Consider the following 57,671-nt stretch of genomic DNA (forward strand, 5'->3'; position numbering starts at 1 on the left):
GTGAATCTCAGCTAGAAGATATCCAAAGCCTCCGGCTTCTCCTCCATCTGTTGCACCTCCGGCCCCAAATGGCGAATCGAACCAGCCCACTGAGCATCCGTAAAACGCATAATACGAATCGCACCACCCGGCGGAACCTCAACCTGCAACCGGAACAAATCAGAACCCGTCGCATTCCCATTCAGATAGTACTTCGCATACACACTCAACTGCATACGGTCAAAACCCAAATCCAGCAGAACATGACGATAACGATTCGCCAACTTCCGCTCACTCTTCGTCTTCACCGGCAAATCAAACATCACCATCAACCACACAGGATCAGCCATCCTCACACAACTCCTCAACAGCCGTCAGCTCCCACACCGGAACCGACAACCTATCACGCTTACCCTCAACATAGAGAGCAAACTCAGAACAAAAATCCTCCATCACCGTACGGAGCTTAAACGGCGAATCACCATTCGCCGCATCAGACAACACCTGAACCAGAGCCGCCTTCTCCTGCCGGCCCAGCTCAACAGAACCAGCAGAAATCAGCTGATACACCGCATAATCCACTGCGGGACGGAAAGGCTCCACCAAATCATCAACCAGCGCAAAAGCATTCGACCGATGCCGGTGGAACAGCGACAGCGTAGGGCACAAACCCGCAGCAATCACACGAGTTAAAACCCTGCCGCGAAGAATCGTATACCCATAATTGAGCATGCCATTCACTACGTCATCCGAGAGCTGCTGACGACGGAATCCCTGTTCCGGAAGGAATGCGCCCCAATACAGGCGCGCCCCCTGAGCCTCCGCATTCGACGGATCGCCAGAACGCACCGAACGAGCCAAAGCGCGAATATCCGCAGCCCCCTGCCGTCCCATCGCATCAAGACAATTCGCCTGACCCCGAAGTTTAGCCTTCACAATCTGCATCCACGCATTCTTCGCACGCGGCACGCTCAACTCAGCCTGAGCCTCATGACGAGTAAACACCTTCGTATTCTCAGACCAGTGATACAACGTAGAAATCGGCTGATTACGCCAATCACAAATCGCGGCAGCAACATCAAAACGTTCCAGACCAGCCACCAGGCCGTAACCCCAGGAGCACCCCATACCAAGGAGGATAAAATCGACCTCAGCAAGTGGCGTGCTCCGCTCCCCCGCCACGATTCGCCCCCTCTCATACGACAGGAAGCCCTCATAGGCAGTGAAATCAAGAACACGCCACTTACTATCCATCATGGTCTCCTAGCCTTCCGCACCCAGAGCGCGCAATGCCGAAGAACGGACCTCGAACGAGGTCGGCAGATTACCGTTACCGCGCCAACGGGGGAAACCCAAGTTATTGCGGCGAATAACCTTCAGACTCTCCAAAGGCAGGAAGCCGCTAATAGCAACAAACAAGCCCCTCTCGACAGCTCTCAAAAGAATGACCTCAACATCGCTCAGAGTCTTACTAGCAACCTTCTTCTGAAGATTAGAAGGAAGCTGCTCAGCCGACAACAAAGCCGGACGGATACGCAAAGTACCCGCATTATAGAAGCCATCCACACGCCAACGGCTCTCCGGCATCACCTGAAGAAGTCGATTCAACTCATCATTACCACCATGAGCAATGTAGTCATCCGGATCAAACTCCAACTCGTCGTCCTGAGTAATCCACCCAAACTCAACCGCTTCGCCACTCTCAACCGCCTTGCGCACACCTTCCTGCATACCACGGAAAGACTGAGAACCCGGATGAATGGGCATACGCAGAATGTCACGGCTACCGCTCTCACGCATCAGCCAAGGGAACTCCGCGCCATACACACGGAGCATACCGAACTTCAGCTCCCCCTTCTTCGTCAGCCAACTATACAGGCGAGCATGATGAATAGACTCACCAATCTCAGCCGCGCCACGAGGAGTCAAAATCGATGCTGCCTTCTTCGGGAAGAACAGCACCTCATCATCAGCCTCAATGTAGCGACCATCCGACAGCTCAAGCGAGCGAGTAGAATCCTCAGGAAGCTCCTTCAACTTACCCAGCACCTCCTTCATAGCCAGGTAAATCTCCGGATCGACAATACGTTTCACAGCATCAGCAGGCCATGCAGAACCCAAAGTCAGCTTCTTCACCGCATTAATCGTGTCATCGTGCACGGAGCCATTCTTCGGACGCAAACGAAGCGGGCTCACCACCGCAATAGAGTCGTCCTCGATAGCCTCAGCCAACAGGTCGCCCAAAACCGTAGCGGCCTTCTTCCACTCCAAGAATTTCTCCTGAGAAGCCGGGTACAGACCGGTAAAGTCACGCCAGCCGTTCTCACGCTTCGTCTCATTAAACTCGCGCCTCAACTGATGGCGTTGCTCCAGAGTAAGAGCAACCGAACGGTTCAAGAGGGTCATGACCGCTGCATCAATTGCGTGGTGGCGCACATCAAAACGATTCTTATCACGTTCACCGCGCAGAAGAATACGCTCATCAATGCCACCCGCACGACGGGATTCGCGCGTCACTGCGCCAGCATAAACATCCAGCACCACGCGGCTCTTATCGTCAGGGGCAAGACCCTCATTAAAGTGCTGCTCCAAACGCTCACGCACCGCCACAGCCGCGTACGAGGTCGAAGCCAGCGAGCGCTCATCAATCGGATCATCAGCCTCAGTCTGCTTGAGGCGGCGAATCTGATTCTTCAGCATCTTAGCCTTCTTGGGGTCCTTAAAGGCCTTCAGTTGACGAACACGGTCAATGGTCTCCTTGAGCTTCTCCGGGGAAGCCCAGCGGTAGAACGGGGTGTTACTCTTCATCGCGTTACAGTAGCGGCACACAGCAGCCAGATTCTCGCGACGAGAGGAACCGCCGCCAGCACGCGGTACGATGTGGTCCAGCTCAGAAGTAGTCGTCGTAATCATCGTGCCGCAGTACAGGCACTGGCATTCCTGCTCCTGAATCACCAGGTGGCGGCGAACATCCTCGCGCTTCGGGTTTTCCACACCGGACTCACGCAGTTCGTTACGAATACGCTCGTTCTCTTCGCGGTTCTTCTTCTGCTCACGCAAAATGTCCTGACGCTGAGCGGGGCCCATAAGTCCGGTGCGGGCATGCTCAACCGTGATTGCCTGCGGGCGACCCCACTGACGTTCACAATCCAGGACGAAGCGGCGCAGAATAGTCAGAACGCGGTCCACCGTAGGCTGGCCCGTCTGCTCCTCCAGCTTAGCCAGGGGCGGGCGCCAGGTATCGTCCACACCGAAGACAGCCTTGCGAGCCTCGTGAAGACCCACACGGTGTTCGTGCATGTACTCACTCAGCTTAGAGAGGGTCGTCGCGCTGTATCCTGCGCGGCCAGCTTCGAAGGCGATATTAGAAAGAGCTTCACGCTCCTCTTCAGGCCAGCTCTCGAACAGCTCATACAGGCCCGCTTCAATAGCCGCCTGGGCAGTGTCATCCGTTGCGTCGGCAAGGAACATAATGAACAGACTGCGCAGCTGGTCGTCATCAGTAGATTCCCACCACTTGCGTGCTTCAGTCTTCGCCTTCATTGCCTTCTCGAAGGCTGCAGACGAACGGTCGAACGGCGCGGTCTTCTGCTGAACGTCCTCAAGAACCGGTGCAATAAGACGGTTACCCGGGACGCCAATCTCTTCAGCCACATCAGCCCAGCTCGGCTGGTCCTTACCCGTGTAGGACATCAGGAAATCAACCGCAGCATCGTATTCGCTTTCGGAGAGCTCACGCTTGGTACGGGAATCGGTACGCACACGCAGGTTAGCAACAGCGTCGAGGATACGGAACTCCTGGAACTCCAACGAGGCACGGCTTGCACGGATTTCAGAGGGATTCAGCGGGTCCTTACCCACGCGGTCCTTCGGCACGTAGGGGCGCACGTGCGTAAAGACAGCTTCGCGAAGAGCCTCATACTGATCCTCGATACCCTGAACCTCGCAGATACGACGAAGCTCAGCCAGCTGGTCCTCCTGGCGCACCTTCGCGGCCATCAGCGGCTGAGTGCCGTAATCAGCCAGGTACTTCTCAGCCTTCTTAGGGTTATTAGCTTCCTTAGCGTTGTAGCTGCGGCGAGGACGCAGAAGAACCTCATTATTAGCGGCAAGAGCACCCAACATGCCCAAAGTCGGATTAGCCGGAACCTTCTCACCAAACAGCTCACGCGCACGAGCCAGAATAATCTCAAAAGTCTCCGACGGCTCCTGCGATGCTTTCTCCAGCTGGTCAAGAGACCACCACGGATTAGCCCAACCACGGTGACGAGCCATATGGCGCACAGCGCGCACCAGATGCTCATTCAGCTCATCAGCACTAGCCAGCTTGATAGAAGCCAGCAGTGCACGGGACGTCCATGCCTCATAGGTCTCAGGCTCAGGACCTTCCGGCACGGTGTAACCCAGATTCTCAAGCACCTTATCGAGGTCACGCAGACGCTGCTTACGGCGACGGTTCATACGCATCGTACGACGAGCTACGCCGCGGGTTTCCTTGCGGCTCTTCGGGCTCTTGTTCTCGGTCGGATCGAGTCCTCCGTCGTGGCGGAAAGTTACCAAAGCCAACTTCTGGATAGGGAAACCAGCATCATCAAATTCGATAGCGGCAAGACCAACAGAACGGTCGCCGACATCAACACCGATACGGTAGTTCTTCATGTCCGTAGACATGGCATACTCCTTTGTGAGTGATTGCAATCAAGTGCAGACATTGCACTCCTGACAAGCATCATTGCGCTCATCTGAGACTAACAATAACCTGACTGCGCCATATACGCATTCGAAACCGTCATTCACACTCCCAAAAAGCGCAAAAAAATTTTTATGTGAAGCACTTGCAGAAGTAGCAAGTCTCTATGCTAGAATCAGTAACGAAAGATTCTTAATAAGGCGTCCTTCCGATGCTGACTTCTCACCGTCCGGCTCCTCTCAGGAACGGGCGGTATGTTTTTAACTTCCCTATTTGCGGTGTGCATTTAGCAAGCCCGCGAATCATAACAAGCCAAGACAAACAAAGACCCCCTCCGGATCCTCTCGTAGAGCATCCGGCGGGGGTCTTCACTATATAAACTTTTCGGCACGGTTCACGCTGCGCGGTTCACCCGGCGCAACTCACGCTACGCAGTTCACGTTGCAGGATTCACCCTGCAAGATTTCACAGCGTCAGGCGGCGGCTACTCAGACTCGCCGAGCATGCCCTCACGAGCCAACGCAGTCAAACGAGACACCGCACGGAAATACTTCTTCTGATAACCACCAGCCAGCATCTCCTCAGTAAACACCTTGTCAAAAGGCACACCCGAAGAAACAATCGGCAAGTCCTTGTCATACAGGCGGTCAGCCAACACCACAAAACGCAACGCCACCGACTGCTCAGTAATCGGGTGAACATCACGCCACGCAATACCATCCAGGCCATCAATCAGCTGACGGTAACGCGACGGGTGCACCTTAGCCAGATGCTCCACCAGGTCAGCGAAGTTATCCACGCCAACAGTCTGGCCGCCGAACACTTCCTCAACCTTCGCATCAAACGCATCATCAGCGACAGGCTCCGGTGCGGCAGGCAGGCCACGGTGACGGAAATCCTCACCATCCACACGGTGCACCTCAAACTGCGAAGCAAGCACCTGAATCTCACGCTTAAAATCCTCAGCCGCAAAACGGCCCTCACCCAGCGCACCCGGCAGAGTGTTCGACGTCGCCACAAGCTTCACGCCAGCATCCGCCAGCTCACGCATCAGACGAGACATGAGCACAGTATCACCCGGATCATCCAGCTCAAACTCGTCAATACACACCAGCTTGTAGCTGCTCAACGCCTCAACCGTCTTACGGAACGTCAACGCACCCACCAGGTTCGTGTACTCCACAAAAGTACCGAACGCTTTCGGGCCATCCACATAATGCCACAGCGACGCCAACAAGTGAGTCTTACCCACACCAAAACCACCGTCAAGGTACAGGCCAGCCTTCGTCGAATCCTTCTTCTTGCCACCAAACAGGCGACCAAAGAAACCGGCACCAGCGCCGCCACCATTAATCTTGTCGCCAAAATCCTTCAGCTTCTGCACAGCCTCAGCCTGCGACGGCTGATTCGGATCAGGAATGTAGCTATCAAAAGACACTTCACCAAAACGCTCAGAGGGGCGGAAACCCGCCAGCAACTCATCAGCAGAAACGCGAGGGATGCGGTCGGTCAAGTGTACGGTCGTGGTGGGCACAAAAACTCTTTTCTTCAGTGACGGCGATGTGACATTCGCTTTAAGTGTAGTACTGTCTAACACCCCACGTGAGCCATATGAGTTGCCCGCCACATTACGGGCATGAGGAGGGGTGGGGATGTGGGGTTGGGGGGGTGCGGGGATGCGGGCAAGTGGGTGACATGTGGCACCGGGCGGGGGATGCGAGGGCATGGGTGTTCGGGTGCGGAGACTGAGGTGGTGTGTGTGTATCCCGTGGTAGGTCCATCTTGGGCAGGCGCTCTTAGGTGGGCGCAGCGTTCGATAGGTTAGTGTCTTCGCCGTGGGTTTTAAACTCGTTGTGAAGGCACTAACCTATCGATTATTCTCCTAACCTATCGGCTATTCCTCTGCCCCACTGTCTACGCCCCTAGCTTGCTGTTCATTCTTTTGGTCTGCGGCCCTCTCCCCTGGTCTGCTGCAGGGATTCTTTTGCCGGGGAACACTAGCCACTATGTGTAAATTCTTTGCGTGCAGGTATTTATTTGATACATAAAACATTGAGGTGTTCGTATGGTGATGTTTCGTCGCTGTAGCACCCAAAAGAATGCAAATGGCGGCAAACATGCGGTAGGGTGGTGTCTGTAGTGTTCCATAACGCATTGATGCGTTCAGCGGGTGCGCTACGGGGCTGTTTTCCTTCCGGTGGTCAGTTCGACCTGTGAAAAGTAGCCCGACTTGCACATATACATCACACCATCACCGACGATAGGAGCGCATCTTCTATGGATTCGACCATTTTCACCCGCCGTACCCTGCTGGGCAGCGGCGCACTTGTGGGCCTTGGCGCCCTGCTTGCGGCATGTGGCCAGCAGGCAAATAACGAGGCGGCAGCTTCTTCTACTGCCGCGCCGAGTGAAACGGCATCGGCTTCTGCTGCGGCATCTGATGCAGCTTCTGCATCGGCTACTCCGAGCCCGGTCATCACCCGCGGGTATTCAGGGCAGTCCAAGGCACCCGACGGCGAGTACCGTAAGGCAGACGGCTACGGCCCTGCCCAGAATGTACCGAAACCCCGCAATGAGCCTGCTCAGTACCCCGAGACCGAGGAGGGTCTCATGAAGATGATGCAGGACTGGCTGGTTGCACACAACTATGGCACCCAGACTGGCGACTGCTCATATGCGTTCAAATATGTCACGAAAGATACCGATGAATATAATTCATATAACTATACGGAATCGCTTTACCAACGTGGAGGGTGGATCATTGGAGGGCTGGAATCTTACCAATCCGAAGGCCCCCTAATCTACGATGATCAGAATAAGAGTTATCGGATGAAATTCCGAATCATCTGGTCAACTGTCACATATGTAAATCCTGACGGTCGCCTAAAAATGGATGCTAATACAGACACGAATGATGATTCTTTCTATTTCTTGTATGCATATTCTGATGGATACTGGAAAATCTCTGGGTCTGATTTTAATGTCTAACGCCAAGAAGCTATCAATGCATAATAATAGAAAAATTTTCTCCACTTTATGTGCTTCTATTCTTGCGGTAATTTCTATGTCATATTTCCCTAATTCTATCGCCGTTGAATGCACAAACCAAAATTCTAACGGTCATTGTGTAAAAATTCCGGGAAATAAGAGCACCCCTCAGAATGATGATTCTGCAAAAAGATCACACACTGTCAATCAATCGAAAACGACACAAATTTCGGGAGATGACCCGTCTTCTGCCGCCTCGGTAGAAGCAGCGCGCAAGAGTTGGGAGGATAACCACATCCCAATGCGTGATGGAACTAACCAAACAATCTACGGAACTGTACCCGAAGCCAGAAAAGCCGGAGATGCAGAATGTTACACGGAAGGAGACCAACATCCTGGCCACTACGTCATAGGCGCTCTACCTCAGGGAGATAACGCCAATAGAATACCCAACCATGTTGGCGGCCGCTACTGCATACCCAACGACACCAAAAACCTCACCTCTAATGACCCCGCCCAACCCAAGGGCCCCACTGCTGAGGAAATGGTCCAAGAGATTGAGGACCAATTCGCTAACACCAATATTCAGGCCCCTGTTTTGAAGCAGTCCTATAACCTTGGCTCTGGTCAGGGCGAAGACAACCCCAACGTCTATAAGAATCAGGCCGTCAACTTCTACGTCGACGCACCGACTGCACGTTGGGAAGGTGACCTCATGATCGGCCACGTAGAGATGGAATCCTACCCCACCCAGATGACCATCCAATACGGCAACGGTGACGAGGGCAGCTTCTACACCATGGGCAAGCCGGTCAGCAGGGCACGTGGTGAAGAGTCACGCAAGACCGCGACCAGTTATGTGTATAAGCGTTCAGGCAACTTCCACGCTTACGCAACGGTGTCTTACTCTGGCCGTTTCCGTGTGAACGGCGGTGACTGGCAGGCTCTGGATGTCGTGTTGACGAAGGAAACTGTCGACCCGCTGCTAGTCCGTGTCTGGTGGGTTGACGTGGGACGCGTCGGAGGTACCTGCGCCGAAGATGACACTCGCTGGGGTTGCAAGAATGACCCCACAATGGGCAAAAAGGATAACCCAAACCCTCGTCTGCGTAAGGCCGATATTCGCACCGGCCAGCGTTGGCACCTGAACGATAACGGTGACGGGGACACGGAGTATTCGTTACACCGCGACTGGCCTGACATGTAGGGCTGCTCCCCCGCCGTGGGTCTTACGCTGAGAAGCCACATGTTCGCCGAGAAGCCACTTCTTTTGTGGCTTTTCGAAACACATGTGGCTTCTCGGCTATCGGGTTCTTCCTTGTGGCTGGTTAAGTCTTCCGGTTTCTAACCAGCCACCTATTCACACTTCACACCGATATGAGGAATGTATTTCCATGACTTCCGTTTTTCTTACCCGCCGCGCACTGTTGAGCGGCAGCGCCCTCCTTGGGATTAGTACTCTGCTCGCAGCATGCGGCCAGCAAGCAAATAGCGAGGCGGCAGCCACCGCATCCGCAGCACCGGGCGAAACCGCAACCGCTGTTACTTCTGAAGTTGCCTCTGAATCAACTACCCCTAGCCCGGTCATTACCCGCGGCTACTCCGGGCAGTCCAAGGCACCCGACGGCGAGTACCGCAAAGCCGACGGCTACGGCCCTGCACAAAACGTCCCCAAGCCTCGCAATGAGCCTACACAGTATCCCGAAACTGAAGAAGGTCTCAATCACATGATGGAGGATTGGGTCAATGCCCATAACTACGCAATTCAGACTGGTGACTGTTCCTATGCATTCAAGTATGTAACAGAAGATACTGAAGAATATAGGTTCTACAAATATATTGAAATACTTTACAAAAATGGTGGATGGGTTGTAGATTCCCTAGATTCATACCAGAGTGAAAGCGCCCTATTTTATGATGAATCTAAGAAAATCTATCGTATGAAAGTCCGCAGAATTTGGTCAACTGAAATATACATTGAATCGAATGGAGATATAACAAGAAGGGCAAATACCGATACAAGTGACGATACTTTCTATTTTCTCTACACATACTCTGATGGCTACTGGAAAATTATCAATAGCAAATACGAGCACGAGCTATAAGTACCACCAGGTTTAATTCACCAATATAAGGAATGTATTTCCATGACTTCCACTCTTTTTACTCGCCGCGCGATGCTGAGCGGCGGCGCCCTTCTGGGTCTTGGCGCCATGCTCGCAGCATGCGGCCAGCAAGCAAATAGCGAGGCGGCAGCCACCACAACCGCAGCGCCGAGCGAGACCGCCTCGGCATCCGGTACTGAGTCGCCCTCAGCCTCGGCAACCCCTTCTACCGTCCGAGGCTACTCCGGCGGGTCCAAGGCACCCGATGGCGAGTACCGCAAGGCAGACAAATATGGTCCTGCTCAGAATGTTCCGAAACCTAGCCTCCCCGGAGAAGGCTACAGCGAAAAATCTGTAGAAGGCCTACGCAAAACATTTGACGCATGGGTCCAATCGGGAAACTACGGTATCCAAACTGGCGATTATGCAAAGGCACGAGAATTCATCTCGCCTAGTTTCAGCTCCGAATTAGAAGCCTACGAAAGCATCGAAAAACTATATAAGCGCGGCGGATGGGTTATCGACGGTATCGAAAATTTTACAGCTGATGGGTCGCCTTGGTCTGAAGACGGCGAAACATATTTCTGGAAAATGTATCGCAACTGGAACCAGGAGATTCACGTTGAACCAGACGGTAAATGGACTGCATGGGATAACGAGGATAAAACTAACAATACTTTCAAAGTCAAAATGAAACATAACGGCCAAAAGTGGTTAATTCTTGACTTCGAAGATTTGAATGTCTAATCAGTATTCATTTTTTACACACCACACCGATATAAGGAATACACTTCCATGACTTCCACTCTTTTGACCCGCCGCGCAATGCTGAGCGGCGGTACCCTCCTGGGTCTTGGTACCCTGCTCGCTGCCTGCGGCCAGCAAGCTGCCAACGATGCGAGCGCATCCGCATCTACCGCATCGAGCGAAATCGCCTCGGCATCTACTACAGCGGCTGAATCGCCTACAGCGAGCGCCACTCCATCTACCGTTCGCGGATACTCTGGCAGGTCCAAAGCCCCCGACGGTGAGTATCGCCCTGCTGATAAATACGGTCCCGCACAGAATGTACCGAAGCCTAACGCCCCAGAGGACGGCTACAACGAAAAGTCTCTGGAGGGCCTCCGCAAGACGATGGATGCCTGGATTTTATGGGGTAATTACGGTACTCAAACTGGCGATTACTCGATGGCATTCAAGTTTATGTCCCCCTCTTTCGAAAGTGAGATCAAAGCCTATTCAGCCGTCGAGGACCTTTACAAAAACGGCGGATGGGTCATCGGCGGTATAAACCACTATCTAGCTGACGGTAACCCCTGGTCGGAAGATGGTGAAACCTATTTTTGGAAAGCTTACCGCGAATGGGACTATGAGACCTACGTTGAATCCGACGGTAGCTGGCGCAAATGGAGTAATGACGATAAAACTGATGACACTTTTAAGTTTGAGCTGAAGCACAACGGGCAGAAATGGGAAATTATGAATTATGAACCTGTCGATGACTAGCCCTTCCACACGACCCTAAAATTCCGCACCCCGCAGACATTCCGCATCCTTCAGACACGCAGAAGCCACATGTGTTTCGAGAAGCCACCATTGTTGTTGCTTTTCGAAACACATGTGGCTTCTCGGCGCATAGGTATCAGCGCATAGGTATCGGCGCATGGCGTCTTCCGTAAAATGGTTGTATGGCTAAGAAAACTAAAGGTAAGAAGAGCGGCGCAGCAACCGCCGCCGTAGCGCTGCTGACCGAGACGAACACCCCCTTCCAGATGCGCGAATACGAGCACGTTGAGGGCGTCACCTCCTTCGGTGAAGAAGCCGCGAAGAACCTCGGCGCTTCCGAGGAGCAGGTGTTCAAGACCCTGCTGATCGTGCACGAGAAGGATTTCGCCGTCGCGATCGTGCCCGTGTCTGGCAAGCTGAACATTAAGGCCGCCGCCGCCGCCCTGGGCTGGAAGAGCGCCTCCATGTGCGACCCGAAGGTCGCTGAGCGCCGCACCGGCTACGTGGTGGGCGGTATTTCTCCGCTGGGCCAGAAGACCCCCTCCCCCACCCTGCTCGATGAGTCCGCGCAGCTTTTTGACACGATTATGGTCTCTGGCGGTAAGCGCGGCCTGGATGTTGAGCTCGCCCCGGACGACCTGCTGAAGCTCACCAACGGCAAGTACGCTGACATCCGCGCTTAGTCCGCGCTCAGCGGGAATAACCCGCCCGGCCGCGGCGTTACATAAGTCGTAGGAGCCTGGGCAAGAGAGCAAACTGAAGGAGTCATGATGGGCAATTCGCTACCCGGCGTGGGTGCTATCGCCAAGAACTGGCGTGAAGTGCTCAAGCCTGAAGAGTACGCTGTTCTGCGTGAGGGCGGCACCGAGCGCGCGTTCACCGGCGAGTACTGGAACACCCACACGGAGGGTGTGTATTCGTGTCGTGCCTGCGGTACGGAGCTGTTCCGTTCCGATCAGAAGTTCGATTCGCATTGTGGTTGGCCGTCGTTTTTCGCGCCGCTGGCTGAGGACCGTGTGCGCTACCTGGAGGACACGACCTTCGGTATGCGCCGTGTGGAGGTGCGTTGCGCTGCCTGCGATTCGCACCTGGGTCACGTGTTTGAGGGTGAGGGTTACCCGACTCCCACGGATTTGCGGTATTGCATTAATTCGGTGTGCCTGACGCTGACCCCGGCTACTGAGGCACCGGCTACTGAGGCACCGGCTACTGAGGCAGCCGCTGGTGATACCCCGGCTGACGAGGCGTAAGCCGCCGAATAAACCCCTGCAAGACCCCCATCGGGCACGCCGGTGAACCCCTTATTGTGAGTCTCTCTAAATTCGAGGCTTTAAGCTCGGGCGGGTAGAATGGCGTAGTGCCTTCGCGGGCACGCCACCCCGCCCGGGCTCATGTTTGCTCGGGCGTACGCCTACCCGGGCATCTGGCGCATCGTATGGGCGCGTCGAATCAGACAGAGGAAAAGGATTGAGTGCATGAGTACCGCAGCTGAACAGAATGCCGCAGGCACCCCTCAGCTGACCCTTAACGGTATCGAAGTTCCGGATGTTGTTCCTCTGGAGACCCCTTCCGCACCGATTCCGACCCTTATCAATACGGAGAGCGGCCTGCGTCGTGCCGCTGAGCAGTTGGCGGCGGCGTCCGGCCCGGTGGCTGTTGATACGGAGCGCGCTCAGGGCATCCGCTACGGTTCGCGTGCTTTTTTGGTGCAGCTTAAGCGTGAGGATCAGCTGTACCTGATTGACCCTGAGGCGTTTAAGGATCTGCGCATTATTAACGATGCTCTGGCGGATGCAGAGTGGGTTATTCACGCCGCGATTCAGGACTTCCCGAGCTTGGATATGCTCGGTATGCGCCCGAATCGTCTGTTTGATACGGAGCTTGGTGCGCGTCTTGCCGGTCTGGAGCGCGTGAATCTGGGTGCGACCGTTGAGGAGTTGCTCGGCTATAAGCTGGCGAAGAAGCACTCGAAGGAAGACTGGTCGCGCCGCCCTCTCCCGGAGTCGTGGCTGAACTATGCGCTGCTGGACGTTGACGTGCTCATTGATTTGCGTGACGCGCTGGAGGAGCTGCTCCGCAAGCAGGGTAAGCTGCAGTACGCCCTGGAGGAGTTCGAGTACCTGTGTAAGTCCCCGGTGAAGGATCCTACGGATCAGCCGGAGCGTTGGCGTAAGACGAAGGGCCGCACGATGCTGCGTTCCGTCAAGCAGCTGACGGCGTTGCGTAACCTGTGGCTTGAGCGTGATTCGCTGGCGCGTAAGAAGGACGTTGATGCGAAGCGTCTGCTGCCCGATTCTGCGATTGTGGAGGCGGCACGCACCATGCCGCGTAACGTGCCCGCTATCATGGCGATTCCCGGTTTTCAGACGCGCGGCCTGCGTCGTGAGGGTCCGCGCTGGGTGCGTGCGATTGCCGCGGCGGCACGCGGTGAGAACGCCGTACCGTTCACTTTGCCGTCGACTGCTCCGCCGCCGTTGAAGGCGTGGGAGTCTAAGCGACCCGAGAATTTGGCGTTGTTTACCGAGGTTCGTCAGGCGATTGATGAGCTCTCGGAGGAGCTGACCATTCCGGCGCAGAACCTGATCACGACCGATTATGTTCGCCGCCTCTGCTGGGAGCCACCGGCTCGTTTCGACGAGCAGACCCTGCGGGATGCGCTCGCCGAGTACGGTGCGCGCCCCTGGCAGACGGGTCTGGTTGCCCCCGTGATTGCGCCGATTTTTGCCCGCCACCTGGGGTAGTTTTCTCTAACGCTGAATAGACGTGTGTGCCGGTTGGGTGTGTTGCTGATGCGACCGCCCGACCGGCATTTCTATTCTCTTCGCGGGTGCAGGCGGGAACAAAGCTTAGCCTGCTCTCATTCGATTTTTATCCCAAACGGGCATAGGGTGGAGAGAGTACACGAAAGGACCCACCATGCCCGCACCCAACGGATGTTGCCGTTCTCAGGAGGCGTGCGCCTCCCCCGCTACTGAATCTGCAGCCGTCGACACCGCAGTCGATACCGCAGAGACTGAATCTTCTGCTCGCGTCTTCTCCCGCCGCGCAACCCTCGTCACCGGTGCCGTTGCATCCGGTGCGCTACTCGCTTCCTGCGCCGAAGATGACTCCGACGTCACCCCACCCGAAGGCAGCGTTGAGATGGGCGCCGCCTCCGCAGTGGGCGTGGGTAAGGCGGCACGTCTGACGCACGGCTCCACGACCGTGATCGTGTCCCAGCCCTCTTCGGGCGAGTACAAGGCATTCAGCACCGTCTGCACCCACCAGGGCTGCCAGGTGCAGGTACAGGATTCTAACCGTATCGTGTGCCCCTGCCATGGCTCCGAGTACGCCGTAGCTGACGGCTCGGTCGTGCACGGCCCCGCGGAGGAGGCGCTGACCAGCTACCCGGTGCAGGTGAAGGGCGGCAAGATTTTCGTTAGTGGCACCGGCAACTCCTAAAACCAGCGGCCCAGAACCTACGTAGAGCAAAACCTACGTACGGCAAAATATGCATACAGCAAAGCCCCGCCCATCAATCGTGATGGGCGGGGCTTTGTGCTGTCTATAACCGCTACTGATGCCTGCTGCCGAGAGCAGCTCAGGCGGCACGTTTCAGGTACGACCGCTTAGCGGGTGTGGCGCGGCTTCTGGCCCTCTTCACGAGCGAACGGCACCTTATCGCCTGCCAACTGCGCACGCAGGTCCGCGATAATAGTTTCCGCGGTCAGGCCAACCTCTTCCAGGATCTCTTCACGAGAAGCGTGCGGAATGAACTCCGCCGGAAGACCCAGCTCGCTCAGCGCGGTATCCACGCCAGCCGCACGCATTTCCTGGCGGATGCGCGAACCCACGCCACCGGAACGCACGCCGTCCTCAATGGTCACCACAATGCGGTGATCGCGGGCCAGCTCAATGACCGAAGGCGGCACCGGCATCACCCAGCGCGGGTCAACCACGGTCGACTGGATACCCTCGGCGGCAAGAACCTTGGAGGCTTCCAGAGCCACACGAGCCATAGCGCCCACAGCAACGAACAGTACGTCACGCTGACCGGTCTCCGGGTGGGGTTCGCCGGTGCGTGCCAGCACGTCCACGCCATCGCTGCGGCGCTCCAAGGCGGGAATGTCCTCACCCACGGAACCCTTCGGGTAGCGAATCACGGTCGGGGCGTCGTTGATAGCTACAGCCTCACGCAGTTCTTCGCGCAGGGTCGCGCCATCACGCGGAGCCGCCAGGTGCAGACCCGGAATGAACTGCAGCATCGCCAAATCCCACATGCCGTGGTGGCTTGCGCCGTCCGGACCGGTAATGCCGGAGCGGTCCAGCACCACGGTCACGCCCGCCTTGTGCAGGGCAACGTCCATGAGCAGCTGGTCAAAGCCGCGGTTCAGGAAGGTCGCGTAGAGAGCAACCACCGGGTGCATGCCGCCGTACGCCAGGCCTGCACTCATCGCCACGGCGTGCTGCTCAGCGATACCTACGTCAATAACGCGCTCGGGGTGGCGCTTCTGGAACTCGCGCAGACCCACGGGAATGAGCATTGCGCCGGTAATGCCGACGACGTTCTCCTGCTCATCCGCAATATCCGCAATTTCGCGGCCAAAAACGCTAGTCCACGACTCGGCGGTGCTGGTCGAAACGTCCTCACCGGTCAGCGGGTCAATCTGGCCCACCGCGTGGAACTGGTCGTCCTCGTTCGCGCGGGCGGGTGCGTAGCCGTGGCCCTTCTCGGTAATAGCGTGCACAATCACCGGGCCGGCGTAGTTCTTCGCCGCGGTCAGTGCGTTCTCCACAGCCTGCTGGTCGTGGCCGTCAATGGGGCCCACGTACTTCATACCCAGGTCTTCGAAAATGCCCTTGGGAACAACGACGTCCTTAATGCCCGCCTTCATGCCGTGCAGGCCGCGGTACACCATCTGACCGACGGGGCCGCCACGCTGCAGACCGATGCGCACCGCATCCAGCGCGTGGTCGTAGCGGTGGTCGAGGCGCACACGATCCACTTGCTGCTGCACGCCGTGCTTCAGCTCAGACAGCTGGTTCGCAAAACCGCCAATAGTCGGCGCGTAGGAGCGGCCATTATCGTTGACCACAATCACGACCTTGCGGGTGCGGTCGGCTGCAATATTGTTCACAGCCTCCCACGCCATGCCGCCGGTCAGCGCGCCGTCACCAATGAGAACCACGGTGTAGCGGTCATCTTCACCGTTGAGCTTATGCGCGCGAGAAATACCGTCAGCCCACGAAATCGAGCTGGAGGCATGCGACGAGGCAATAATGTCGTGCTCAGACTCGCCGCGATCCGGGTAGCCTGACAGGCCGCCCTTCTGACGCAGAGTCTTAAACGCGTGACGGCCGGTCACCAGCTTATGCACATAGGACTGGTGGCCGGTATCGAAAAGAATATTGTCCTTGGGAGATTCGAAGACACGGTGAATACCGAGGGTCAGCTCAACAACGCCCAGGTTCGGGCCCAGGTGACCGCCAGTTGCCGACACGTTCGTCACAATGAACTGGCGGATCTCCTTAGAGAGCTCCTCCAGCTGCTCGTAGCTGAGGTTCTGCAAATCCGCCGGGGACTGAATGCCGGGGAGCAACTTGGCAGTGGCACCGTCGCCAATGCTGTAGTCTGCGGTGGGTGCGCCACCGGCGACGCTATTCGGGGTCTCCTCCTGCGGCATTGCGTTTTCAGCGGACATACACCCACACTCCTCAAGGTTGGGGCACGGCTCATTCCGTGCGTTGGTTCTTCAATGATTCTACCGTTTACGGTGCCAAAAAGCAGATTTATGCGCCCGCAGAGCAAGACGCACCGGGTTGAGTGAAAACGGTCTGAAATAACCCCTAGTGGGCTGGCTGGTGAACAGTCCAGCCAGCCCAACACGGTGGTTATCTACGTACGGCTAGTGCTGCTCTACTTGGTGCGGCGGCGGCGCGGACGAGGCTTCGCCGGGGCACGCTCAAACAGCGCCACAGACTCCACGTGATGCGTATTCGGGTACATATCGAACGCCCGAAGCTGCACCATGTCCCAACCCAGCTCACGCAAAATACCGGTGTCACGGCCCAGGGATGCCGGGTCGCACGCCACGTACAGAATACGCTTGGGGTCCAGCGCATCCAGGCGTTCCAGGGTGGTGCGGTTTGCGCCCTCACGGGACGGGTCAAGGACCACCGCATCAATGGCGGGGATCTCACCAAATTCAAGGGCGGTCTTCAAATCGACCAGGTGGCGCGCCACGTCACCGCGAATCACCTCGATGCGGGTGTTCGCGGAGTTCTCGGTGCGGGAGCAACCATCCGGCGCGAAGTTCGAGCGCGCATCCTTATGGGTCACCGGGGAGCCCTCAATGCTGACGACAGTACCCGTTGCGCCCACGGCGTCCGCGAGCGCGGCGGTAAACAGGCCCGCGCCGGCGTACAGGTCGAGGGTGCATTCACCTTCCTGCGGGCGGAGCATGGTGAGCATGGTGCCGACCATGGTGGAGGGGGCGGCGCGGTGAATCTGCCAGAAGCCGCCGGCGGACACCTGGTAGCTGAATCGGCGGGAGCCGAAGGTGACTTCTTCGGTGACGGATCGCAGGCCGGCACCGAGCAGCTGGTCGCCTTCGGGTACGCGGCGGTAGGGGCTGTGGGAGGAGCCGGGGCGGCGGCGCTTGGGCTTGCCGTTGGAGGTGGACTGCGGGGTGAAGAACAGTGAAATCTTGCGCTTGGCGAGCAGACCCCAAGCGTCGGATGCCTGCTGTTCGATGTCTTTGGCGACCTCTTCGATGGAGAAGCGGGGGTCGACGATGAACTGCAGCAGGACCCTGCCGCGGGAGGAGACGGTCGCCTCAACCTCACGTACGCCGCGCAGGTTCAGCTTCTCAAGCTGCAGGTTGCGTAGCTCGGTGGCGGCAAGGGGAAAGTCGACGACCGGTACGGGCTGGGAGGCGCGGTACGGGTGCATGCCGATGCGCCAGGTGACGGCAGGGTTCTTCTTGCCGCCGTTCTTCTGCTCGCTGTTCTTCTCTTCGCTATCGTGCGCGCGGACCTTGGTCACGTTGTAGCGCACTCGGGTACGCCAGGACAGGCCCTCGTTGTTATCGCGCAGGGGAAGCTCTTCAACGATGAGGTTGGTCAGCAGGGGCGATTCGAGGGGCAGGCCGCCCAGTCGGTTGATTTGGGTGCGGACGATATCGGTCTTGTAGCGTCGCTGCTCATCCAGGTTGATGTGGCCGTACTCCATGCCGCCGAGCAGTTCGGGTACGCCGGTGGCGGCGGCGCGTTCCTCGTCGGTGGCGAGCGCATCCGCCTGAATCCAGGGGTGGGCACGGCGTGCCAGGGAGGGTACGGGTACGGAGATAACATCCGCGAAGTAGAAGCGGCGCTTGGGGCCGATTGCGGTGATGCGCACTTCTGCCTGTTCGCCGACGATGCCGTGACGCACGAAGATGACGCCCTGTTCGGTGCGCGCTACGAAAGCGCCGCCGTGCGCGGGTGCCTCACAGGTGACGGTGAGGGTCTGCCCGACGCTGTATCCGTCTACATTGTTGGAGGCGGCAGGCGTGGTAGCAGTGTGAGTCACAGCATTGTCTCCTAAAGAATCACTTAATGTGAACTATTTTACACCGGTTTGTATCTTTATTCCGATTCCGACGCCCCGCTAGGGATACCGAATAGGGCGTAAAGGGCAAAGTCCAGGCGCTATTCGAGGGGATGTACGAGGCTACGTACGGGGTGTACGGAGGCTCAGAAATCGGCTTAGCCGATACGGCTAGCGCTTCTTCTCGCGCGCCACAGCGTCCGCCTCGTGCAGGCGGCCGCGGTACACCGCGTGGCGGTTACTCTGAATCAGTTCGCGGCCGCCACCGGCAGAACGGGTCACGTTCGGGGCGACCGCCGCCGTAGAACCGTCAGCAGCCTCTGCGGTCGAATCATTGGCAGCTGAGTCCTTGCCCTGCAGGCGCTGATCAAAGATCTCGTCATACACTTCGTCCTCGTGCATCGCCCACGGCACGGTCGCGGTCATCACGCCCGGCTCATGCAGAAGCGCCTGCTTGAGGCGGCGCACCGTACGGCGGTGCAGAAGACGCTGCCACCAGTGCTCCACCACGAACTCGGGCAGGTACACCACCAAAATATCGCGGGGCGACTTCTTGCGGCGGCGGCGAATATACGAGACGACCGCCTCCACGGTGTCACGGTACGGCGAATCAATCACCGACAGCGGCACCGGAATACCCAGGGCATACCAGCGCTTCTTCACGACTTCCAGAGCGGCGCGGTCGTTGTTGACCGTCAGCGCCTCAATCGTGGAGGGGCGACCGGCACGCGCATAGGACAGGGCGCGAACCGCCGGGCGGCGCACACGCTCCACGTACACGATGGCGTGTACACGCGAAGGCAGGGCCGCCACATCCGCAACGGATTCAGCGTTCAGGGGGATGTCCAAGGCGGCATCCACCGCATCGTAGTGGCGGCGAGTCACAACCATACCTCCAACCATCAGGGCAATCATTCCAAGGGAGAGCCACGCACCGGCGGCGAACTTCGTCACCACGACGATGACCAGCACCGCGGCGGTCACCATCACGCCCACCGCGGAGACCGCAATATCGCGTAGCAGGGCGCGGCGCGGCATCTGCGCCAGGGTAATACGAAGCAGACGCATGCGGTAGCGCACCACCGCCAGCTGCACCAGCACCATCGACAGGCACATGCCCACGATGTACAGCTGAATCAGTGAGTACACGTCCGAGTTGAAAACGGTGGTGAGGAAAATCGAAATCGCAGACAGCGCCAGCACACCGTTCGCGTACAGGCCGCGCGAATCCACGCTGCGGAAGAACACCGGCAGGTACTGGTAATCAGCTAGCGACGAAGCAATCACCGGAAAGCCCGTAAACGCGGTCAACGAGGCAATAATCAGCACGCCCACCGTGGCAAAAACCAGCAGCTGCGCAAAGAACGGCACGCCCTGATAAATCGCCAACGCCACCTGGTACAGCGCAGGCTTCTGGTGGAAGTACTCCCCCGGCGTGTGCCCGTCAATGAACAAGAAACGGGTCGTATCGTGCACCATGTGAACGCGGGTTGCCGCAGCAAAACCGAGCAGGCTCACCAACAGTACCGAGGTAATCAGGCCCATCAGCATCATGGTGATCGCCGCATTATATTTCTTCGGGCGGCGGAAGTACCTCACCGAATTAGAAATCGTAGAAACACCCGAGAACGCCACCAAGCCGGCGGAGAAAGAACGCGCCAGAAGCAGCATCAGCGCCAGACCCTCCAGCGAGTGGGTCTCGAGCTCGGGGGCAATCACGTAGGTCGCCGATTCAGCCAGCGGCAGGGTACCCGTCGCGGCACGAATCCAACCCACAATAAGGGTGACCCCCAACAGCGCCAAGAACACGTACAGCGGCCAGTACGCAATCTTGCCCAGCAGCTGCACGCCACGCAGCGCAAACAGTGTCAGCGCAACAATGAGCAGCACCGCAATGTGCGTGCGCCAATCCTGAATCTGCGGATACAACGCCACCAAAAACGAGGACGCCGAAGACATCGACACCGCCACAGTGAGCGTATAGTCCATCAGCGAGGACGCACCCATCACAATCGACGGCAACGCACCCAGTTTGCGGTGCACCAGCTGAATATCGCCCTCAGAAGCAATCTGATTAATGTTGTACCGGTAGGTACCAATCACCAGCAGACCCACCATCGCCACGCCCAAACCAATCCAGGGCGAAAAAGCGAGCGCAGACGCACCCGCAGCGGCAAGGGTCAAAATCATCTGGTCGGCGGCGTAGGCGACCGAAGAGATGCCGTCGGCACCGAAAAGAGGCAGGGCGTAGCGCTTCGGCAGCGCGACTGCCGAAAGATTTCGCGTGCTGACCGGCTGACCGGTCAGGGCGATGCGCATCCTATCCCAACGATTCCTCACGCTGTTAAGGCTATCGGTCGCGGCTTCAAAGCTCAATTTTATTCAGCCGAATAGTGGGCATTGCGAGCGGAATATCACGGGGCATCGGCGCGGAGGCTCACCCGCCCATTACACTGGTAGAGGTAGGCGGTCATGCCTTATCGCCATAAAACATCAACACTCGGAGGGATGTATGCCTCACTTCGTCATTATGGGTGCCGGACGCGTGGGCGTCATGCTGGCGCGCACTCTGGAAGCTTCGGGGCATACGGTCGCCGTCATTGACCAGGACGAACGTGCTTTCCAGCCGCTGCGTAAGGGCTTTGAGGGCCGCCTGGTTACCGGTGTTGGTTTTGATGAGGACACTCTCAAGCGTGCCGGCATTACCGAGGCGTACGCTTTTGCCGCCGTCTCGTCAGGCGATAACTCGAACATTATTGCCGCCCGCGTGGCGCGTGAAATGTTCAAGGTGAAGAATGTTGTGGCGCGTGTGTACGACCCGAACCGCGCCGAGTTCTTCCAGCGCATGGGTATTCCTACGGTGGCGTCGGTGCGTTGGTCCACCGACCAGGTGCTGCGCCGCCTGCTGCCCGAGCAGGCGCTCAAGGGCGACTTCCGTGAACCCTCGGGCCGCCTCATGCTCACCGAAATTCCGCTCGACGACGGCTGGGCTGGCCACGCGTTGACCAGCATCGAACGTGCCGCCGGGGTGCGCATCGCCTACATCACCCGCTTTGGTGAGGGCATGCTCCCCCGCCCCGATTCCGCCTACCAGCAGGGCGATAGCGTGCACGTGATGATGCGCACCGACGACGTCGCGGACGTAACCCGCATTCTCTCCCGCCCGCCGCGCGTTGAAGATGAAGAAATGGAAGCGGACTACGCCCCCGCATCCGGTCACCGCAAGCACCCCCACGCTCCGAAGAAGCCCGCCGAATCCGGCGTGACGATCACCCCCGAGCAGGAGCGCAACGAAACCCCCGTTGTCGAGCACGAATTCCATCTCGGTGACACTCCCCCGGAGCTGCCCGACCCCCTCGAACTCATCGGCCGCCATCGTGACTCCTCGAAAGGTGAGAAGTAAGTGAAGGTCCTCATTGTTGGTGCCGGCTCCGTGGGTGCCTCCATCGCTAAAGAACTCATGATGAACGGCCACGACGTGACCATCATCGACTCCAAACCCGAAGTCAAGAAGCGCGCCGACCTGCCCGGCGTGCGCTGGCATATTGGTGACGCCTGCGAACTGTCCGTGCTGCGCCAGGTGCACCCGAACAAGGCGGACGTGGTTGTTGCCGCAACCGGTGACGACAAGGCAAACCTGATGGTGTCCCTGCTGGTGCGTAGTGAGTTCGGTGTGCCGCGCACCGTGGCGCGCGTGAATAACCCGCGTAACGAATGGCTCTTCGACGACTCCTGGGGCGTGGACGTTGCCGTGTCCACCCCGCGCCTGATGACCGCCCTCGTCGAGGAAGCCGTGGAAGTCGGCGACGTGGTGCGCCTGCTGACCCTGCAGGCTGGCGGCGCGACCCTCGCCGAGTACACCGTGCCGGATGACCACCCCGTCATCGGTTACCGCGTGGATCACGTGCAGTGGCCCGTCGATACGGTGCTCACCGCAATCCTGCGTGACGGCGCCCCGATCCCGCCCAGTTCCGACGTGGCGATTGAGGGCGGCGACGAGCTGTTCTTCATCACAACCATTGCCGGTGAGGACCAGATCCGCGCACTGTTCGCATAAGCGTTTATGCGCAAACTTTTGCATAGCGTTTATACGCAAGTTTTTGAGGAGGCGAAAGCCCCGGTCACGGGTACCGGGGCTTTCGCGTACTTCTATGAAGTTCTTCTACATATGAAGTTGTGGAGTTAGCGGCTTTCTGAACCGTCAACTTCGGCAGCTTCGGAAGCTTCGGCAGTTTCGTCAGCCTCGGGGTCCTCTCTCACCGGTGCCTCCTCGGGAGCCGACACGCGCCAGGCAAGCCACACGCCCAAAGCGTACAGCGGCAGACCCATAATCAGGCGGGTCGCGCCCAGCGCCTCCACATTATCCGCAAAATACAGGGGCACCTGCACGGCAAGGCGCAGCATCATCAGCACGGTAATAATCCAGGTCGCCAGCATGTACTGGCGCAGGCGCACCGGGTTCTGGCGCCAGCTCAGCGCCTCACCGCGAATGACCGCAAAAATCAGGCCCATCAGCGGCCAACGCACCAGCATCGACAGCAGATACGCCAGGATGTACACGCCGTTCGTCCAGAAGCCCACCACAAAGTAGTCGCTCGCATTACCGGTACGGTACGCGGCAAACGCACAAATCGCCACGCCCACCAGACCGGTCAGCGCACTCACCAGCTTAGAGCCCTGCACCAGACGAATCAGCGTGAACACGCCCGCCGCAGCCAACGCCGCAATCAGGGACAGGTTCAGTTCCTTCGTCACGGTGAACAACACCAGGAACGCCACAGCTGGCAGGGAGGATTCCACCAGGCCGCGCCAGCCGCCGATAGCGTGCAGAATATCCACATCACCGTTGGCGGTGCGGCGCATATTCGCACCCATGGAGGCGCTCAGGCTCTGCGCCAGCTGATTCTCCTCCCGCGCCGGGTCAGCAGCCGGGCTAGTTGCGGGGTTAGCGTTCGGATCGGGCTGGGTCGAAGACTGCTCAGCGCTCATGTTTTCCCTTCTCAGCAAAGAATTGCGGCACGATCTCATAGCGCGGGTTATAAATCACCGGCTGATGAGCCCTCACCGACACCACACCGGAACAGCGCAGCAAGGCACCGGCAAGCACGCCGGGCACCATCCGCTGCCCCTGCCACTTCAGCAGCACCCTATCGCCCGGGTTGAACGGCGCATACGGTGGGAAAGACACCTCGTGAGGCTCCTGCACCGCCACAGTCGCCAAAGATGCCGTGTTCAAATGGTGCTGCTTCTCGAGGTCCTCGGACTCCTCCTCGAAATCCTCACCGGGCGGCTCCACAATCGGCATACCAATCAGCGCCAGCGGGCTCGACCACTGCAGGGGCTTCGACTTAGCCACCACCAGCTCGGCACGGTACATCGGCTTATCCTGCAGCGCAGGCAGCCATACCTGCTCCACGCGTCCGGCAAGGCGTACGCGAAAGCGCTCGGGGTACCCGGGAGCAAGAATCTGCTCCTCTGGAACCGCGAGCGCACTCGGGTAGTTCGAAAACTCAGGCATTAGCCAATCTCGGTAATCTCAGGGCCGCGGCGAGGCATCGGGCGCAGCTTGCTGTGCTCGTTCTCGGTCTCTTCTTCCACGGCGGGCTCTTCCTCAGCCACAACCAGGTCGGCGGGCAGAGTCATGGGCAGCAGTTCGCGCGGCGGGCGCGGGTCGTCGCCGCGGTCCACCACGACGGTGCGGAAAACTTCCTCCACGGAGGCGGCAGCCTTATCGTCGCCGAGCACAGCCGCGCCGGAGATGACGCCGCGCAGGAACCAGCGGGGACCGTCCACGCCCACGAAGCGGGCGATGCGCTCGCCGGGCTGACCGTCCGGGGTGAAGGCGGGCAGGCGGGTCAGCATCTCGGCACCGAATACGCCGGCGTAGATTTCGACGTTGCCGCCCTGGGAGGCGACGGACTCGGTCAGGTCGTGACGGATGTCGTCCCAGATGCCGGTGGTGCGCGGTGCGGCGAATGCCTGCACCTGCAGGGTTGCGCCGTCGCGGGTGATGGTTGCGGCGATGACGGCACCGGTTGCGTCGTCGGTTTCGAGGCGCAGGTTCATGCCGTCGAGCAGCTTGATGCGCAGCGCACCCAGGTCGACGTAGTCTTCGAGGTCTTCGGCGGTGACTTCTTCAATGTCGTGGGGGCCGTTGACGCGGTCGTACTTAATGACCTCGGGAGAGTTCTCCTCTTCCTTCAGCTCCTCAACCTCGACGTTGGTCTCTTCGACCTCTTCGGCGACAGCCTTGTCGATGGCGGCCTTTTCAGCCTCCTCGGCGTGCTTCTTTTTACCAAATCCGAACATGGTATTCCTACTTTCACCGCACGCAGGGTGCGGGGGGGGTTCTTCTCTTCTCTCGTGCCGTTTCGCGGTGAGAGCAGACTAGTGGATTCCGCTGGAGCCGAAGCCGCTGGAGCCGCGTTCGGTCTGTTCCAGTTCATCCACCACGGTAAAGGTTGCGTGCTCGTACTTCTGAATGACCAGCTGGGCGATGCGGTCGCCGCGCTGCACGTGGAAGGACTTGGTCTTGTCAGTGTTGAGCAGGGTGACCATCAGCTCGCCGCGGTAGCCGGAATCAACGGTGCCGGGTGCGTTCACAATGGTGATGCCGTTCTTGGTTGCCAGGCCCGAGCGCGGGTGCACCAGACCAACGTAACCTTCGGGCAGGGCGATTGCCACGCCGGTGGGTACCAGGGCGCGTTCGCCCGGCTCCAGTTCGAAGTCGATGCGGGAGCGCAGGTCAGCGCCAGCGTCGCCGGGCTTTGCGTAAGCGGGTGCGGGCAGCTCGGGGTCGAGCAGCTTAATGTGGACGTTTACGGGGGTCATCATGGTCAATACTCTAACCTTTCGCGGGTGTCTGTGCCATTACCTCGCGCTGTGTTGAGGCTCTACTGCGGGGTGTTTGGGGTGCGTGTTCGCGTTCAGCACGTGCCGCGGCGTGCCGTGCTGGGTACGACGCGGCGCTGTTTGTGTGTGTGCGCGCGGCTTTCACATACTCAACGGGGCGGGTGCACTCGGCACTCGCCCCGTCATGAGGTGTATGTCGGGTGGGTGTTATCCCTTCCCTAAAGTTTTAGCCCTCGCACTCGATGCAGTAGGACAGGCCGCCCTCTTCGCGCGCAATCTGCGAGCGGTGGCGCACCAGGAAGCAGGATGCGCAGGTGAACTCGTCGTCCTGAGCGGGCAGAACAACAACGTTCAGCTCCTCGTTGGAGAGGTCAGCACCGGGCAGCTCGAAGCTTTCTGCTGCGCTGTTCTCGTCTTCGTCCACCGCACCGGACTGCATCTCGGAACGGCGGGCGTTCAGCTCCTCGTAGGACTCTTCGTTCTGCTCTTCGTCCTGCTTGCGAGGTGCATCGTAATCAGTTGCCAAACTTTCACGCTCCGTTGGTTCTGTGGCTGTGTGTTGGACTAGGCCACGCTGGTTTAATGAGTGCTCTAGGTGCCGCTGGTGTGTAATTAACCCCGACGGCATGCCAGGTATTGTTCACCATTGGCACCCTATTTGTCTAATCCTGGGTAGGCTTTGGACTGTTTAGGCGTCACATTCTAGCTTTTTCGGTGCGAAAAGTACATCTTTTTTTGGTGAAAATCCCGCCTCCGCTACTGATTTACCGCGCTTTCACGGTACCCTGGTAGGTAGTTTGCGTTCCGTGCAACACATTCACGAACGCGTCCGGTTCACCTATGGAGGTTCTCATGCTTGAACTGCGTCTGATTGGCGTTCACGATGACGGCGAAAATCTGGTGCTTGAGTCTGCTGACGGCACCCGCTTTTTGTTGCCGATTGACGCGAACCTGCGCACGAGCATCACCAAGGCTCGCCGTATTCAGCCCGCCCGCGGTCTGGGCGCTAAGGGCACCTACGGTCCGCGCGATATTCAGACCCGTTTCCGTCAGGGTGCCTCCGTTGAGGAAATCGCTGAAGAGTCCGGTTGGGAGCCGGAGCGTGTGCGCCGCTACGAGTGGCCGATCGTTGCTGAGCGTGCCCACATTATTCGTGCCGCTCAGAGCGTGAAGATTGGTCGCCGTAGCTCCGCTTCGGGTACCGCACAGATTCCCGTGACCCTGAGCTCCCGCATTGAGGAAGTCTCCGAGCGTTACGGTTTTGAGGACGCAACCCAGGACTGGACCACCCGCCAGCAGGAGAACGGTCAGTGGCGCGTTGAGGTTGATATTGCGCTGAAGGATTCGGTGCGTCAGAACCTGCCCGCGCAGGTGGTCTTCCCCGCACGTTGGGTGTACAACCCGGCGAACCAGGGCTTGTACGCTTCGAATGAGGCGGCGTACTTCCTGATGGGCAATAGTGAGGACGCTGTTGCCGCCGCCGCGAAGAAGGCTCCCGTGGAGGTTCCTCCCGCCCGCCTGCCGAAGGCACCCGAGCCCGCACCGGCACCCCTTACTTCCTCTGAGAGCGCTGATGAGCGTAAGCTCAAGGAGCTTCTGGAGCGCGCCCGCTCGGTGCGCCCGGCGCAGGTTGAGGAGCCCGAGGTGTTCGTGCACCGCGAGCCTGCCCAGCCCGCTCAGCCCGCTGAGCCTGTAGCACCGGCTACGCCTGCGCCTGTAGCTCCTGCTGCTCCCGAGCCCTCGGCAGAGACCACCGACCCGCTGGCTGTGGATTCGGAAGCACCCGCTGAATCCGTTCCGGTCGAGTCCTTCACCCTCCCGGCACCCATCGAGGACGCACCCGCAGCTGAGGCTGCTGAGGCGCCCGTTGCTGAGGCGCCCGCTACTGAAGCACAGCCTGAGCCCGCACCCGCAGAGAAGCCCAAGCCTTCCTCCTCGAAGAAGCAGCGCGTGAGCGTTCCGGCATGGGATGACATCATCTTCGGTAGCCGCAAGTAAGCGAGCGCCCTCGCGCCGCATAAAGGCATCTAGACATACGAAAACCGCTGGTTATTCACCCGAATAACCAGCGGTTTTCTCTATCTTCTCAGCCTGATCTTCTCAGCCTATGCCCTCTGACGCTTTAGAAGACTAGTACTTTAGAAAGTCTTGAGCATGCGCAACGGCACCAGACGCTCAGCGTCCGTCAGCGAACCGTGCTGACCAACCATGTGCAGGGCACGCTCCTGATAGTGGCGCATATCGTACAGCGCCCAGTCGTCGCGAGCGCACACCATCAAATCGCCAATGCGGCCGCGCGCCGCATCCGTGATGACCGGGCCAAAGTAGCCGGCACGCATCAGTTCGCGAGAGTCAATCACCCAGGCGCGCTCGCCCCAGTACTGCGCCCAACGCTGAGCGGTGGCGGTGCGTGCAGCATCCGAGGTGTCTTCCAGGTACAGGTGCACGGCACGCGGTTCACCGGCGGTCATTGCGATGTTGCGGGTCAGCTCCTCCACGCCAGAGTAGTCGATGCGCTGATGCTCGGGCACGTTCACCATGCCGTGATCGGCGGTCACGAAGAGCGCCGCCCACGCCGGGGCACGCTCCGCCAGACGCTTCAGCGCCGAGTTCAGTTCCTCCAGCTGCTGTAGCCATTCGTCACTGCCCACGCCGTAGCGGTGGCCCGCCGCGTCAATCTCGCCCCAGTACAGGTACACGGTGGTCGGGGTGCGGCTGGAGAGCGCTTCCAGGGCGTAGGTGACGCGGGCGTTATAGCCGACGGCGTCCACAAAGTCGCCGCCGCGCAGCGCCGCCTCCGTCAGACCCGTGCCGCGGTACTTACCCAGCGAAATGGTCAGCACGCGGCGGTTCGTATGGTGGCGTTCCAGCACGGTCGGCAGCGGCTGCCAGGCGTGCGGGTCCACCGACTGATCCCAGCCGGAGAGGTGGTTCATGACCGAGCCCGCTCCCCCGTTACCAGCCGGGTTGCGCACCTCGTAGCCGGCAATGCCGTGCGCGCCAGGTGCCGTGCCGGTACCCAACGAGGTCAGGGATGCGGCGGTCGTGGTGGGGAACGCGGCGTCCAGTGGTCCCAAGTTCAGGGTCTTACGCAGGGCGGGCGCGTAGCCGCCGTAGCTGTTGATGAGCTGCTCGCCCAGACCGTCCACCATGACCACGCAGGCGTGGCGGAAAGACGCCGGATCAACGTCATGCTCCGCGAGGCGACCGGCAAGGTTCAGCGGGTCGGCAACAGCGTGGAACGCCGGGTCGGAATCCAGGGCGTGCGCGGGGCGCGCCAGGCTTCGCTGAGCCACCAGAGAGGAGGCGGACTCCAGCACATCGGCGATGCTATTGCTGCCGTAGGCGGGCGCGGGAGGCAACGGCGCGCCCAGAACATCGTGCAGGGTGGTCTGTACCGTCATAAGGTCCTCTCAGGGGTGTGGCGGGTGTGTGAAAGTACGGGGCACCGCGCGGTCTGTTACTGTGCGAGCGCTACCACCGGTGCTTATCAGTGGTGCTTATCGGCGGGTTGCGTACATGCGGGCACGGTGCAGAGCACGGGCAAAATGCTGCGCACGCTGAACCGACTCCGGGCCGTCAGCGGTCGCAGAAACACGCACCGCAATGTCCTCGCGGCGCGCATCGCCGGTGAAGCCGTGGTCGGCGTTGCACTGCGGATCCTGGCAACCGGCAGGGGCCAGCTCCATGTGCAGCGAACCGGTCCACGCAATCTGGAAGGAAATCTCAGTCGGGGCGGTGCTACCGGCGTTGTACGCCTGCGGCTGGCTGAAACCATAGCTGATGGTGACCGCGTTCAGGGCGCTCAGGTGCACCGCCTCCACGCTCACATGCGCCACGGTGCCCTGCGCGTCACCTTCAAGGTGCTGGTCGTCCAGGTGCGCAAAGATGACGTGCTCGCCGCAGAGCACCATCACGGTGATGTGGCGGTGAAAATCATCGCGGGAGAAGTGGGTTTCATGCTGTACGAAGTGCGCGTCCGGGTTCATGCCCGCCAGCGCGTCATCCACCACTTCCAGCACGAGGTCGGGGTAGAAACCGGCATGCTTAATGTCTGCGACCAGTTGCTCGCGTTCGGGGGTGGTGGCGTACATCGTACCTCTTTCGTGCTGTGCCCTCATGAGGCGACGTCGGTCGGCGCACACGATGAGGGCGGTTAGGTATTACTCCCCTCTACCTTAGAGGGTTCCAGCCGGGCTGTGCTACTTGACCACGCTAATACAGGCTCATATGACGGCGTGTACTCCCCCGGCACGCTTCTGTCAGAGCCCCTTTGACACTCACGCTGCGCTTCGGTTAGCACCCCGCGACCGTCTTGGCGCACCCCACAGATGACGCTGACCAACCAGCCCGATTCATCCGCTCCCACCCGCTAAAATAGGAGGAGCGAAAACACACCGACACGAGGAGATATATGGCTCGCCGATCCAAATCCACCGTCAGCGACTACCCGGTGGATGTGGTAGAGAATATCGTCGACATCGACGTATCCGCCGAGATGGAAACCAGCTTCCTGGAATACTCCTACTCGGTGATTTATTCGCGCGCCCTCCCCGACGCCCGCGACGGCCTCAAGCCCGTGCAGCGCCGCATCCTCTACATGATGCAGCAGATGGGCCTGCGCCCCGACAAGGGCCACGTCAAGAGCGCCCGCGTGACCGGCGAGGTCATGGGTAAGCTCCACCCGCACGGCGACGCCGCCATCTACGACGCCATGGTGCGCCTCGCTCAGCCCTTCGCACTGCGTCTGCCCCTCGTGGACGGTCACGGTAACTTCGGCTCCCTCGACGACGGCCCGGCGGCCGCCCGATACACCGAGGCGCGCATGGCACCCGCCGCACAGGCGCTCACCGCGGACCTCGACGAAGACGTCGTCGACTTCGTACCGAACTACGACAACCAGTTCATGCAGCCCGCCGTGCTACCCGCCGCGTTCCCGAACCTGCTTGTCAACGGCACCACCGGCATCGCGGTCGGCATGGCAACCAACATGGCGCCGCACAACCTGCGCGAGGTCATCGCCGGTACCCGCCACCTCATCGCCCACCCCGAGGCGACCCTCAAAGACATCATGAAGTTCATCCCCGGCCCCGACCTGCCCACCGGCGGCACCATCGTGGGCCTGAGCGGAATCCGTGACGCCTACGAAACCGGCCGAGGCACCTTCAAGACCCGTGCGAAGGTCTCCATCGAGCAGGTCAGCCCCCGCAAGCAGGGCATTGTCGTCACCGAACTGCCGTACATGGTCGGCCCCGAAAAGGTCATCGAAAAGATCAAGGACGGCGTCAACTCCAAGAAGCTCACCGGCATCTCCGACGTGGTCGACCTGACCGACCGCACTAACGGCCTGCGTCTCGTCATCGAAATCAAGAACGGCTTCAACCCGGAGGCGGTGCTCGCCGCCCTCTACAAGCACACCCCGCTCGAGGACTCCTTCGGTATTAACAACGTGGCACTCGTGGACGGTCAGCCGCAGACCCTCGGCCTGCTCGACCTGATGCGCGTGTACATTGACCACCGCCTGAACGTGGTCCGCCGCCGCACCGAATTCCGCCTGGGCAAGCGCACCGACCGCCTGCACCTGGTGGAGGGTCTGCTCGTGGCAATCCTCGACATTGACGAGGTCATTCAGATTATTCGCGAGTCCGACGAGACCGCCCAGGCACGCGAAAAGCTGAAGGTCGTCTTCGGCCTGACCGACACCCAGGCGAACCACATTCTGGAGTTGCGCCTGCGCCAGCTCACCAAGTACTCCCGACTGGAGTTGGAAGCAGAGCGCAACACCCTGCAGCAGGAAATCGCGGAACTGCAGCGTATCCTCGGCTCCGATGCGGCGCTGCGCGAGCTGGTCTCCGACGAGCTCGCAGAGGTCGCCGAACGCTACGGCACCGACCGCCGCACCCAGCTCAAGACCAAGGACGACATGCAGGTCGCCATCGAGGCGGTCACCGCGCAGTCCAAGGCGAAGAAGAGCCTGGGTCTGGCTCTTGAGATTGCCGACGAGCCCTGCTGGGTGCTGCTCTCCGCCACCGGCATGATGGGACGCACCCCCGGCAAGCCCATCCGCGAGGCCCTCGTGGACCCCGGCAAGCGCTTCAAGCATGACGTGTTCACCTCGATTGTGCCGACCACCGCGCGCGGCGAGATTGGTGCCGTCACCTCCGCCGGACGCATGGTACGCCTGTCCGTCATGGACATTGCGGTGCTGGACGAGAACGGCGGCACCCCCTCCATGGCGTCGGCGGTGAAGGCAACCGAGCTGGTTCCGCTCGCCAAGGGTGAGAAGCTGGTTGCCCTCGTACCGCTGAACACGGTGCTGGCGATGGCCACCGCCGGCGGCGTCATCAAGCGCCTCAACCCGGATTACCCGCTGAACCAGACCGAGTGGGACATCATGAAGCTCAAGGACGGCGACGAAATCGTAGCCGCCGCCCCCTGCCCCACCGACGATGCGGTGCTCACTTTCGTCACCCGTGATGCGAAGCTGCTGACCTTCGACGCCGCCAAGGTTCGCCCGCAGGGACGCACCGGTGGCGGTATCGCGGGCATCAAGCTTGCTGACGGCGACCGCGTGATTGCCCTGGGCGTGACCGCCCCCAGCGACGCGGCGGAGGTCGTGACCGTCACCAACGGCAAGGACGGCCTGGCGAGCGCCAAGGTCACCGCCCTGGCCGAGTACCCGCAGAAGGGCCGCGCAACCGGTGGCGTGCGTGCGCACCGCTTCCTCACCGGTGAGAGCCAGCTGGCTCTGGCGTGGGTGGGCGTGGGCCCGGCGAAGGCGGCGTCCTCCGGCGGTGTGGCTCGTTCCCTGCCGACCGAGCACGGTGCCCGCGACGGCTCCGGAGTGATGCTGACCCAGAGCATCGGCGTGATTGGCCCGAACTACGCGGCTGTTTCTGCTGCGATGGCGGTAAGCCCGGAGGGTGAAAAGCTCTTCTAGGCGCGCCGTTCACGGCCTTTCGACCTTAGGTTGCTAACGAAGCCTGGGGGAATCCGCGCAGATATAACGCGCAGAAATATGAACGCGCAGAGATATAAACGCTCAGAGATATAAACACGTAGAAAGGCCCCGGTACATCAGTACCGGGGCCTTTCTTCATGCGCAATCCGCACGTGACGCCTGCATCAGATGTGTTTAGAGGCGGCGTTTAGAGGCGAACCACCTCATCGCAGCGGGCAATATCCTCAGGACGGTGCGACACCAGAACCGTAGCCACGGAGCTGGAGCGGGTCGCCGCATCCAAGTCAGCCATCAGCGCGCGAGCAGACTCAGCGTCCAGGTGCGCGGTCGGCTCATCCAGCAGCAGCACCGGCGAGTTCACCAGCAGGGCACGAGCCACCGCCAGACGCTGACGCTGACCACCCGACAGGAAGGAACCGCCAGCACCCACCGGGGTGCGCAGACCCTGGGGCAGAGCGTCAAACCACTCGCCCAGACCCACACGGCGCAGAACCTCAATCAGCTCTTCTTCGCTCGGGCGGTCTGAACGGTCACGAGCCAGCATCAGGTTACCCTCAAGGGTCGACTCGAAAATGTGAGCCGCCTGCGGGCACCACGCCGCGTAGCCGCGCAGCTGCTCGCCCTCCAGGACCTCACCGGAAGCCAGCACGCGGCCGGACTCCAGCGGCAAGAAGCCCAGAACGGTTGCAAGCACCGTGGACTTACCGGAGCCGGAGGGGCCGGTCACCGCAGTCCAGGAGCCCGCGCGAGCGTTCATGTTCAGGTCGGTGAAGACCGGGTGGTCCATGCCGGGCCAGCGGGCGGCGGCGTCCTGCAGGCTCAGGGCCGGTTCGGTGGCCTTTACGCCGAGCTCCTGCGGGGTGCCGCAGGTGACCAGGGTGGGTTCGCCGGGCTTCGGCGGGCGCGGTGAGCTAGCCTTAGACTCCGCCTTAGTGCCAGCCGCAGATTCGGGTCGGTCAAAGCGGTGGGCACGCTGACGGTCAGCCTCCAGCAGCTCCTCCATCTCGGCCTCCGCGCGGGCACGCAGACGCTCAACACGACGCGGCAGAACGTGGGTGTCCACCTCAGCCTCGGTCGGCACGGAACGCTTCAGAGTCGAGACGGCAACAATACCCTCCAGGGATACGTCGCGCACGCTCGGGGCAATCGTCGCGAGCAGGCGGCTAAACGCGGGCCAGGAGCGGACCGCCTCAACATGGCCCAGGGAGCTTTCCAGCATACCGGTGCACAGCAGCACCACAATCGCCGCTTCGGGGGCACGCACGGTGCCGTCAACAGCCAGCGGGTACGCAATGATTGCGCTCGCCAGAGCCGCACCGAACCAGCTCAGGGTCACGAGGGTACGACCCACGCCCTGAGCGGTCGAGCCCTTCTGCAGGGCGGACAGGTTCTCGGCGTCCAGGGCGCCGTTAGCCTTCTCAGCGGTGGTTGCCACACCGTTAGCGCGCAGATCCTCAGCAGCCGAGAGCATGCCGGTGCCCAGGCGCAGCATCTGCGCGGTAGAGCGGCGAGCCAGCGCCTCCGCACGGGCATCGGCGCGCAGCACAATCCACGGAGCCACAAAAGTGCTGACCAGCACGGCAAGCAGAACCGGGATCAGAGCCTGCGGCAGGATGCACGCGGTCGTAATCAGCGCCGCGGTCATGACCAGCAGGTGCGCAGCCGGCGGGATAATAACGCGCGGCACGCCGTCACGCAGCTCATCAATACCGCCCACGAGGCGTTCGAGCAGCGCGTCACCGCGTAGCAGGGCACGCACGCTGCTCACGCTCTGCCATGCGCCAACCCAGGCGCGCAGGCGCAGAATATTTGCGGCGGCAAGAACCTTCGAGTGGGTCATCAGACGCTCAGCGTAGCGGGCGCAGGCACGACCCAGACCGAAGAAACGCACGCCCACAATGGCGACCATCAGGTACATCATTGCCGGGCCCTCGGCGGCGCGAACGATCAGCCAGCCGGACAGTGCGGTCAGTGCCGCAGCCATCAGGGACGTAATCGCAGCCATAATCACCGGGCCGGTTGCGGCGCGAACGCCAATACCTGTCAGTTCCTTCAGAGTGCGCAGGCTTGCGAACAGGCCGGCAGGCTCGGCTTCCTGAACCTCGGCAGTTGCGGAGGCGCCCGCCGGGGCGGTGCTTTCAGCCTCGTACTCCGCCTTGTCCTTGAGCAGGTGCGCGGGGGCTTCGGCGGGAACCGCAACGCGGGCGGTGTTCGCTTCGGCGGTCCAGGTGTAGCCCTGGGCGGTCTGCACGGCACGAACGAGGGTGTCGCAGCCAGCGGCAAGCTCCTGCTCGTGGGTCACAATCAGCACGGTTGCGCCCAGTTCCGCCAGGCGGTGCAGGGCGCGGGTCACCAGGTATGCCGAGTAGGCGTCCAGGTGCGCGGTCGGCTCATCCACCAGGACGGTCAGCACGGTCTGCTCACCGCCAGCACGGTAGATAGCCTCGGCGCGAGCCAAGGTGCGTGCCACGGCGAGGCGGCGCGCCTGACCAGCACTGAGGGCACCGGGCTCAAGGGCGGTGAGCTTCTCCATGCCCAGCTGAGCCAGCGGACCAACCAGCAGAGCAGACTCGGCATCGGTGACGGACAGCTTCTTGGAGTCCATCGCCTCACCGAGCAGAGCGGCTGCACGCTCACGCTCAGCCTCGGTAGCGCTCAGTGCGTAGAGCGCCATTTCGGTCTGCACGGTCGGCGCGGTGAAGACCGGCGACTGCGGAATCACCAGGGTGGTGCCCAGGCCGGTCACGCTACCGGTCAGGTGCACGGGCTCCTTCGAGCCGGTGGGCACCAGGCCCTCACGCACGGCACCGGAGAACACGTTCAGCAGAGTGGACTTACCGCAACCGGACTCGCCCATCACGCCGATGACCGCGCCGCGCTCACCGTTGGCAGTGGCAACGCGACGGTTCAGATTCAGCGACAGGTTAGTCAGCACGGCAGGACGCGCCGGGTAGCTCACCGACAGGTCCTCAACAGAGATAGTGGAAGGCTGGGCCTTCTGCGCTGCCGAATCCTGCGCAGTCGAGTCCGCAGCGGGGGCGGGCAGGGGCGCATCAATAATCTTCTGGGCGCTACGCAGGGCGGCAACGCCGTCCTCCGACTGGTGGTAGGCGGCACCCACATCACGCAGCGGCTGGTAGCACTCGGGAGCCAGCAGCAGCACGAGAATTGCGGTGTCCAGGCCCAGGGTGCCGTTGACCAGGCGCACACCAATCAGCACAGCAATCAGCGCCACCGAAATGGTGGTGATGAGCTCCAGCGCGAGCGAAGACATGAAGGCGCTACGCAGGGTCTGCATGGTGCGTTCACGGTAACGCTGACCCAGGGCGTTCATGGCGCGGGTCTGTGCACGTTCGCGGCCCAGACCGATAATGACGGGCAGGCCGCGCACCAGCTCCAGAATATGGTCGGAGAGGCGGTGCAGTTCAGCCTGCGCTTCTGCGGTTTCGTCGCGGGTGTTCTTACCAATCAGGATCATGAACACCGGAATGAGCGGCAGGGTGCACGCCAGCACCAGGGCGCTCATCATGTCCAGGGACGCCACCACAATCCACAGCAGGATCGGCACAACCGCGGTGGAAACAAACGCGGTCAGGGTCTTGGTGTAGTAGTCATCCAGCGCATTCAAGCCGCGGGAAAGCAACACAGCGGTCGCGCCGGTACCTTCGGGGGTGTCTGCGCCACCGGTGGCGAGCACACGCTTGAGCAGCGAGGAACGAATCTGAGACTTCGCCCCGGAGGCGGCACGCTGCGCGCTCACAGCCAGCAGGTAGTCGGTGCCCGAGCGGACGAGCAGCGCAATGACGGCGACCGCAATCAGGCCGGGGGTGATGGTATCTGCGTCACCGAAGATGCCACCGAGGCCGAGTAGCCAGCCGCCGTGCGCCTCCAGCTGCGCCTGCGCGGAGCCCGAGAACTCAATGTAGGCGCGGTACACATCCGGGGCGCTGGTCTCTTTGAGACGCGCGTGTTCGGCTGCAACAGCGGCGAAACCGGCGTGTGCCGCCCGGGCAATGATTACAGCCAGGGCGGCACTGAAAAGCACCGTTGCGAGGGTGTGCACGGCGGTGATGACGCCGAACGTGCTGAGGGTTTTACGGGCGTCAGGGCCCAGGGGCGGGCGACGGTCAGCGCGGTCGTTGCGCTTTCCTTCGGTCACCTCTGGTGCCTCGGTGTTCTGATGTTTGTCAGCATGACGCGGTGTGTGCGTTCGACTCACGTGTTGTCCTTAGTCTTCTGCTGTTTTTACCTCCCATTAGTTTAAGGCTTGGGCTATCTAATACCTATTTGACCAGTCGGGTTTCAGCTAATTGGTTGCCCCCCACCCAGCGCAGGCTCTAGCCGCGCATCGCGTCGGCGGGGCTCTTGCGGGACGCCACCCACGCCGGGTACGCCGAAGACACCAGACCGGTGAGGGCACCAACCCCCACGCCGAGCACCACGAATCCCGGGGAGAGAATCGCCTGCCAGCCCTGCACGAGCGAAAGAATAATAGTCGCAATCATGCCGGAGCAAGCGCCGATGGAACCGCCGAGCACGCCGAGCATGACGCCTTCCATGAGGAAGATGCGGGCAATCAGCCATTTACTCGATCCGATGGCGCGGCGCAGCGCAATCTCTGCGGTGCGCGATTGCACGGACAGATACATTGCGGTTGCCGCCGAGAGGGAGGCGAGCACCAGCAGAATACCGGAGAGCACACCCACGTACAGGCCCAGATCCGAGGCGATAGACGCGCGCAGGCTCTGCAGGTCGGAGGGGGTTTCCACGTTAATCTGGCTGGGTTCAGCGGGCTTGAGGGTCAGCGGAATGGCCTTGGCGACCGCTTTGCCGTAGCCCCGTTCGGTTTCGGTAATGTAGGTCACCTGGCCGCGTCCGGTGCGCTGAAGTGTGCCCGGCGAGACAATGACCGAGTTCCTGAATTCGTAGCCGCTATTGCCGGGGTCGAAGAGGCCAATGACCGGCATCAGCTGGCCATCCACCCAGATACTCACACCGGGTGCCACCTGCGGCAGCCCACCGAGTTTAATGCCGTAATCGACGGTGGGCAGCTCGCCGGGTCTGGGCTCGGTTGTGGCGTTATCTGCCGCCTTATCTTCGGGAATAATGCCGAGGGCACGGGCAGCGGAGACCGAGACGATAGCGCCGGAGAGCTGCTCGGAGCGTTCACGGTCGGCAACGTTCTGCTGGGTGAGGGTCGAGTTCATCTGTTCGAGCGCACGCAGGGTTTCGGGGTTCATGCGGGCACCGATTTGCTCGAGCCTGGTCTTCGAGGTGGAGCTGAGGCCAATCGCCGTTTTGGGTTCGTCCTCGTAGGGGCTGAACCGGGTGATTCGCACGTCGGCGGGTGCCACGCTACTGACGAATCCGGTGTTCTTCACGTAGTCCAGCGCGCTAATGCGGTCGGCAACATTCTGCGCGGATTCACCCTGCCGGTAGGTTCCGAGCATGTTTTGGTCATTGTCCCTGTCGCTGATGTAGAGCGTGGATTGTTCGGATCCGAGCAGGCGCTGGTTCACCTGGTAGCTGGCGGATTCGCTCATGCCGGAGGCGCTGATGAGTCCGCCCACGCCCAGCGCGAAGGACAGGCCCAGCAGCAGGGTGCGTAGCGGTCGTGAGGTGAGCGCCGAGATCGCCTCGATGCTGTCGTCGGTGAGGAAGCTTCCGCGACGATGCGTAGCGGGCTTCTCCCCCGGTGCGAGGCTGGCGGGGGCATTCACAGGGGCATCTACCGTGGCTTCCGCCGGGGTGTCTGCTACAGACGACACAACCTCGGCAACCGGCACCGTAGCCAAGTCGGCGCGGCTCTGCTCGTGCAGCCGCCCATCCTCAATGCGGATCACGCGGCGGGCGGCAGCGGCAACCTCCGGGTCGTGGGTAATCACCAGCACGGTACAGCCGGTGGCGTTAATGCGCTGCAGAATCTCAATGACCTTGGCGCTATTGTGGCTGTCCAGGTTACCGGTGGGCTCATCGGCAAGAATCAGCGGCGGACGCGTGGCGAGGGCGCGGGCAATGGCGCAACGCTGCTTCTCGCCGCCGGAGAGGTAGCGGGTGCGGATGCTAGCGCGATCGCTCAACCCCAGAAACTCGAGGGTTTCTTCGGTGCGTTGCAGGCGCTCGCTGTAGGGTACGCCCTGCACGCGCAGGCCCATGGAGGCGTTGGTCGTGCTGGTTTCGTCCAGCAGCATGTTCGAGGATTGGAAGATGAAGCCGAGGTGGTCTCGGCGCATTTCGTCGCGTTCTCTGTCGCTGAGTCCTTCCGTGTTTTTGCCGAAGAGGCTGTAGGTTCCGCTGGTGGGTGTGTCGAGCAGGCCAATCGCGTTGAGCAGGGTTGATTTACCGGAGCCCGACGGACCAATAATGGCGAGGAATTCGCCGCGTTCGACCACCAGGTCGAGGTGGTCGAGGACGGCTCGTTCGCTCCCCTCGAAAACACGGGTAATGCCGTGCATTTCGATAGCGGGCGCGGTACCGAGCCCGGCGGCAGGTGTAGCTGCGGACGCTACGTTGGGCGCAATTGTAGGCGCACGTCCCGGGCTTGTGTCTGGGGTTATCTTACGGCGGCTCATGAGACAAGCACCTTCTGTCCCGTGCTGAGGTTCGCGTTGATGGCGGCGTATCCGCCGGCGGTGCGTAGAACCTCAACGTTGACTCGTTCGGTAGCGGGCGCATCCTTGCTGGTCGAGGTGGAGCTTCCGCCCTTTTCAACGAGCACGTAGGTGCCCTGGGAGTCCTGACGCACCGCGGTAGTCGGCACGGCGAGGGTGGTTGAGGTGTTGCCCTTACTGGTGATGGAGGCGCTCTGCCCCGGAGTGAGTTTGCTCGGGTCGTCGGCGCTGAATCGCACGCTCTTTGCCGCACCCTTGGAGGGGTCGTTCTGCAGCTCACCAATGCTGGTGATGGTGCCCTCCACGCTGCCGGTGGAGGTGCGCAGGCTAACGCGGTCGCCGGCCTTGAGCTTATTGGCAACGGAGAGCTCAACGCTGGATTCCACGTAGGGTTCGCTGGTTTCTACGCTCGCGATGGGGGTGCCGTCGTTAATGAGCTGACCGACCGCGGCAACTGCGGTGACGGTGTGGCTACCGGCGGGCAGAATCGCGTAGTTGCTGCGGGCAATGCTGGTGACCCCCTCGCTGGGCACGCCGGTCAGGTGCGCGCGGTGCAGGCGCGTGACGGCGTCGAGGGTGTCTTCGGTGACGGTGCCGCTCAGCTCGGTGGCGTACCCGGCGGAGTTCAGGGCCTTCTGGAAGGCGAGCACGTCGTCACCGTTATCGCCCAGGTGGAGGTCGCGGTACAGCGGTAGCGGCCCGTCCAGCACGAAGACGGGGTCGGCGCCAATGATGCCGATGAAGTCACCGGCCTTGAGCACGTTACCGGGCTTCTGGTTCTGGTAGACGAGCACCGGCTCACCGTTGGTGCGCGCGCTAATCGGGGCGGTCTCTCCAGCCTTGGTGGTTCCGGCAATGGCGAGGCCCTCGCTGACGGTTCGTTCTTCAACCTTCGCCCAGACCGGAATCACGGTTTTCGCCTGCACGGCCGGGTCGGGGCCCGTGGCGGCGTAGCGGGTACCAAGGTAGAAGGAAAGCATGAGCGAACCGATGGCGAGGATTGCCAGCAGCAGGAGCACGCGGGGTCGGGCGATGCGCTCGCTGAAGCGGTGCCCGCTGTTTTGGTTTTTCGTGTGAGTGGTCATGGCGGTGTCTTTCTGTTCTTTACGCCGTAGTATGCTGTCTCGAGTTACTGGTGCTCCAGAACGTACTGCTTGAACTTCTCGTCACGCTCACGTTCTGCCTTGCGGTCCTGCTCAAGCTGCGACTGGTACTTGCGGATGAGCGGCATCTGATACTGTGCCTCCAGGTCGTAGAGCTGCTGACTCATGCCGACCTGCTGGTTACATTCAGCCTGGATGGTGGCGATACGAATCTCTTCTTCGGAGGCGGGCTCGTTGTAACCGCCGTTCTTGCTCTGCTGCTCAGCCAGCGGGGATTCCTCGGCTACCTCCCCTGCCTTAATGGGGGTGAGCCCCCGGTCAGAGACGCACTGCTTCCACTTCTCTTCGAGCTCGCGGTGCAGTTTGCTACCGTAAACGGCGCTACCCGCCTCAGTAGAGATACGACTGTATGTGGACTGCACGTCGTTCTCGGGCCTCTTACCTTCGGGTACCGCGGCGTCCAGGGTCTCGCGGGCCTTGTCTTCACATTCGATGATGAGCCTCTCCTCGGGGCTGAGGCTTGCCCCTGGGGTGACGGAGATGGGAGCTTTGGCGTTGGGGTCTCGCTTCTGAAAACCGTACTTCTTGGCGTACTCGACGTTCCAGGGACCGTACTTTCGTCCCAAATCGCCACGCGGCGCGCTTTCAGATTGGGGAGCTTGGTCGGGGTCGGTGTAGCTCTGCCCGTGTTCGGCGTAGCACTGCTTAATGGCGATTTGATAGGCCGTGTATTCGTAATGAGTGCCCAGCTCGTAGTAGAGGTACTCGTCCAGGGGCATCTTCACGATGTCCTGTTCCGCGTCAAAGATGGCGTGGACGCTTTCGTCACGTTCCAGCGGCGGGTTGAAGAGCGAGCAGGCACTCAGCGGGAGCACGCCGATGCAGAGCAGGGCGCCCGTGGTGAGCAGGCGGCGGCTCAAACCGGCGCGAGGGGCGGGTGCAGTGGAGCTGCGATTGAGGAACTTCATCGTTGAACCCCTTTCATAAGAGTGAGTTGTACACCACATTACACTTTTTGCTCCTTGCCGCGCCTTAAATCCGGGGGGGGTGTGCACCAAAAATTTTTGCGCGCCCACTCGTCTGCCGAGAGCTACATCCTCTGCGGGAATATCCTCTGGGGGCATAGAAAAATCCCCCGAACTTCTCAGAAGAGAAATTCGGGGGATCCTTCAATCAGCTACATGCTACTTGGTCGGCAGTTCAGCCAGTTCGGTAGCGTCGTGAGCCTCGGGGATGTGATCCACGTGCAGACGCTTACGGAAGACCCAGTAGGTCCAAGCCTGGTAGACGAAGACGACCGGCAGACCAAGGCAGGTCACGAAGGTCATAACGCCCAGGGTGTACTCGGAGCTGGATGCGTTCGCAATGGTGAGCGAGTATGCCGGGTCCAGGGTGGAGGGCAGAACGTTCGGGTACATTGCGGTGAAGATTGCCAGCGCGCCGAATGCGAGGAACACGGACAGGCCTGCGAAAGCGCGACCCTCACGGCCACCCTTTGCGGAGATCCAAGCAATCAGAACAGCAACCACAGCCAGGATGGTGCACAGCCAGGAGACGCCGTTACCGGTGGTGAAGTCCAGAGCCAGAACCCATGCAACGATCGGCAGCAGCAGGACGGGAGCCCAGCGTACCAGGGTGTTGCGGGCACGGTCGCGGATGTCACCGTCGGTCTTCAGAGCGACGAAGGCAAGACCCTGAACCAGGGAGAAGCCAACGAAGCCCAGACCGCCGAGCAGAACCGGCAGGGAGACCCATGCGAAGGCGCCGCCGACGCGGTCACCATTGTCGTTGATGGGCAGACCCATGGAGGTCAGGCCCAGCAGAGCACCGACGAGCAGTGCGATGAAGAAGGAAGAAACAGACAGAGCGATGTTCCAGTTACGGATCCACTTCTCGTCGTTCTTCTTACCGCGGTATTCAATTGCGACCACGCGCAGAATCAGGAAGACCAGCGCGAGGGTCAGAGGAATGTACAGAGTCGAGAAGAGGGCTGCGTACCAGATGGGGAATGCAGCGAACAGAGCTGCACCGCCGGACACAAGCCACACCTCGTTACCGTCCCAGACGGGGCCGATGATGTTCAGCAGCAGACGACGTTCCTTCTCGTTCTTGGTGAACTTGGAACCCATCAGCATGCCGACGCCCAGGTCGAAACCGTCGAGGATCAGGTACATGATGAGGAAGACGCCAATGGCGACAAACCAGAGGGTGGGCAGGCCAGGCTGACCGGCAAAGATATTGAAATCAAAGTTCATGGTGAATCAATCCTTACCCGCCTAGTAGGCGAACTCCAGCACATCGCGCTTGGACTTGTCGTTGGACTCGTCCTCGTGGTGCGACTGAACCAGCTCGGGCATTGCTGCCACCACACCGGCCTTGACGTACTTGATGAGCAGGTAAACCTCAACCACCATCAGCACGCCGTAGAGCAGGCCCAGGGTGAGCAGGGAGAAGAGGATTTCTTCACCGGAAACACCCGGGGAGATAGCTGCTGCGGTGAACAGGTGGATCGAGGGGTCACCCTGAAGGTTCGGAGCCACAACGAAGGGCTGGCGGCCCATTTCGGTGAAGATCCAGCCGAGGGAGATAGCGAAGAAGGGAGCCAGGATGGACCAGACTGCAACGTTCTTGAGCAGCTTGGACTCGGGGACGGTGCCCACGCCCTTCTTACGGGTTACCCACAGCGCGTAGAGGTAGAGGGGCAGTACGACTGCACCCAGACCAATCATGCCGCGGAAGCCCCAGTAGGAGACCTCGAGGGAGGGCAGGTAGTCAATCTTCTGACCTGCACGCTCGCCGTAGAGCGGGTTGTTGGGCAGGTTGGTGCCGAACTTAGCTTCGTACTCGGGCAGCAGGGTCTGAATACCCTTCACCGGGGTGTCGAAGTTGTCGTGTGCCAGGAAGGACAGCACGCCGGGGACCTCGATGATGGGGGTGATCTTGTCGCAGCTCTGAGCGCCGAGCTCGCCGATGGTCAGAACAGAGAAGGCGGTACCGTCGTGGCACGCAGCTTCTGCGGCAGCCATCTTCATGGGCTGCTCGTGGATCATCATCTGTGCCTGCAGGTGGCCGGATGCACCAACACCTGCGAACGCGAGGAGACCAACGACTGCGCCCAGGCGCAGGGACTTGATCCAAACCTGGAAGTCCTTCTTGTCTCGTGCGCCCTTGTCGGACTCACCAACGACGACCTTGCCGTCAACGACCTTGTCGATGCCGTCCTTGCGGCGACGCCACAGCTTGTACCAGGCAATACCGACCAGGAAGCCACCGGCAACCTGGATGGATGCGGTGATGACGTGAGAGAAGGTCACCCATGCGAGGGGGTTCATCAGCACTGCGCCAATGTCGGTCATGCGGGGACGACCGTCAATCATTTCTGCACCGACGGGGTGCTGCATCCAGGAGTTTGCAACCAGAATGAAGAATGCAGAAATCCAGGAGCCGAGAACTGCCATGAACAGACAGAAGGCGTGGACTGCGGGCTTGAGGCGGTCCCAACCGAAGATCCACAGACCAAGGAAGGTCGACTCAACGAAGAAGGCGAAGAGGCCTTCCATTGCCAGCGGAGCGCCGAAGACGTCGCCGACGAAGCGGGAGTATTCACTCCACGCCATGCCGAACTGGAATTCCTGAACCAGACCGGTGGCCACACCCATAGCGAAGTTAATGAGGTACAGCTTGCCCCAGAACTTCGTCATGCGCTTGTATTCGTCCTTCTTGGTACGAACGTAGCAAATGTACAGGTAGGTCACCACAAGGCCCAGACCCAGAGTCAGCGGAACCATGAAGAAGTGGTAGACGGTGGTAATACCGAACTGCCACCTACCAAAATCAAGGGGATCCATTGATAGGTCCTTACTATGTGTGTACTTAATGTGCGTTTGTGCCAGATTTCGGGTAGTCCACCATCGATGGAGGGCATACGAGAGTTACTGACACAGTGTCTCTCATGCTTCTAAGGTACAGGGTTTTCCTAAGAAGCTGTGAGTAGGCTGTGCATAGTATGGACGTTTATTGTTTGACGTTTCGCTAAAGGTACCTTGGACGTTATCCCCCGGGGCGGGGGTGGTTTGAGGGTTGGAACACGGAGGGGCTGTGTGGGTCTGAGAGGCACTTTCAGAACCACGGTAAAACTTTGCAGTTTTATGCAGTTTATGCAGATTTTTGATGACACATTCTCGGAATATGACAGGCACTTCAAGTAGTACTCAAAGCTTAAATTTGCCTGCTTCATGCGGAATTTACGCGGAATCTCCGAGAATTGCGTGACTATTCTCACACAAAATTCCTGGATTGTGACACGCCAGTCACACGCTCCCCCGCAGGTTACATATCGATGTTCTCGGTATCCAACTGATGCGCACCGGCAATGATGAACTCCTTACGCGGAGCCACCTCAGAACCCATCAGCAGCGAGAAGGCGCGCTCGGCAGCCTCGGCATCCTCAATGCGAATACGGCGCAACATGCGGTGACGCGGATCCATCGTGGTCTCAGCCAGCTGGCCGGCGTCCATCTCACCCAGACCCTTGTAACGCTGAATCGGTTCCTTATAGGTCACGCCCTGCTCCCGCAGGGAATCCAGCAGCTCGTGCAGCTGCTTCTCGGAGTAGGTGTACACCATCTCGTTCGGCTTACCGCGGCGCACCACCTCCACGCGGTGCAGGGGCGGAACCGCGGCGTACACGCGGCCAGCCTCAATCAGCGGGCGCATGTAACGGTAGAACAGGGTCAGCAGCAGGGTACGAATGTGGGCGCCGTCCACGTCCGCATCGGTCATCATAATGACCTTGCCGTAGCGGGCGGACTCCAGATCAAAGGTACGACCCGAACCGGCACCAATCACCTGAATCAGCGCCGCACACTCGGCGTTCGCGAGCACATCGGTCACCGAGGCACGCTGAGTGTTCAGGATCTTACCGCGAATCGGCAGTAGCGCCTGGTACGAGGAGGAACGCGCCAGACGCGCAGTACCCAGCGCCGAGTCGCCCTCCACAATGAACAGCTCGGAATGCTCAACATTGGTCGAACGGCAATCCACCAGCTTAGTGGGCATGGATGAAGACTCCAGCGCGGTCTTGCGACGCTGCGTCTCCTTGTGAATACGCGCCGAAACGCGGGTCTTCATCTCAGAGACAACCTTCTCGCACAGAGCGGTCGCCTGAGCCTTCTCAGCACGCGCGGTCGACTCCAGGCGAGCCTTCAGCGCATCACCCACGACCTTCGACACAATCTGACGAACCGCCGGGGTGCCCAGGATCTCCTTGGTCTGGCCCTCAAACTGCGGCTCGACAAGACGCACGGTCAGCACGGCGGTCAAGCCGGCGAGCACGTCGTCCTTCTCAATCTTGTCGTTACCCACCTTGTACTTGCGGGCGTTATCGGCAAGGTGCTTGCGCATCACGCGTAGCAGGCCCTGCTCAAAACCGGTCGTGTGGGTGCCGCCCTTGGGGGTGGCAATAATGTTCACGAAGCTACGGACCGTCGTCTCATAGCCAATACCCCAGCGCAGAGCAACGTCAACTTCGCAATCGCGTTCCACGTCGGTCAGCTGCGAGCGGCCGTCCTCGCCCAGCACGGGTACGGTCTCGGTGAAGGTTCCACTACCGCTAAAACGCCAGGTGTCGGTAATACGCTCATCGTGCGCCAGGAACTCGACGAACTCGCTAATGCCGCCGTCGTACTGGAAAACTTCCTCGTGGGGCTCCAGCTCACCGGGGGTGCCGGGCAGGCGGCGCTCATCACGGATGCAAATACGCAGACCCGGAATGAGGAACGCGGTCTGGCGCGCACGAGCCACCAGATCCTCGTAGCTGAACTTGGCGTCGGGGGTAAAAATCTGCGGGTCAGCCCAGTAGCGCACGCGGGTGCCGGTCACGCCGCGCTTCGCCTTACCCACAATCTGCAGGGCGTCAGTGCCCTCGGTTGCGGGAGTGAACGGATCATCGGGCTTGGGGGTGCGGCCGGACTCAAAGTGGCCGGGAATGCCGTGGCGGAAAGACATCTGGTAGGTCTTCGAACCGCGGTCCACCTGCACGTCCAGGCGGGAGGACAGCGCGTTCACCACGGAAGCACCCACACCGTGCAGACCACCGGAGGCATTGTAGGAGCCGCCGCCGAACTTACCACCGGCGTGCAGCTTAGTGAACACAACCTCCACACCGGACAGACCGGTGCGCGGCTCAATATCGGTCGGGATACCGCGGCCATCATCGCGCACCTCAACCGAACCGTCACGGTACAGAATCACCTGAATGGACTGACCGAAACCGGCGAGCGCCTCATCCACCGAGTTGTCGATAATCTCCCAGAGGCAGTGCATCAGGCCGCGGGAGTCGGTGGAGCCAATGTACATGCCCGGGCGTTTGCGTACAGCTTCCAGACCTTCCAGCACGGAGAGGTGACGGGCGGTGTAGTTCGAAGACGCCACGGGATTCCTTTCGGGTGAATATGTCTGCGGTGGTGAACGCGTGCCACCGGGCGGAGTGCGAGTCCGGCTCAAGTGCTACGGGGGCAGAACGACAGCGGGGCACGACGCGTGTCGTGCCCCGCAGAGCGTTCAACGTTCGGAACTCTATTCTAGCGTGGCTTGGGGAAAAGAGTGATTATGACAGTCACCGCTAATGCGCTGCTCTGCTCCCACGTTCCTTCCCCTAGTGCGCCTCACCCGAGGCACGCGAGGAGCTCTCGTGACGGTTCGTAACCATAATATTGGACTTGAAGTAGAACTCTTCGGGAAGCTCATTCGTGACCGGGCCGTGCGGGAACTCGCTAAGCTTCGGTACAAAGTACCAGTCCATCAGCTCGCCGTTGCTCTGCTTGAGCACACGGCGTTCCCTCATGGCGTGGCGTACTTTGCGGCGCAGGCGGGCGCTATCTTTCAGGGTGCTGGTGAAGACCCACGGGGTCTCGTAGCCCTCGGTAACCATGCCGAAGGTGATGCGCAGGTTGCCGTTCTCGTCGGCGTCCATCGTGAAGTCGCCGTCGGCGATGTCGGTGAAGGCGAGCATCCAGCTGTGGCGGCGTTCGTAGCTTTCGCGGGTGGTCTGCAGCGCCGCAATGATGCGGTGGTCAACCAGCAGCTCAACCTTACGTTCGGTGATTTCGCCCAGACGCGCGTAGGAGCCAAAGGCGCGGTTCGCACCACTGCGGCGAGGCCACTTCGTCACCGCACCGTGCGGCACCTCCCCCGCAAAGGTGAAGGGACCGGTGATAGTACCGGGCAAGCGTAGACGCTCAAACGGAGCGGTCGGCAGGAAGGTCGTCAGCAGCTGATCGGAGCTCACCGACTTACCCCAGCGCGCCATCTCAAAAATGGTCGGTTCAGGGCCTACAGGGTAGATATGCGGCATCTTGCGACCGAACTCGTCAAAGCCCTCAATAAACTCACCGTTGGAGCTGTACCCGGGCATGGTCGCACCGAGCGGGCGAGTCCACGACCCCGAATACGGCTTGGTCAGGTGCGGGTTCTCCACCGGCAGGATGCTGGTGCGAGCACCCAGGTAGGCGGGCATGCGCGAGAGGTTACGCCAGGCGAACTTCGCGGCAACCGCCTCGCGCCACCACATCGGGCGTTTGCCCGGGGTCTGCCCGCCCAGGCAGTGCATGAGCAACCAGAATCCAGCCCAGCCGAGGCACCCTACGGCAACCACGCAGAAAATAATCGTCAGCACAGTGTGCAGGGTTCCGGTCGCCCAGATATTCGTGGCGATCAGAGCCATGAACGCCACCCACGCCGCCATGACGTACGGGCCGAGCGTAATCATCGGATCGACCACCTTCACGGCGGCAATGACGCGGCGGTTCAGTCCGCGCCACACGTAGGAGTACGCCCAGCAGCCGGCGGCAAGGGCGAGTGCCATCAGCAGAAGAAGGATGAGCATCGGTGTGTCTCTTTCGCTGCAGGTTTTTCTACCGCGGTCGGTGACAGCAAGCGTCGGACAGATGCCCCGCTGAAAGGCTCTTCAATAGCAAAACTCGTCTGCCGAAGGTACCTTCAGCAGACGAGTTTCTTTGGTGTCACTAACCTTGGGGTAAAGCTTCTCTACCTATTGTGCCTTTAATTGGTATCCCTGTGGGGGATTTTAGGGGGATGCACGAAAAAATCGTACCCAACCCCGCCTTTTCACCCATCAGACAGGCACCGTAAGTATGCTCTGGCGCCTCAGCGACGGTTTTAGACAGAGGTTTTAGACAGCGGTTTTAGGAGGTCAGCGCAGCAGCAATCTGAGGAATCAGCGCTTCAAAAGCACGCGCACGGTGGCTAATCGAGTTCTTAATATCGGCGGGAATCTCAGCGCAAGACTTGCCAGCGTACTGACCCTCGTACAGGGCGTTCTCACCGTTCAACTCCATGGGGCGCAGAATCGGGTCGTAACCGAAGCCGCCCTCCCCCGCCGGTGCGGTCAGCAGCTCACCGGGCAGCTCGCCGTACTCGACCGCCTCAAAACCGCTCGGGGCGGCAACCGAGGCCGCGCAGCAGAACTTCGCGCCGCGGTGCTCGGCAGAAATATCGCTCAGCTGAGCCAGCAGCAGGTTCAGGTTCGCGGTGTCATCGCCGTGGCTACCCGCCCAGCGCGCCGAGAAAATGCCGGGAGCGCCGTTGAGCACATCCACCGACAGGCCGGAATCGTCAGCAATAGCGATCAGGCCGGTTGCTTCGGCAACAGCGCGCGCCTTCAGCAGGGAGTTTTCAGCGAAGGTCACGCCGGTCTCGGGAACGTCGGGTGCGTTCACGCTGGAGGCGTCAACCACCTGGGTGTCAACGTCCAGGCCGTCAATGCGTCCGCGCAGAATTTCGCGCAGTTCCTTGAGCTTGCCCTTATTGTGGCTTGCCAGAACAATCTTTGCGTCTGCCATAGTTTCTCCTTGTTGACGGAACTAGTTACTGGGACGGGTTAGTGTGCCAGTGCTTCACGCTGAATCTGAGCCAGTTCAGCGGTGCCTTCCAGCGCCAGGTCGAGCAGGCTGTTGAGCTCGTCGCGGTCGAAAGGCGCGCCCTCGGCGGTGCCCTGAACCTCAACGAACTTGCCGCTGCCGGTGACGACCACGTTCATGTCGGTCTCGGCGCGAACGTCTTCGGTGTAGGGCAGGTCCAGCATGGGGGTGCCGTCAATAATGCCCACCGAAATTGCGGACACCGAATCGATCAGAGGGTTCGCCTTAGCGGGCAGAATCTTCTGCTCCTTCGCCCAAGAAATAGCATCAGCCAGCGCCACGTATGCGCCGGTAATAGAAGCGGTGCGGGTGCCGCCATCAGCCTGCAGAACGTCACAGTCGAGCACGATGGTGTTCTCGCCCAGCTCGTCCATGTTGATGACCGCACGCAGGGAGCGACCAATCAGGCGAGAAATCTCGTGGGTGCGGCCGCCCACGCGGCCCTTCAGCGACTCGCGCGAAGAACGGGTGTTGGTGGCGCGCGGCAGCATCGCGTACTCGGCGGTCACCCAGCCCTTACCTTCGCCCTTGAGCCAGCGCGGCACACCCTCGGTGAAGGATGCAGTGCACAGCACGCGGGTGTTGCCGAACTCGATGAGGGCGGAACCCTCAGCATTGCGGGACCAGCCGCGGGTAATGGTGATGGGGCGCAGTTCGTTGAGGGCGCGGCCGTCTTCGCGGGTTGCAGTCATGGGTTCTCCTTGAATCTGTCTGCGGGATCTGTGTCTGTCTGTTGAATCTTTGTCGAAAAAGTGGGCGAGGCTGAGCGCAGTTTGAACTAGTCCAGCTTGTTTTAGCCTAGCTCGGGTTTGGTCTAGTCCAGCTTGGGCTTCACCTAATCTAGTTCGGGCTTAGGGAGCGCAATCGCGGTGTTCAGCGGCGGGTCAAGCACCTCCACCACGTTCAGGGTGGACGTGACCGGGTGAGCCTCCGTCGGGCGCGGGTAGATGCGGTAGCTTGCCGCCATTTCTGCAACACCTACGGGACCGGAGAACGCGCTACGCGCCTCGGCACGGGCAATATCCGGGTCGTTCCACACGGGCAGATGGGTCAGCAGCAGGTTGCGCACGCCCGCCTCCTGCGCTGCCTCACCGGCACGCTTGCCGGTCAGGTGAATACCGCGCAGGGCGTCATCGCGGCCCTCCTGATAGGCGGCCTCGCAGAGGAACAGGTCGGCACCGCGAGCAGCCTTAATCAGACCCTCGCACAGGTCGGTATCGCCCGAGTACGCGAAAATCGTGTGACCCTCGCGGTCGTTGCAGGTGATGCGCAGGGCGTACGGATCCTTCGAGGGGTGCACCACGCGGAACGGCTCCACGCGGAACGGGCCAATCTGCACGGGCTCACCCTCGGTCCAAGTGTGGTACTCGAACTCGGTGCTCATGCCCGGATCCGGGTCCAGGCCGTGAGTCGCCGAAAGGTACTCGTTAATCGCGGCGGGACCGTACAGCGGAATGCGGCCCTTGGGCCAGCCGCGCGGATCCCACTTGACCGCCACGTGCAGACCGGACAGATCGATGCAGTGGTCCGGGTGCAGGTGCGAAATCAGAATCGCGTCGATATCGCTCAGGTCAATATGGCGCTGGAGCATGCCGAGAGAGCCGTTGCCCATGTCCATGATGATGCGCCAGGTTCGACCCGCGAAGTCCGTGGCGGTGAGCATGTAGCAGCTAGCCGGTGAGACGGGGCCGGGAAAGGAACCCGTGCAACCGATAACGGTTAGACGCATGAGGAGTCGTCCTTAGTGGTGGTGCCAGAAAATTCAGTGCCTGCAGTAGCCTCCGCTACCTGGTCGGATTCTGCCTCGTCACCACCGAGGTTAATGTTGCGGTGTGCCGCGAGCATTTCGGGGGTGATGGCGGCAAGCGAGCCAGTCGGGTAACGTTCAGCCACGGAGCTGGTGTGGCGAACGTTGGTGACCTCGGGGCCGAGGAAGCGGCGCGCCAGGTGCGAGAACGTTTCAGATTCGCCGGTGGCGAGGAATTCGTGGTGCGGGTTTTCCTCGGGGACCGGGCTTTCAATGGCGTGGTTGAGCAGTTCGCGGTACACGTCCTTCGCGGTCTCATCCGCGGAGGAAACCAGGGTGACGTCCTCACCCATAATGTAGGAAATCACGCCGGCCAGCAGCGGGTAGTGGGTACAACCGAGCACGAGGGTGTCCACGCCGGCATCCTTGAGCGGCTGCAGGTACTCGCGGGCGGTCTCCAGCAGCTCGGGGCCGGAGGTAATACCCTTCTCCACGAACTCCACGAAGCGCGGGCACGCCACCGAGTGCACCTCAAGGTTCGGGGTGATCGCGAAAGTGTCCTCGTAGGCGCGGGAGGTGACGGTCGCCTCCGTCGCAATCACGCCGATTTTGCGGTTGCGGGTTGCGGCGAGCGCGCGGCGGGCGGCGGGCTGAATCACCTCGATGACGGGGATGCCGTACTGGCGGGTGTAGCGTTCGCGGGCGTCGCGGAGCACCGCTGCGGAGGCGGTGTTGCAGGCGATGACGAGCATTTTCACGCCGGAGTCGACGAGTTCGTCCATGATGCGCAGTGCGTTGGCGCGTACTTCTGCGATTTTGAGGGGTCCGTAGGGGCCGTGGGCGGTGTCGCCGACGTAGATGATGCGTTCGTGAGGCAGCTGGTCCATGATGGCGCGTGCCACGGTGAGTCCGCCAACGCCGGAGTCGAAGACGCCGATGGGTGCCGCGGCGGTGGGGCCTACAGGCGCGGGGCTTCCCCAGGGGGTGCGGGCACGGTAGGGATTTGTTGCGTCGATGCTGTCACTCATGTGTCACCTACACTTCGTTATCGGTCGGGTACCACGTTCTATGCTAACTCGCTAAGGTTACCCTTTTAGTCCGTTGAGCGGTTATATGAGTCGAGAACCACCATTATGTGGTTGTATATGACGATAGTTTGAGGTGAATTTGAAAAATTTGTTCTATTCTTGCTCTTTTTCCCCGCCATCTGCCTCGCCGGACTTTTCCTCTTCTTCGTCGTCCAGCCCGTCAAGCATGGCGAGCATGAGCGAGTCCTGAACCCAGGAGACGAAGTTGTACACCACAGCCATGTACTCTTCTTGGGTCTCGATCTCGGAAGGGTCGGTGAACGCCGCAATATCTTCTGCGGTGTCTTCATCCACGATGTAGAGGCGGTCTGCGAGCACCAGTCGAATATCGCCGAGCGCGGCAGCCCAGGCGCGGGCGTGCTCCTCATTCAGGCGCAGGTCGCTGGATTCAATGTCGAAGGCGAGCATGGCGAGGTTCGCGCGTTTGGTTTCACGCAGGTCGCGTTCGGTGTAGCGGCGGTATTCGGTGGCAGCCTCGTCGTCGCTGCTTGCGGAGGGCAGCAGGCGCGCCACGGCGCTGTCGGCGGGGATGGTGGGGGTTTCGGTGATGCCGACCAGCACCTCCAGCGGGTCGACGGTGCCGCCGTCGGCGGTGGTATCTGCCGGTCGCAGCAGCGCGCGCACGTCTTCGGCGAGTTCACGAATCAGGTCGCGTTCGGCGGGTTCGAAGGAGGCGGTGTAGCCTCCGGGGGTGCGGCGGAAGGGTCGCGCCATTAGTTTTCTACTTTCTCGAAGGTTGCCAGCAGACCCCAGGCGTGCATTGCCTGGGTGTGTTTTTCGGCGTCTTCGCGGGAGCCGGTGAAGACGATTGCCTTGCCGTTATTGTGCACCTGCAACATGAGTTCTTCGGCGCGGGCGCGGGAGTATCCAAAGTGGCTACGGAAGACGTAGGACACGTAGGTCATGAGGTTGACGGGGTCGTTCCAGACGATGACTTTCCAGGGGGTGTCTGCGGCGAGGATGTTTTCCAGTGCGGTATCGAGGTCAGTGTCCTCGAGGGTTCCGGTAGAGAGGGTCACGGCGGTAGTGTTCATTGGTTTTCCTTTGCGGCCGGTTCCCTTTGATTATACGGGCGGGTATGTGTTGCCTCTGTGTTCGTCCTATGCCGCTGCGGTGTTCATCCTGCGTTGCTCCCGCACAGAGTGCTGGTAATTTGTCATACTACAGCACTTAGAGTCAAGAATACTTTATGTATTGATTGACACGCCGAATTAATAGGAAAAATACCCCAATCCCCCACTACAATAAACACATGGCTACTACCTCACTTCTCACCGACCACTACGAACTGACCATGCTCCAGGCGGCACTCGCCTCCGGCGCAGCCAACCGTAAGTGCACCTTCGAAGTCTTCACCCGCCGCCTACCCGCAGGCCGCCGCTACGGCATCCTCGCAGGCACCGGCCGCTTCCTCGAAGGCCTCGCTAACTTCCGATTCAACGACGAAGAACTCTCCTTCCTCTCCTCCCGCAACATCGTCAACAAAGAAACTCTCTCCTACCTCGAATCCTTCACCTTCAGCGGCAACATCCGCGGCTACGCAGAAGGCGAAGCGTTCTTCCCCCACTCCCCCGTCATGCAGGTCGAAGGCACCTTCGCCGAAGCGTGCGTCCTCGAAACCTACCTGCTGTCCATCCTGAACTTTGACTCCGCCGTGGCGAGCGCTGCCTCCCGAATGAGCGCCGCCGCAGGCAACCGTCCCTGCCTCGAAATGGGTTCGCGCCGCGCCCACGAACGCGCCGCCGTCTCTGCTGCACGCGCCGCCGTCATTGCGGGCTTCGCGGGCACTTCCAACCTGGAGGCTGGTCTGCGCTACGGTCTGCACACCATCGGCACCAGCGCCCACGCCTTCACCCTGCTGCACGACAGCGAACGTGAAGCATTCGAGGCGCAGCTGCGCTCCCTCGGCGCCCGCACCACCCTGCTCGTGGACACCTACAACGTGGACGACGCGGTCCGCCTCGGCGTGGAACTCGCCGGCGAAGAGCTCGGCGGCGTGCGCCTGGACTCCGGCGACCTGGTCGCCACCGCGGCACGCGTGCGTGAACTGCTCGACTCGCTCGGCAACACCCACACCAAGATCACCGTCACCAGCGACCTGGACGAGTACGCTATCGCCTCCCTGGCGGCAGCACCCGTGGATTCCTACGGCGTGGGCACCAAGCTGGTCACCGGCTCCGGCGCGCCGACCTCCTCCATGGTGTACAAGGTCGTTGAGCGTGAGAACTCCGCCGGCGAAATGCAGCCGGTCGCTAAGGCTTCGGCTGGTAAGGCGTCCATCGGTGGCGCCAAGCGTGCAGCCCGCCGTCTCAACGGCATGGGCATCGCTACCGCCGAGGTTCTGGGCACCCACGAGGACCCGAACCTGCTTGAGGACACCCGCCCGCTCATGGTGGACTTCGTCCGCAACGGCGAACTGCTCCCCGGCTTCACCGGTGAGGAAGGCGTGCGCCGCGCAACCGCCCGCCATGCAGCCTCCCTGGCGGAGCTTCCCGAAGCTGCCCGCCGCCTCTCGGAGGGTGAGCCGATCATTCCGACCGAGTTCATCTAAACCACCCTTCTGAGATACTGTTTTCGCCTGACAAACCAGAGCGAAAACTCATTCCTACTTGTAAAGGACAGACATGTCTAAGGCACTGATTATTGTTGACGTGCAGAACGATTTCTGCGCCGGCGGCGCCCTCGCCACCGAGCGCGGTGCGGACGTTGCCGCTTTGATTAGCGAGTACGTGGAGAATAACCACCACCACTACGACGCGATTGTTGCAACCCAGGACTGGCACATTGAGCCGGGTTCGCACTTCTCCGACACCCCGGACTACGTTGATTCCTGGCCGGTGCACTGCGTGGCGAAGAGCGAAGGCGCGCAGATTCACGAGAACCTGGACACCGACTACATTGAGGCGTACTTCCGTAAGGGTCGCTTCGAGGCAGCCTACTCGGGTTTTGAGGGTCTTCTGGCTCCCGAGGATGAGGTTGCAACCGGCGAGCACGAGCCCGGCGCGGATGCGTCCGAGGACGGCCCGCAGACTCCCCTGTCGGAGTGGCTGGATGAGCGCGGCATCGAGTTCGTCGACGTTGTCGGTATTGCCACCGATTATTGCGTGTTTGCAACCGCTCGTGACGCGGTCGATGCAGGCTACGAGACTCGTGTGCTGCTTGACTTGACCGCGCCCGTGCACGAAGACAAGCTCGATGACGTGGTTGCCGAGCTTGAGGACGAGGGCGTTGAGGTGGTTGAGGTTCTCTAGCCTCCACCAGCTCTGCCGGTGACTCGCCATCTAGGCGGGCACTGAATACCGGGCGCTAAATACACAGAGGCGGGGAGCCTGGGATAGTACGTCCCAGGCTCCCCGCCTCTTAGTGTGTCCATGACCTAGCGTGCCCATGACCTAGCGTTCTCAGCACCCGCCGGGCAAAGAACCCCGGCGGTCATGTAGCCGGTTGAGCCGCTTACTTGAAGCGAACCTCCGCCATACCGTTCACGCGCACGTTCGGGCCAACCGGCGCTTCCTTAGTGCCAACAATCGCACCGTTACGCACGCTCGGTGCCAGGTAGGAACCACCAGCACCACCGGCGCCACCCTGCTGAACGTAGCCGACCGCGCGGCGCGGGTTCTTCGGATTGTTGCACCACTGCTGCGAGATGATAATTGCCGAAACCGCGTTCGCCGCGCCGGAGCCGCCGCCACCGTAGCCTGCGCCGCCACCAGCAGAAACCACGGTCTGGTAGCCGAAGAAGTTCTTGCTGATGGTGATGCTGGTGGTTCGTGCGGTTGCGGTGCCGGTCAGGTTCGCCGGGTCGTTCTTGTCGTACTGGTAGGCGTACGCGCCCACGCCGTCCGCACCGTTTGCGTTGAAGCCGGCGTCGCCGGTTGCGCCCGCGTTGCTGGTGCTGTGGATGACCTGCCTGTTCTGGGAGCCGAAGCCGACCAAACCGTGGTCGCCGGTGGGCAGGGTGTCTGCGATAGCACCCATGCCGCCTCGACCGCCGGAGCCACCCGTGCCGGGGGTTGCGATGATCTGCAGGTTCGCCTCGACGCTGTAGGCGTCGCTTGCGGCAGCACCTTCATAGCCCATGGCGGCTTCTGCATTGCCGCCGGAGCCGCCACGCACCCATTCCAGGCCGCAGACCGGGCTAATGGCGTAGCTGGAGCCGGGCAGCGGTGCGGTGGAGCTGGAGTTACGCACGTGTCCGCCGCCGCCACCTGCTGCGATAGCAACCACGGTGCCGTTGATCAGCAGTGCGGAGGAGCCGCCACCGGATGCGGCGTAGATGCTGCGCTTGAAGTGGGTGTGGGGTGCGCCGTCGCCAGCGGTGGGATTGCCGTAGGTGCGGGGGTTTGCCGCGTCGATAATAGCCTTCGGACCTGCGGGAACGGTGACCTGAGCGGCGGAGGAGCCGCCCTTGCCGTAGCCTTCACCACCGGTTGCGGGCTTGGATTCGTTCCAGCTTGCGCCGTTGCGGGTGACGCGCTCGAGCACGCCGATACCACCGGCTGCCGCGACGATTTCTACGGTTGCGCCGGGGGTGACGCTGACGGTGCCGGTGACCTTGGCACCGCATCCGCCCTGACTGCGTGCCATGACGGTGCCGCCCGCGCCGCCGGTGAGGGTGAAGCTGAGTTCGCGTACGCCCGCCGGGACGGTGAAGGTCTTGACGGTCTTGCGGCCGTTTGCCTGTCCCTTGATGGTGTGGGAGGCGCCGGTCTGCGTATTGTTGGCGGCGTATGCGGGTACGGCTGCAGAGGCGGCGATGATGGGCAGTGCCCATGCCGCGCCGGTGAGGATGGTGCGGCGGGTGGGGTGTGCGTTGTGAGGCATGAGGTTTTCTTTCATGAGGGTTGAGGGTGTGGGTTGAGTAGAGTGAATAATTTACACCATTGTGCACTGAGTGCAATATTCATTTTCTAGAGTATAGACCCTGAAAAACATTCTCAACTCGCCACACTATAGCCTCGCTCATTCCAACATTTCTGAGCACAAAGAAGCCCGCGAGCGCACACGCCCGCGGGCTTCCACCCCTCATCTTCAGAGGGCGCTAAGACTAGCCCTTAGTCTCGCAGAGGTACACCTTGGCCTCGCCATCATGGACGTTAATGCCACCCCTCATCGCGTTCATAGAGTTAGAGATTTCACCCTGAATAACGCGCGGCGACAGGTACGAACCACCCGCACCACCGGCACCGGAGAACTGCAGGTAGCTCACGCTCTGGCGGATGCCCGCAGGGTTGTTATTCCACTTCTGAATGGTCGTAATAGCAGACAGCGCCAGTGCAGCACCCGAACCGCCACCACCGTAGCCGCCGCCACCGCCTCCGGACATTGCGAACTGGTAGCCGTTGAACTCCGCAGCGGTTTCCTCGGCGGAGAATTCGATGCGCTCACCACCGGGCAGAGTCAGCACTTCAAGGTTCTTCGGGTCGTTATTGTCGAGCTGGTAGCTATAAGCGACAGCACCATTACCGCCCTTAGCCTTAAAGCCGGAGCCGCCCGCGTTACCTGCGGCCGAAGAGCTGTACAGCACCTGGTTAT

General features: G+C 60.6%; 44 protein-coding genes and 1 pseudogene (1 of these 45 running past the window's edge). 15 read left to right on the forward strand and 30 right to left on the reverse strand.

Annotated features, from left to right (window positions below; all coding sequences use genetic code 11):
* Positions 1-11: 11 nt before the first annotated feature.
* The 4 genes from cas2 to zapE all read right to left on the reverse strand — a co-directional run bounded on the left by cas2 (position 12) and on the right by zapE (position 6,203).
* On the reverse strand, positions 12-329 hold the full coding sequence (cas2, locus tag AB8C10_RS03290; RefSeq protein ID WP_049337737.1) for a CRISPR-associated endonuclease Cas2: 318 nt from the start codon (positions 327-329) through the stop codon (positions 12-14).
* On the reverse strand, positions 322-1,236 hold the full coding sequence (gene cas1, locus AB8C10_RS03295; protein ID WP_368866821.1) for a type II CRISPR-associated endonuclease Cas1: 915 nt from the start codon (positions 1,234-1,236) through the stop codon (positions 322-324). The genes cas2 and cas1 overlap by 8 nt, the downstream gene beginning before the upstream one ends.
* A gap of 6 nt (positions 1,237-1,242) precedes the next feature.
* Complete coding sequence (gene cas9 / locus AB8C10_RS03300; RefSeq protein WP_368866822.1) at positions 1,243-4,650, reverse strand: type II CRISPR RNA-guided endonuclease Cas9; 3,408 nt, start codon at positions 4,648-4,650, stop codon at positions 1,243-1,245.
* Positions 4,651-5,153: 503 nt separating this feature from the next.
* Complete coding sequence (zapE, locus tag AB8C10_RS03305; RefSeq protein ID WP_049327058.1) at positions 5,154-6,203, reverse strand: cell division protein ZapE; 1,050 nt, start codon at positions 6,201-6,203, stop codon at positions 5,154-5,156.
* Positions 6,204-6,946: 743 nt separating this feature from the next.
* On the opposite strand from zapE, the gene AB8C10_RS03310 reads away from it, so the two are divergent.
* From AB8C10_RS03310 to AB8C10_RS03350, 9 genes are all read left to right on the forward strand, one after another.
* Entirely contained in the window at positions 6,947-7,657 is a 711-nt protein-coding gene (locus AB8C10_RS03310) for a DUF6318 family protein (protein WP_368866823.1), read from the forward strand.
* A 544-nt stretch (positions 7,658-8,201) separates the two neighbouring features.
* The gene (locus AB8C10_RS03315; protein ID WP_368866824.1) at positions 8,202-8,864 is read left to right on the forward strand and encodes a hypothetical protein; all 663 of its coding nucleotides are present in this window, start codon (positions 8,202-8,204) and stop codon (positions 8,862-8,864) included.
* 187 nt (positions 8,865-9,051) lie between these two features.
* A complete protein-coding gene (locus AB8C10_RS03320) occupies positions 9,052-9,762 on the forward strand; it encodes a DUF6318 family protein (RefSeq protein WP_368866825.1) in 711 nt (236 codons plus the stop codon).
* Between the two features lie 42 nt (positions 9,763-9,804).
* Entirely contained in the window at positions 9,805-10,509 is a 705-nt protein-coding gene (locus AB8C10_RS03325) for a DUF6318 family protein (RefSeq protein WP_368866826.1), read from the forward strand.
* 48 nt (positions 10,510-10,557) lie between these two features.
* Positions 10,558-11,268 (forward strand): DUF6318 family protein, encoded by a 711-nt coding sequence (locus tag AB8C10_RS03330; RefSeq protein ID WP_368866827.1) that lies wholly within the window; start codon positions 10,558-10,560, stop codon positions 11,266-11,268.
* Between the two features lie 182 nt (positions 11,269-11,450).
* The gene (gene ybaK, locus AB8C10_RS03335) at positions 11,451-11,951 is read left to right on the forward strand and encodes a Cys-tRNA(Pro) deacylase (protein WP_005506356.1); all 501 of its coding nucleotides are present in this window, start codon (positions 11,451-11,453) and stop codon (positions 11,949-11,951) included.
* Positions 11,952-12,038: 87 nt separating this feature from the next.
* A complete protein-coding gene (msrB, locus tag AB8C10_RS03340; protein WP_368866861.1) occupies positions 12,039-12,518 on the forward strand; it encodes a peptide-methionine (R)-S-oxide reductase MsrB in 480 nt (159 codons plus the stop codon).
* A gap of 225 nt (positions 12,519-12,743) precedes the next feature.
* On the forward strand, positions 12,744-14,009 hold the full coding sequence (locus tag AB8C10_RS03345) for an HRDC domain-containing protein (protein WP_313969071.1): 1,266 nt from the start codon (positions 12,744-12,746) through the stop codon (positions 14,007-14,009).
* A 175-nt stretch (positions 14,010-14,184) separates the two neighbouring features.
* A complete protein-coding gene (locus tag AB8C10_RS03350) occupies positions 14,185-14,709 on the forward strand; it encodes a Rieske (2Fe-2S) protein (RefSeq protein ID WP_368866828.1) in 525 nt (174 codons plus the stop codon).
* 167 nt (positions 14,710-14,876) lie between these two features.
* Here AB8C10_RS03350 and dxs read toward each other — a convergent pair whose 3' ends face one another.
* From dxs to AB8C10_RS03365, 3 genes are all read right to left on the reverse strand, one after another.
* Entirely contained in the window at positions 14,877-16,949 is a 2,073-nt protein-coding gene (dxs, locus tag AB8C10_RS03355) for a 1-deoxy-D-xylulose-5-phosphate synthase (protein ID WP_368866829.1), read from the reverse strand.
* Positions 16,950-17,164: 215 nt separating this feature from the next.
* Entirely contained in the window at positions 17,165-18,817 is a 1,653-nt protein-coding gene (locus AB8C10_RS03360) for a class I SAM-dependent RNA methyltransferase (protein ID WP_368866830.1), read from the reverse strand.
* A 189-nt stretch (positions 18,818-19,006) separates the two neighbouring features.
* Complete coding sequence (locus AB8C10_RS03365) at positions 19,007-21,154, reverse strand: APC family permease (RefSeq protein WP_368866831.1); 2,148 nt, start codon at positions 21,152-21,154, stop codon at positions 19,007-19,009.
* A 193-nt stretch (positions 21,155-21,347) separates the two neighbouring features.
* On the opposite strand from AB8C10_RS03365, the pseudogene AB8C10_RS03370 reads away from it, so the two are divergent.
* Both AB8C10_RS03370 and AB8C10_RS03375 read left to right on the forward strand, forming a co-directional pair.
* Positions 21,348-22,013: pseudogene (locus AB8C10_RS03370) on the forward strand (potassium channel family protein); the annotation flags it as partial.
* A 225-nt stretch (positions 22,014-22,238) separates the two neighbouring features.
* Positions 22,239-22,892 carry a potassium channel family protein gene (locus AB8C10_RS03375; protein ID WP_070675151.1) on the forward strand — a complete coding sequence of 218 codons (654 nt, stop codon included), beginning with the start codon at positions 22,239-22,241 and terminating at the stop codon, positions 22,890-22,892.
* A gap of 125 nt (positions 22,893-23,017) precedes the next feature.
* Here the strand turns inward: AB8C10_RS03375 and AB8C10_RS03380 are convergent, their stop codons facing one another.
* The 5 genes from AB8C10_RS03380 to AB8C10_RS03400 all read right to left on the reverse strand — a co-directional run bounded on the left by AB8C10_RS03380 (position 23,018) and on the right by AB8C10_RS03400 (position 26,213).
* Positions 23,018-23,824, reverse strand: a complete 807-nt coding sequence (locus AB8C10_RS03380; protein WP_368866832.1) for a DUF3159 domain-containing protein — start codon at positions 23,822-23,824, stop codon at positions 23,018-23,020.
* Positions 23,814-24,353 (reverse strand): asparaginase, encoded by a 540-nt coding sequence (locus AB8C10_RS03385; RefSeq protein WP_070688861.1) that lies wholly within the window; start codon positions 24,351-24,353, stop codon positions 23,814-23,816. The genes AB8C10_RS03380 and AB8C10_RS03385 overlap by 11 nt, the downstream gene beginning before the upstream one ends.
* Positions 24,353-25,144, reverse strand: coding sequence for a DUF3710 domain-containing protein (locus tag AB8C10_RS03390; protein WP_311449123.1), 792 nt, complete (start codon positions 25,142-25,144; stop codon positions 24,353-24,355). The genes AB8C10_RS03385 and AB8C10_RS03390 overlap by 1 nt, the downstream gene beginning before the upstream one ends.
* Before the next feature lie 78 nt (positions 25,145-25,222).
* Complete coding sequence (dut, locus tag AB8C10_RS03395) at positions 25,223-25,669, reverse strand: dUTP diphosphatase (RefSeq protein WP_044142235.1); 447 nt, start codon at positions 25,667-25,669, stop codon at positions 25,223-25,225.
* 244 nt (positions 25,670-25,913) lie between these two features.
* A complete protein-coding gene (locus tag AB8C10_RS03400) occupies positions 25,914-26,213 on the reverse strand; it encodes a DUF4193 domain-containing protein (RefSeq protein ID WP_005506382.1) in 300 nt (99 codons plus the stop codon).
* Between the two features lie 326 nt (positions 26,214-26,539).
* On the opposite strand from AB8C10_RS03400, the gene sepH reads away from it, so the two are divergent.
* Entirely contained in the window at positions 26,540-27,685 is a 1,146-nt protein-coding gene (sepH, locus tag AB8C10_RS03405; protein ID WP_368866833.1) for a septation protein SepH, read from the forward strand.
* 140 nt (positions 27,686-27,825) lie between these two features.
* On the opposite strand, the gene AB8C10_RS03410 is transcribed toward sepH, so the two are convergent.
* Both AB8C10_RS03410 and AB8C10_RS03415 read right to left on the reverse strand, forming a co-directional pair.
* Complete coding sequence (locus AB8C10_RS03410) at positions 27,826-29,091, reverse strand: alkaline phosphatase family protein (protein WP_368866834.1); 1,266 nt, start codon at positions 29,089-29,091, stop codon at positions 27,826-27,828.
* 96 nt (positions 29,092-29,187) lie between these two features.
* Positions 29,188-29,781 carry a DUF5998 family protein gene (locus AB8C10_RS03415; protein ID WP_005506389.1) on the reverse strand — a complete coding sequence of 198 codons (594 nt, stop codon included), beginning with the start codon at positions 29,779-29,781 and terminating at the stop codon, positions 29,188-29,190.
* Between the two features lie 320 nt (positions 29,782-30,101).
* On the opposite strand from AB8C10_RS03415, the gene AB8C10_RS03420 reads away from it, so the two are divergent.
* On the forward strand, positions 30,102-32,627 hold the full coding sequence (locus AB8C10_RS03420) for a DNA topoisomerase (ATP-hydrolyzing) subunit A (RefSeq protein ID WP_368866835.1): 2,526 nt from the start codon (positions 30,102-30,104) through the stop codon (positions 32,625-32,627).
* A 208-nt stretch (positions 32,628-32,835) separates the two neighbouring features.
* Here the strand turns inward: AB8C10_RS03420 and AB8C10_RS03425 are convergent, their stop codons facing one another.
* From AB8C10_RS03425 to clpS, 14 genes are all read right to left on the reverse strand, one after another.
* Positions 32,836-36,807 (reverse strand): ATP-binding cassette domain-containing protein, encoded by a 3,972-nt coding sequence (locus AB8C10_RS03425; RefSeq protein WP_368866836.1) that lies wholly within the window; start codon positions 36,805-36,807, stop codon positions 32,836-32,838.
* Positions 36,808-36,985: 178 nt separating this feature from the next.
* Positions 36,986-39,220, reverse strand: a complete 2,235-nt coding sequence (locus tag AB8C10_RS03430) for an ABC transporter ATP-binding protein/permease (protein WP_368866837.1) — start codon at positions 39,218-39,220, stop codon at positions 36,986-36,988.
* Positions 39,217-40,344, reverse strand: a complete 1,128-nt coding sequence (locus tag AB8C10_RS03435; RefSeq protein WP_368866838.1) for an efflux RND transporter periplasmic adaptor subunit — start codon at positions 40,342-40,344, stop codon at positions 39,217-39,219. Before AB8C10_RS03435 ends, AB8C10_RS03430 begins: the two co-directional genes overlap by 4 nt.
* A 44-nt stretch (positions 40,345-40,388) precedes the next feature.
* The gene (locus tag AB8C10_RS03440) at positions 40,389-41,330 is read right to left on the reverse strand and encodes a multidrug transporter (RefSeq protein WP_368866839.1); all 942 of its coding nucleotides are present in this window, start codon (positions 41,328-41,330) and stop codon (positions 40,389-40,391) included.
* 216 nt (positions 41,331-41,546) lie between these two features.
* Positions 41,547-42,617, reverse strand: a complete 1,071-nt coding sequence (gene cydB / locus AB8C10_RS03445) for a cytochrome d ubiquinol oxidase subunit II (protein ID WP_368866840.1) — start codon at positions 42,615-42,617, stop codon at positions 41,547-41,549.
* Between the two features lie 21 nt (positions 42,618-42,638).
* Complete coding sequence (locus tag AB8C10_RS03450) at positions 42,639-44,210, reverse strand: cytochrome ubiquinol oxidase subunit I (RefSeq protein WP_368866841.1); 1,572 nt, start codon at positions 44,208-44,210, stop codon at positions 42,639-42,641.
* Positions 44,211-44,691: 481 nt separating this feature from the next.
* Complete coding sequence (locus tag AB8C10_RS03455) at positions 44,692-46,794, reverse strand: type IIA DNA topoisomerase subunit B (RefSeq protein WP_368866842.1); 2,103 nt, start codon at positions 46,792-46,794, stop codon at positions 44,692-44,694.
* Positions 46,795-47,017: 223 nt separating this feature from the next.
* Positions 47,018-48,247: a peptidase E gene (locus AB8C10_RS03460; protein WP_368866843.1), complete on the reverse strand. Its 1,230-nt coding sequence runs from the start codon at positions 48,245-48,247 to the stop codon at positions 47,018-47,020.
* Between the two features lie 319 nt (positions 48,248-48,566).
* Positions 48,567-49,223: a non-canonical purine NTP pyrophosphatase gene (locus AB8C10_RS03465; RefSeq protein WP_070847442.1), complete on the reverse strand. Its 657-nt coding sequence runs from the start codon at positions 49,221-49,223 to the stop codon at positions 48,567-48,569.
* Positions 49,224-49,261: 38 nt separating this feature from the next.
* A complete protein-coding gene (rph, locus tag AB8C10_RS03470; RefSeq protein ID WP_005506419.1) occupies positions 49,262-49,993 on the reverse strand; it encodes a ribonuclease PH in 732 nt (243 codons plus the stop codon).
* A 143-nt stretch (positions 49,994-50,136) separates the two neighbouring features.
* Positions 50,137-51,030, reverse strand: coding sequence for an MBL fold metallo-hydrolase (locus AB8C10_RS03475; RefSeq protein ID WP_294639713.1), 894 nt, complete (start codon positions 51,028-51,030; stop codon positions 50,137-50,139).
* Positions 51,021-52,076 carry a glutamate racemase gene (murI, locus tag AB8C10_RS03480; RefSeq protein WP_368866844.1) on the reverse strand — a complete coding sequence of 352 codons (1,056 nt, stop codon included), beginning with the start codon at positions 52,074-52,076 and terminating at the stop codon, positions 51,021-51,023. Before murI ends, AB8C10_RS03475 begins: the two co-directional genes overlap by 10 nt.
* 153 nt (positions 52,077-52,229) lie before the next feature.
* Positions 52,230-52,850 carry a DUF2017 domain-containing protein gene (locus AB8C10_RS03485; protein WP_368866845.1) on the reverse strand — a complete coding sequence of 207 codons (621 nt, stop codon included), beginning with the start codon at positions 52,848-52,850 and terminating at the stop codon, positions 52,230-52,232.
* A complete protein-coding gene (gene clpS / locus AB8C10_RS03490) occupies positions 52,850-53,170 on the reverse strand; it encodes an ATP-dependent Clp protease adapter ClpS (protein ID WP_049352970.1) in 321 nt (106 codons plus the stop codon). Before clpS ends, AB8C10_RS03485 begins: the two co-directional genes overlap by 1 nt.
* A 218-nt stretch (positions 53,171-53,388) precedes the next feature.
* Here clpS and AB8C10_RS03495 point away from each other — a divergent pair, with 218 nt between their 5' ends.
* A complete protein-coding gene (locus AB8C10_RS03495; RefSeq protein WP_368866846.1) occupies positions 53,389-54,687 on the forward strand; it encodes a nicotinate phosphoribosyltransferase in 1,299 nt (432 codons plus the stop codon).
* Positions 54,688-54,760: 73 nt separating this feature from the next.
* Positions 54,761-55,387 carry an isochorismatase family protein gene (locus AB8C10_RS03500; RefSeq protein ID WP_368866847.1) on the forward strand — a complete coding sequence of 209 codons (627 nt, stop codon included), beginning with the start codon at positions 54,761-54,763 and terminating at the stop codon, positions 55,385-55,387.
* Positions 55,388-55,589: 202 nt separating this feature from the next.
* Here the strand turns inward: AB8C10_RS03500 and AB8C10_RS03505 are convergent, their stop codons facing one another.
* Together AB8C10_RS03505 and AB8C10_RS03510 are read right to left on the reverse strand one after the other, a co-directional pair.
* On the reverse strand, positions 55,590-56,960 hold the full coding sequence (locus tag AB8C10_RS03505; RefSeq protein ID WP_368866848.1) for a hypothetical protein: 1,371 nt from the start codon (positions 56,958-56,960) through the stop codon (positions 55,590-55,592).
* 223 nt (positions 56,961-57,183) lie between these two features.
* Positions 57,184-57,671, reverse strand: partial view of a transcriptional initiation protein Tat gene (locus tag AB8C10_RS03510; RefSeq protein WP_368866849.1) — the end only. It continues 904 nt past the right edge of the window; the window shows 488 of its 1,392 coding nt (coding positions 905-1,392); the start codon falls outside the window, past its right edge; its stop codon occupies positions 57,184-57,186.

The organism is Rothia mucilaginosa (assembly GCF_964210535.1).
In the GTDB taxonomy this organism is placed as follows: domain Bacteria; phylum Actinomycetota; class Actinomycetes; order Actinomycetales; family Micrococcaceae; genus Rothia; species Rothia mucilaginosa_F.

Bases quoted from the DNA above. Each gene is read 5' to 3' on its own strand.
- rph (WP_005506419.1), bottom strand. From the start codon at position 49,993: ATGACTGCAACCCGCGAAGACGGCCGCGCCCTCAACGAACTGCGCCCC.
- AB8C10_RS03505 (WP_368866848.1), bottom strand. From the start codon at position 56,960: ATGCCTCACAACGCACACCCCACCCGCCGCACCATCCTCACCGGCGCG.
- AB8C10_RS03380 (WP_368866832.1), bottom strand. From the start codon at position 23,824: ATGAGCGCTGAGCAGTCTTCGACCCAGCCCGATCCGAACGCTAACCCC.
- AB8C10_RS03315 (WP_368866824.1), top strand. From the start codon at position 8,202: ATGGTCCAAGAGATTGAGGACCAATTCGCTAACACCAATATTCAGGCC.
- AB8C10_RS03310 (WP_368866823.1), top strand. From the start codon at position 6,947: ATGGATTCGACCATTTTCACCCGCCGTACCCTGCTGGGCAGCGGCGCA.
- AB8C10_RS03475 (WP_294639713.1), bottom strand. From the start codon at position 51,030: ATGCGTCTAACCGTTATCGGTTGCACGGGTTCCTTTCCCGGCCCCGTC.
- ybaK (WP_005506356.1), top strand. From the start codon at position 11,451: ATGGCTAAGAAAACTAAAGGTAAGAAGAGCGGCGCAGCAACCGCCGCC.
- AB8C10_RS03500 (WP_368866847.1), top strand. From the start codon at position 54,761: ATGTCTAAGGCACTGATTATTGTTGACGTGCAGAACGATTTCTGCGCC.
- AB8C10_RS03390 (WP_311449123.1), bottom strand. From the start codon at position 25,144: ATGTTCGGATTTGGTAAAAAGAAGCACGCCGAGGAGGCTGAAAAGGCC.
- sepH (WP_368866833.1), top strand. From the start codon at position 26,540: ATGCTTGAACTGCGTCTGATTGGCGTTCACGATGACGGCGAAAATCTG.
- AB8C10_RS03450 (WP_368866841.1), bottom strand. From the start codon at position 44,210: ATGGATCCCCTTGATTTTGGTAGGTGGCAGTTCGGTATTACCACCGTC.
- AB8C10_RS03435 (WP_368866838.1), bottom strand. From the start codon at position 40,344: ATGACCACTCACACGAAAAACCAAAACAGCGGGCACCGCTTCAGCGAG.
- AB8C10_RS03495 (WP_368866846.1), top strand. From the start codon at position 53,389: ATGGCTACTACCTCACTTCTCACCGACCACTACGAACTGACCATGCTC.
- AB8C10_RS03345 (WP_313969071.1), top strand. From the start codon at position 12,744: ATGAGTACCGCAGCTGAACAGAATGCCGCAGGCACCCCTCAGCTGACC.
- clpS (WP_049352970.1), bottom strand. From the start codon at position 53,170: ATGAACACTACCGCCGTGACCCTCTCTACCGGAACCCTCGAGGACACT.
- AB8C10_RS03330 (WP_368866827.1), top strand. From the start codon at position 10,558: ATGACTTCCACTCTTTTGACCCGCCGCGCAATGCTGAGCGGCGGTACC.
- cas1 (WP_368866821.1), bottom strand. From the start codon at position 1,236: ATGATGGATAGTAAGTGGCGTGTTCTTGATTTCACTGCCTATGAGGGC.
- cas2 (WP_049337737.1), bottom strand. From the start codon at position 329: ATGGCTGATCCTGTGTGGTTGATGGTGATGTTTGATTTGCCGGTGAAG.
- dxs (WP_368866829.1), bottom strand. From the start codon at position 16,949: ATGTCCGCTGAAAACGCAATGCCGCAGGAGGAGACCCCGAATAGCGTC.
- cas9 (WP_368866822.1), bottom strand. From the start codon at position 4,650: ATGTCTACGGACATGAAGAACTACCGTATCGGTGTTGATGTCGGCGAC.
- AB8C10_RS03465 (WP_070847442.1), bottom strand. From the start codon at position 49,223: ATGGCAGACGCAAAGATTGTTCTGGCAAGCCACAATAAGGGCAAGCTC.
- AB8C10_RS03485 (WP_368866845.1), bottom strand. From the start codon at position 52,850: ATGGCGCGACCCTTCCGCCGCACCCCCGGAGGCTACACCGCCTCCTTC.
- msrB (WP_368866861.1), top strand. From the start codon at position 12,039: ATGGGCAATTCGCTACCCGGCGTGGGTGCTATCGCCAAGAACTGGCGT.
- AB8C10_RS03415 (WP_005506389.1), bottom strand. From the start codon at position 29,781: ATGTACGCCACCACCCCCGAACGCGAGCAACTGGTCGCAGACATTAAG.
- AB8C10_RS03430 (WP_368866837.1), bottom strand. From the start codon at position 39,220: ATGAGCCGCCGTAAGATAACCCCAGACACAAGCCCGGGACGTGCGCCT.
- AB8C10_RS03320 (WP_368866825.1), top strand. From the start codon at position 9,052: ATGACTTCCGTTTTTCTTACCCGCCGCGCACTGTTGAGCGGCAGCGCC.
- AB8C10_RS03325 (WP_368866826.1), top strand. From the start codon at position 9,805: ATGACTTCCACTCTTTTTACTCGCCGCGCGATGCTGAGCGGCGGCGCC.
- AB8C10_RS03350 (WP_368866828.1), top strand. From the start codon at position 14,185: ATGCCCGCACCCAACGGATGTTGCCGTTCTCAGGAGGCGTGCGCCTCC.
- AB8C10_RS03460 (WP_368866843.1), bottom strand. From the start codon at position 48,247: ATGCTCATCCTTCTTCTGCTGATGGCACTCGCCCTTGCCGCCGGCTGC.
- murI (WP_368866844.1), bottom strand. From the start codon at position 52,076: ATGAGTGACAGCATCGACGCAACAAATCCCTACCGTGCCCGCACCCCC.
- cydB (WP_368866840.1), bottom strand. From the start codon at position 42,617: ATGAACTTTGATTTCAATATCTTTGCCGGTCAGCCTGGCCTGCCCACC.
- AB8C10_RS03440 (WP_368866839.1), bottom strand. From the start codon at position 41,330: ATGAAGTTCCTCAATCGCAGCTCCACTGCACCCGCCCCTCGCGCCGGT.
- AB8C10_RS03420 (WP_368866835.1), top strand. From the start codon at position 30,102: ATGGCTCGCCGATCCAAATCCACCGTCAGCGACTACCCGGTGGATGTG.
- dut (WP_044142235.1), bottom strand. From the start codon at position 25,669: ATGATGACCCCCGTAAACGTCCACATTAAGCTGCTCGACCCCGAGCTG.
- AB8C10_RS03410 (WP_368866834.1), bottom strand. From the start codon at position 29,091: ATGACGGTACAGACCACCCTGCACGATGTTCTGGGCGCGCCGTTGCCT.
- AB8C10_RS03385 (WP_070688861.1), bottom strand. From the start codon at position 24,353: ATGCCTGAGTTTTCGAACTACCCGAGTGCGCTCGCGGTTCCAGAGGAG.
- AB8C10_RS03365 (WP_368866831.1), bottom strand. From the start codon at position 21,154: ATGCGCATCGCCCTGACCGGTCAGCCGGTCAGCACGCGAAATCTTTCG.